Origin of the sequence: Bacillus sp. 220_BSPC (genome assembly GCF_001054655.1) — a bacterium.
Taxonomy (GTDB): domain Bacteria; phylum Bacillota; class Bacilli; order Bacillales; family DSM-1321; genus Peribacillus; species Peribacillus frigoritolerans.
The window spans coordinates 1-57671 of record NZ_JVPL01000301.1 but is presented as its reverse complement, the minus strand read 5'-3'; the positions used below and the strand labels follow the sequence as shown (position 1 = coordinate 57671).

The 57671-nt window shown below is 42.9% G+C and carries 56 protein-coding genes, 1 tRNA gene and 3 other annotated features (1 of these 60 running past the window's edge); of the genes, 6 read left to right on the top strand and 51 right to left on the bottom strand.

Translation table 11 applies throughout. The annotated features are described in order from the left end of the window. The 9 genes from ADA55_RS25445 to ADA55_RS25405 all read right to left on the bottom strand — a co-directional run. On the bottom strand, positions 1–418 hold the 5' portion of the coding sequence (locus ADA55_RS25445; protein ID WP_034308837.1) for an ACT domain-containing protein. It extends 32 nt beyond the left edge of the window; 418 of the gene's 450 nt are visible here — the first part of the coding sequence; its start codon is at positions 416–418; its stop codon lies off the left edge, out of view. Between the two features lie 40 nt (positions 419–458). After that, positions 459–1748, bottom strand: a complete 1290-nt coding sequence (gene obgE, locus ADA55_RS25440) for a GTPase ObgE (protein WP_048688961.1) — start codon at positions 1746–1748, stop codon at positions 459–461. Positions 1749–1796: 48 nt separating this feature from the next. Then, positions 1797–2336, bottom strand: coding sequence for a Spo0B domain-containing protein (locus tag ADA55_RS25435; protein WP_048688958.1), 540 nt, complete (start codon positions 2334–2336; stop codon positions 1797–1799). Positions 2337–2873: 537 nt separating this feature from the next. Continuing rightward, the gene (rpmA, locus tag ADA55_RS25430; protein ID WP_048688955.1) at positions 2874–3164 is read right to left on the bottom strand and encodes a 50S ribosomal protein L27; all 291 of its coding nucleotides are present in this window, start codon (positions 3162–3164) and stop codon (positions 2874–2876) included. A 12-nt stretch (positions 3165–3176) separates the two neighbouring features. Further along, positions 3177–3509, bottom strand: a complete 333-nt coding sequence (locus ADA55_RS25425; RefSeq protein WP_048688952.1) for a ribosomal-processing cysteine protease Prp — start codon at positions 3507–3509, stop codon at positions 3177–3179. Positions 3510–3522: 13 nt separating this feature from the next. Next, positions 3523–3831, bottom strand: coding sequence for a 50S ribosomal protein L21 (rplU, locus tag ADA55_RS25420; RefSeq protein ID WP_034308849.1), 309 nt, complete (start codon positions 3829–3831; stop codon positions 3523–3525). Positions 3832–3844: 13 nt separating this feature from the next. Continuing rightward, positions 3845–3928 (bottom strand) — a sequence feature (ribosomal protein L21 leader region). Positions 3929–4003: 75 nt separating this feature from the next. Then, positions 4004–5476 (bottom strand): Rne/Rng family ribonuclease, encoded by a 1473-nt coding sequence (locus ADA55_RS25415; RefSeq protein ID WP_161922303.1) that lies wholly within the window; start codon positions 5474–5476, stop codon positions 4004–4006. Positions 5477–5518: 42 nt separating this feature from the next. Then, positions 5519–6385, bottom strand: a complete 867-nt coding sequence (locus ADA55_RS25410) for a M50 family metallopeptidase (RefSeq protein WP_048688946.1) — start codon at positions 6383–6385, stop codon at positions 5519–5521. Continuing rightward, positions 6378–7127, bottom strand: a complete 750-nt coding sequence (locus tag ADA55_RS25405) for a M23 family metallopeptidase (protein ID WP_048688943.1) — start codon at positions 7125–7127, stop codon at positions 6378–6380. Before ADA55_RS25405 ends, ADA55_RS25410 begins: the two co-directional genes overlap by 8 nt. A 257-nt stretch (positions 7128–7384) precedes the next feature. Between ADA55_RS25405 and ADA55_RS25400 the strand changes: the two genes are divergently transcribed. Continuing rightward, positions 7385–7828, top strand: a complete 444-nt coding sequence (locus ADA55_RS25400; RefSeq protein ID WP_034308861.1) for a S1 domain-containing RNA-binding protein — start codon at positions 7385–7387, stop codon at positions 7826–7828. Between the two features lie 128 nt (positions 7829–7956). On the opposite strand, the gene minD is transcribed toward ADA55_RS25400, so the two are convergent. From minD to ADA55_RS25350, 10 genes are all read right to left on the bottom strand, one after another. Continuing rightward, the gene (gene minD / locus ADA55_RS25395) at positions 7957–8760 is read right to left on the bottom strand and encodes a septum site-determining protein MinD (protein ID WP_034308862.1); all 804 of its coding nucleotides are present in this window, start codon (positions 8758–8760) and stop codon (positions 7957–7959) included. 2 nt (positions 8761–8762) lie between these two features. Next, positions 8763–9446 (bottom strand): septum site-determining protein MinC, encoded by a 684-nt coding sequence (gene minC, locus ADA55_RS25390; protein WP_048688939.1) that lies wholly within the window; start codon positions 9444–9446, stop codon positions 8763–8765. 116 nt (positions 9447–9562) lie between these two features. Then, entirely contained in the window at positions 9563–10081 is a 519-nt protein-coding gene (gene mreD / locus ADA55_RS25385; protein ID WP_048688936.1) for a rod shape-determining protein MreD, read from the bottom strand. Further along, a complete protein-coding gene (mreC, locus tag ADA55_RS25380; RefSeq protein ID WP_034308869.1) occupies positions 10078–10950 on the bottom strand; it encodes a rod shape-determining protein MreC in 873 nt (290 codons plus the stop codon). Before mreC ends, mreD begins: the two co-directional genes overlap by 4 nt. Before the next feature lie 136 nt (positions 10951–11086). Beyond that, positions 11087–12106, bottom strand: a complete 1020-nt coding sequence (locus ADA55_RS25375; RefSeq protein ID WP_034308871.1) for a rod shape-determining protein — start codon at positions 12104–12106, stop codon at positions 11087–11089. Between the two features lie 148 nt (positions 12107–12254). Next, positions 12255–12929, bottom strand: coding sequence for a RadC family protein (gene radC / locus ADA55_RS25370; RefSeq protein ID WP_048688995.1), 675 nt, complete (start codon positions 12927–12929; stop codon positions 12255–12257). A gap of 59 nt (positions 12930–12988) precedes the next feature. Beyond that, the gene (locus ADA55_RS25365; protein ID WP_048688933.1) at positions 12989–13558 is read right to left on the bottom strand and encodes a Maf family protein; all 570 of its coding nucleotides are present in this window, start codon (positions 13556–13558) and stop codon (positions 12989–12991) included. Positions 13559–13746: 188 nt separating this feature from the next. Beyond that, on the bottom strand, positions 13747–14712 hold the full coding sequence (locus tag ADA55_RS25360; protein ID WP_142398502.1) for a hypothetical protein: 966 nt from the start codon (positions 14710–14712) through the stop codon (positions 13747–13749). Between the two features lie 308 nt (positions 14713–15020). Beyond that, on the bottom strand, positions 15021–15773 hold the full coding sequence (locus ADA55_RS25355) for a prepilin peptidase (protein WP_048688927.1): 753 nt from the start codon (positions 15771–15773) through the stop codon (positions 15021–15023). A 586-nt stretch (positions 15774–16359) separates the two neighbouring features. Continuing rightward, positions 16360–17649, bottom strand: a complete 1290-nt coding sequence (locus ADA55_RS25350; RefSeq protein WP_048688924.1) for a bifunctional folylpolyglutamate synthase/dihydrofolate synthase — start codon at positions 17647–17649, stop codon at positions 16360–16362. Between the two features lie 98 nt (positions 17650–17747). Here ADA55_RS25350 and ADA55_RS25345 point away from each other — a divergent pair, with 98 nt between their 5' ends. Together ADA55_RS25345 and ADA55_RS25340 are read left to right on the top strand one after the other, a co-directional pair. Then, on the top strand, positions 17748–18689 hold the full coding sequence (locus ADA55_RS25345) for an ATP-grasp domain-containing protein (RefSeq protein ID WP_048688920.1): 942 nt from the start codon (positions 17748–17750) through the stop codon (positions 18687–18689). Then, positions 18658–19503, top strand: coding sequence for an ATP-grasp domain-containing protein (locus tag ADA55_RS25340; protein WP_048688918.1), 846 nt, complete (start codon positions 18658–18660; stop codon positions 19501–19503). The genes ADA55_RS25345 and ADA55_RS25340 overlap by 32 nt, the downstream gene beginning before the upstream one ends. Before the next feature lie 56 nt (positions 19504–19559). On the opposite strand, the gene ADA55_RS25335 is transcribed toward ADA55_RS25340, so the two are convergent. Further along, positions 19560–22211, bottom strand: coding sequence for a valine--tRNA ligase (locus tag ADA55_RS25335; protein ID WP_048688915.1), 2652 nt, complete (start codon positions 22209–22211; stop codon positions 19560–19562). Between the two features lie 42 nt (positions 22212–22253). Next, positions 22254–22482: a binding site (T-box leader), on the bottom strand. 226 nt (positions 22483–22708) lie between these two features. Here ADA55_RS25335 and ADA55_RS25325 point away from each other — a divergent pair. Further along, complete coding sequence (locus tag ADA55_RS25325) at positions 22709–22900, top strand: hypothetical protein (protein WP_034308896.1); 192 nt, start codon at positions 22709–22711, stop codon at positions 22898–22900. Positions 22901–22956: 56 nt separating this feature from the next. On the opposite strand, the gene ysxE is transcribed toward ADA55_RS25325, so the two are convergent. From ysxE to hemA, 8 genes are all read right to left on the bottom strand, one after another. Beyond that, positions 22957–24027: a spore coat protein YsxE gene (gene ysxE / locus ADA55_RS25320; protein WP_226990545.1), complete on the bottom strand. Its 1071-nt coding sequence runs from the start codon at positions 24025–24027 to the stop codon at positions 22957–22959. A gap of 95 nt (positions 24028–24122) precedes the next feature. Beyond that, positions 24123–25526: a stage VI sporulation protein D gene (gene spoVID / locus ADA55_RS25315; protein ID WP_048688908.1), complete on the bottom strand. Its 1404-nt coding sequence runs from the start codon at positions 25524–25526 to the stop codon at positions 24123–24125. A 352-nt stretch (positions 25527–25878) separates the two neighbouring features. Then, positions 25879–27168, bottom strand: coding sequence for a glutamate-1-semialdehyde 2,1-aminomutase (gene hemL / locus ADA55_RS25310; protein ID WP_048688905.1), 1290 nt, complete (start codon positions 27166–27168; stop codon positions 25879–25881). A 40-nt stretch (positions 27169–27208) separates the two neighbouring features. Continuing rightward, positions 27209–28201: a porphobilinogen synthase gene (hemB, locus tag ADA55_RS25305; protein WP_048688903.1), complete on the bottom strand. Its 993-nt coding sequence runs from the start codon at positions 28199–28201 to the stop codon at positions 27209–27211. Next, complete coding sequence (locus ADA55_RS25300) at positions 28198–28995, bottom strand: uroporphyrinogen-III synthase (RefSeq protein ID WP_048688900.1); 798 nt, start codon at positions 28993–28995, stop codon at positions 28198–28200. The genes hemB and ADA55_RS25300 overlap by 4 nt, the downstream gene beginning before the upstream one ends. After that, entirely contained in the window at positions 28995–29927 is a 933-nt protein-coding gene (gene hemC / locus ADA55_RS25295; protein ID WP_048688896.1) for a hydroxymethylbilane synthase, read from the bottom strand. Before hemC ends, ADA55_RS25300 begins: the two co-directional genes overlap by 1 nt. Positions 29928–29936: 9 nt before the next feature. After that, positions 29937–30767, bottom strand: coding sequence for a cytochrome C assembly family protein (locus tag ADA55_RS25290; RefSeq protein WP_048688893.1), 831 nt, complete (start codon positions 30765–30767; stop codon positions 29937–29939). A gap of 10 nt (positions 30768–30777) precedes the next feature. Then, entirely contained in the window at positions 30778–32124 is a 1347-nt protein-coding gene (gene hemA, locus ADA55_RS25285; RefSeq protein WP_034308915.1) for a glutamyl-tRNA reductase, read from the bottom strand. A 253-nt stretch (positions 32125–32377) separates the two neighbouring features. On the opposite strand from hemA, the gene ADA55_RS25280 reads away from it, so the two are divergent. Further along, positions 32378–32860 (top strand): LiaI-LiaF-like domain-containing protein, encoded by a 483-nt coding sequence (locus ADA55_RS25280; RefSeq protein ID WP_034308917.1) that lies wholly within the window; start codon positions 32378–32380, stop codon positions 32858–32860. Positions 32861–32916: 56 nt separating this feature from the next. On the opposite strand, the gene yihA is transcribed toward ADA55_RS25280, so the two are convergent. From yihA to ADA55_RS25185, 20 genes are all read right to left on the bottom strand, one after another. After that, positions 32917–33498: a ribosome biogenesis GTP-binding protein YihA/YsxC gene (yihA, locus tag ADA55_RS25275; protein WP_034308918.1), complete on the bottom strand. Its 582-nt coding sequence runs from the start codon at positions 33496–33498 to the stop codon at positions 32917–32919. Then, positions 33495–35816, bottom strand: a complete 2322-nt coding sequence (lon, locus tag ADA55_RS25270) for an endopeptidase La (RefSeq protein WP_048688890.1) — start codon at positions 35814–35816, stop codon at positions 33495–33497. The genes yihA and lon overlap by 4 nt, the downstream gene beginning before the upstream one ends. A 255-nt stretch (positions 35817–36071) precedes the next feature. Further along, entirely contained in the window at positions 36072–37742 is a 1671-nt protein-coding gene (gene lonB / locus ADA55_RS25265; protein ID WP_048688888.1) for an ATP-dependent protease LonB, read from the bottom strand. Positions 37743–38145: 403 nt separating this feature from the next. Next, positions 38146–39414 carry an ATP-dependent protease ATP-binding subunit ClpX gene (gene clpX / locus ADA55_RS25260; RefSeq protein ID WP_034308926.1) on the bottom strand — a complete coding sequence of 423 codons (1269 nt, stop codon included), beginning with the start codon at positions 39412–39414 and terminating at the stop codon, positions 38146–38148. Positions 39415–39843: 429 nt separating this feature from the next. After that, positions 39844–41136 (bottom strand): trigger factor, encoded by a 1293-nt coding sequence (gene tig / locus ADA55_RS25255; RefSeq protein WP_048688885.1) that lies wholly within the window; start codon positions 41134–41136, stop codon positions 39844–39846. A 184-nt stretch (positions 41137–41320) separates the two neighbouring features. Then, entirely contained in the window at positions 41321–42355 is a 1035-nt protein-coding gene (locus ADA55_RS25250; protein ID WP_048688882.1) for a tetratricopeptide repeat protein, read from the bottom strand. A gap of 165 nt (positions 42356–42520) precedes the next feature. Continuing rightward, the gene (gene leuD, locus ADA55_RS25245) at positions 42521–43120 is read right to left on the bottom strand and encodes a 3-isopropylmalate dehydratase small subunit (protein ID WP_034308930.1); all 600 of its coding nucleotides are present in this window, start codon (positions 43118–43120) and stop codon (positions 42521–42523) included. Positions 43121–43148: 28 nt separating this feature from the next. Next, positions 43149–44558, bottom strand: a complete 1410-nt coding sequence (gene leuC / locus ADA55_RS25240; protein WP_048688879.1) for a 3-isopropylmalate dehydratase large subunit — start codon at positions 44556–44558, stop codon at positions 43149–43151. 71 nt (positions 44559–44629) lie between these two features. Next, entirely contained in the window at positions 44630–45742 is a 1113-nt protein-coding gene (gene leuB, locus ADA55_RS25235) for a 3-isopropylmalate dehydrogenase (protein WP_048688876.1), read from the bottom strand. Between the two features lie 15 nt (positions 45743–45757). Next, the gene (locus ADA55_RS25230) at positions 45758–47293 is read right to left on the bottom strand and encodes a 2-isopropylmalate synthase (protein ID WP_048688874.1); all 1536 of its coding nucleotides are present in this window, start codon (positions 47291–47293) and stop codon (positions 45758–45760) included. Further along, positions 47280–48308: a ketol-acid reductoisomerase gene (gene ilvC, locus ADA55_RS25225; RefSeq protein WP_048688871.1), complete on the bottom strand. Its 1029-nt coding sequence runs from the start codon at positions 48306–48308 to the stop codon at positions 47280–47282. Before ilvC ends, ADA55_RS25230 begins: the two co-directional genes overlap by 14 nt. A gap of 54 nt (positions 48309–48362) precedes the next feature. After that, complete coding sequence (gene ilvN / locus ADA55_RS25220; RefSeq protein ID WP_034308941.1) at positions 48363–48875, bottom strand: acetolactate synthase small subunit; 513 nt, start codon at positions 48873–48875, stop codon at positions 48363–48365. Positions 48876–48878: 3 nt separating this feature from the next. Next, positions 48879–50594 carry an acetolactate synthase large subunit gene (ilvB, locus tag ADA55_RS25215; protein WP_048688868.1) on the bottom strand — a complete coding sequence of 572 codons (1716 nt, stop codon included), beginning with the start codon at positions 50592–50594 and terminating at the stop codon, positions 48879–48881. Positions 50595–50711: 117 nt separating this feature from the next. Continuing rightward, positions 50712–50970, bottom strand: a binding site (T-box leader). Between the two features lie 280 nt (positions 50971–51250). Next, positions 51251–51763: a M15 family metallopeptidase gene (locus ADA55_RS25210; protein ID WP_053087469.1), complete on the bottom strand. Its 513-nt coding sequence runs from the start codon at positions 51761–51763 to the stop codon at positions 51251–51253. A gap of 147 nt (positions 51764–51910) precedes the next feature. Then, positions 51911–52186, bottom strand: a complete 276-nt coding sequence (locus tag ADA55_RS25205) for a GNAT family N-acetyltransferase (protein WP_048688866.1) — start codon at positions 52184–52186, stop codon at positions 51911–51913. 717 nt (positions 52187–52903) lie between these two features. Further along, positions 52904–53257 carry a YidH family protein gene (locus tag ADA55_RS25200; protein ID WP_048688864.1) on the bottom strand — a complete coding sequence of 118 codons (354 nt, stop codon included), beginning with the start codon at positions 53255–53257 and terminating at the stop codon, positions 52904–52906. 43 nt (positions 53258–53300) lie between these two features. Further along, the gene (locus ADA55_RS30175) at positions 53301–53474 is read right to left on the bottom strand and encodes a hypothetical protein (RefSeq protein WP_176702870.1); all 174 of its coding nucleotides are present in this window, start codon (positions 53472–53474) and stop codon (positions 53301–53303) included. A 180-nt stretch (positions 53475–53654) separates the two neighbouring features. Then, entirely contained in the window at positions 53655–53933 is a 279-nt protein-coding gene (locus ADA55_RS25195) for a 2TM domain-containing protein (protein WP_034308952.1), read from the bottom strand. Positions 53934–54074: 141 nt separating this feature from the next. Further along, positions 54075–54437: a GIY-YIG nuclease family protein gene (locus ADA55_RS25190; RefSeq protein ID WP_048688862.1), complete on the bottom strand. Its 363-nt coding sequence runs from the start codon at positions 54435–54437 to the stop codon at positions 54075–54077. A gap of 18 nt (positions 54438–54455) precedes the next feature. Then, positions 54456–55211, bottom strand: coding sequence for a DUF2087 domain-containing protein (locus tag ADA55_RS25185; RefSeq protein ID WP_048688860.1), 756 nt, complete (start codon positions 55209–55211; stop codon positions 54456–54458). A 271-nt stretch (positions 55212–55482) separates the two neighbouring features. On the opposite strand from ADA55_RS25185, the gene ADA55_RS25180 reads away from it, so the two are divergent. Beyond that, positions 55483–55734: a hypothetical protein gene (locus tag ADA55_RS25180; protein ID WP_048688858.1), complete on the top strand. Its 252-nt coding sequence runs from the start codon at positions 55483–55485 to the stop codon at positions 55732–55734. A gap of 366 nt (positions 55735–56100) precedes the next feature. On the opposite strand, the gene ADA55_RS25175 is transcribed toward ADA55_RS25180, so the two are convergent. The 3 genes from ADA55_RS25175 to ADA55_RS25165 all read right to left on the bottom strand — a co-directional run. After that, positions 56101–56301 carry a hypothetical protein gene (locus ADA55_RS25175; protein ID WP_048688856.1) on the bottom strand — a complete coding sequence of 67 codons (201 nt, stop codon included), beginning with the start codon at positions 56299–56301 and terminating at the stop codon, positions 56101–56103. Positions 56302–56509: 208 nt separating this feature from the next. Further along, a tRNA-Arg gene (locus tag ADA55_RS25170) sits at positions 56510–56583 on the bottom strand. Between the two features lie 335 nt (positions 56584–56918). Further along, the coding region (locus ADA55_RS25165) for a restriction endonuclease subunit S (protein WP_048688854.1) at positions 56919–57671 on the bottom strand (753 nt) is incomplete at its 5' end.

Below are 57671 nucleotides of genomic sequence, written 5' to 3'. Positions count from 1 at the left end.
CGACGAACTCCATTTTACGCAGTTTAGTGAGCAGTTCATTAATATCCATCGTCATCCCACCCGTATTCAGGGATAAGGTGACATTTGCACGTCCCTGTAAAGGAATCGTTTGGTGGATGGTCATGATGTTGCAACCGGATGAGGCGACGAGCCGTAAAAGCTCCGATAGAGTACCAGAACGATCTTCAAGATAGAAGAACAGTGTAATCAGCTTTTCCTTAACAACTGTATGAAACGGAAAAACCGTGTCACGGTATTTGTAAAAAGCACTCCTGCTTAGGTCCACTCGCTGTACCGCTTCCCAAACTGATTCCGCTTTTCCCCGTTCAATCATTTCTTTTGCATCCAGCGTTTTTTTCATCGCTTCGGGAAGAACATCCTCTCGAACGAGGAAAAATTTCTGATCGGACTTATTCAAACTCCGCACGCCTCCTTTTGCCTGCCATCATGGTCTCCAATCAATCAACAAATTCAAATTCATATTCAAGGATACGGACGATATCGCCATTTGTCGCACCTTTTTGGCGAAGGCCTTCGTCGACTCCGAATGAACGAAGCTGTCTGGCGAAACGACGTATGGACTCTTCACGGGTGAAGTCAGTCATTTTGAATAGACGCTCGATCTTGAATCCTGATACGGCAAAGCTGCCATCGGGTTCGCGTTCAATGTTAAATTCATCCGACTGTGATGTATGTTTATATAGAACCCGGTGGATTCCAGTATTCTCTTCTTCATGTTCAAGAGGGAACTCAGGGGTCTCTTCGATTTTATCAGCGATTGCATAAAGAAGCTCACGGATCCCTTCACGCGTCACGGCAGAAATAGGGAAGACAGGATAGTCTTCTTCCAGCTTTTCTTTGAAAGCAGCTAAGTTATCTTCTGAGTCCGGCATATCCATTTTACTTGCAACAATGATTTGCGGACGTTCAGTCAAGCGCAGGTTATACTCTTCCAATTCTTTATTGATTGTTTGGTAGTCTTCGTATGGATCCCGGCCTTCGAGACCAGACATATCGATTACATGAACGATTACCCTCGTTCTTTCAATATGGCGCAGGAATTGATGTCCAAGTCCCACTCCTTCTGAAGCACCTTCGATCAGACCAGGTAAATCGGCCATGACGAAGCTGCGGTGATCTTCCGTTTCCACCATTCCGAGGTTCGGTACGATCGTTGTAAAATGATATTCGGCAATTTTAGGCCTTGCTGCGGATACGACAGAAAGCAAAGTGGATTTCCCTACACTTGGGAAACCAACCAAACCGACATCAGCCAACAGTTTCAATTCCATGACGATATCGCGTTCTTGGCCGGGTTCGCCATTCTCCGCGATTTCGGGAGCAGGATTGGCAGGCGTGGCAAAACGGGAATTTCCCCGGCCTCCGCGGCCACCTTTGGCGATAACGGCGCGTTGTCCGTGCTCAACTAAATCAGCAATGACTTCCTTCGTTTTATCATCGATGACAACGGTGCCAGGTGGAACCTTGATGACCATATCTTTTGCAGCCGCACCATGCATGTTTTTCGACATGCCATGTTCTCCGCGAGGTGCCTTAAAGTGACGTTGGTAACGGAAATCCATTAATGTACGCAAGCCCTCTTCCACTTCAAATACGACATTGGCCCCATTACCGCCATCTCCGCCAGCTGGTCCGCCTTTAGGTATGAATTTCTCACGACGATAAGCAACTATCCCGTTACCACCGTCTCCGCCTTTTACATAGACTTTCGTTTGATCGACAAACATGCTATCACTTCCTTGTTTTCTGCAAGTCAATTCTTGCTGTATACTTCTCTAAAAGTTAATATCCATCTTAAAAAATATTTCATCCTCATTACATTCAAGAATTTCAATTGATTGCTCGGCCGTTAATGAACTTTCCAAAAACTCGATCACTGGGGATTGATCAATGAACCTGCCTTGCATATGAAATGTACAGTGCATATCGCTCTCTTCTTTTTTACACATAGAAACAGCCAGTATATTTTCAAAAAACGGATCCAGGTTTTTATCCAGAATCTTGAAGAAATCGTTTGTCCAGCGATACATCAGCCCGTCCATCTCGGTTGAGCCTTCAAAAACATCAATGATTTCATATTCGCAATAAAATGATCCATTATTCCAATTCGACGTCAATAGCATCTCGGTGAACTTGGGTAAATTCAAACTGGAAAGTCGTGCTTCATTCTGGGTTTCAACAATGATTTCATCAATGATGCCCTTGACACGATCAATTCTGTTCAACTCCAGATTCCCTTTGATGATTTGAATTTTATTCAGCCAGTCATGCCTGGTTTGACGCAGAGTTTCAATAGTCGTCCAATTTTTATCCATTATTAACACCTTCAATTATGATAAAGAAACTTTTTTCAGCTCTATCATGTTGAATACTTCCATTTGTACAGTATATCAAAAAAACAACAAACAGGAAATGAAGCTCGATTCACATGCCTTCACATGAAAGCCCCCGTCCAAAAAATACAGCCGCACACCCTGAGTTCTTTGGACGATGGTAGAGCCATTTGAACTAAAAAAGAGAATGGGCCTTATTTATGCACCAATTGGAGATATTATAGTAGAATTGGAGTGTCTATTTGGTTTAACCAAATCGGATGGATGAATAATCTAGGATTTACCCCCTGAAAGTTTAAGAAAGCCCGCCTATTGGCGAGCCTTTTGTAAGTCAGAGGTTGTTTCCTTATACTAATGACTAAAGTCTCCTGCAAAATGCTGGTTCGTTCCTATAGTATAAATAAAGGGCCGGACCCCTTCATCACTATATAGCCTACCATTATTAAAAATGACGCGGTATATAGTGTCTTGTAGAAGGAATCAGACCCTTTTGAGTCAGCCTCTGTTCAAAGATGCCAATTATGCTTCTTGTGCAACTGGATATACGCTTACTTTTTTACGGTCACGTCCGAAACGTTCGAATTTAACAACACCGTCTACTTTAGCGTATAGAGTATCGTCTCCACCACGGCCTACGTTCTCACCAGGATAGATTTTTGTTCCGCGTTGACGGTAAAGGATAGAACCACCAGATACGAATTGACCATCTGCACGTTTAGCGCCAAGACGCTTGGAGATTGAGTCACGTCCGTTCTTTGTAGAACCTACTCCTTTTTTCGAAGCGAAGAACTGAAGATCTAATCTTAACATTTGTTCCACCTCCTATTGGTTGAGGATAATTTTCATGTATTTACCATAATCACGTTCGATGGTTTGCAGCGATATGAGCATTCCGTTCAAAAGCAGCTGAACCTTCTCTTCCGATTCCGGCGAAAGATTCCCCGGAATGGCGCAGCGAAGATAGCCGCCTTCTCTCCCTTGCTCAATCTCAGGCTCTACGTCCGTTAAGGACATGATGGCATTGACTGCCCCGAAGGAAACAGCCGATACACCTGCACAAACGATATCAGAACCTTTTTTAGCAAAATTAGCATGTCCGCTTAAGGTGAACGAAGCAATCCGTTCCTGCGGAGCATCAAATACAACTTTGATCATCTAGAATCAGCCCTTACGCGTTGATTGCTTCGATAACAACTTTAGTGTATGGTTGACGATGACCTTGTTTTTTACGATTGTTTTTCTTCGCTTTGTATTTGAAAACAGTGATTTTCTTTTGCTTGCCTTGTTTTTCGACAGTACCTGTTACAGTAGCGCCTTCAACTAGTGGAGCACCGACTTTCACGTCTTCGCCACCTACGAATAAAACTTTGTCAAATGTAACAGTTTCGCCTGCTTCTGCGTTTAATTTTTCAATGTAAACCGCTTCGCCAGCTGCTACTTTAATTTGTTTACCGCCAGTTTCGATAATTGCGTACATACTTGCACCTCCTTAAATGTCTCAGACTCGCCAATCACAGGCGTTTTACCAAAAAGGCAAAAGCTTAAAACCTGATGTTGAGCGGTTGTAGCATGGGTGCTACAAACATAACATTAAAATCCTACCATGAAACAGGAAAGGCTGTCAATATATTTATAACAATTCCCGCCCTTCACTCGAAAGCCCGCCCGATTTCCTGAATGCTTCCGAATCGCTTGATGGAATAGGCATTCGTCAAACCTGGGATAAAAGACAGGAATATCTTTTTAGCGATCAATTCCTCCAATGCCGGCCGATATGATTCCTTTTCACCAAGCAGCACGTCCGCCACCGCTTTACTGACCTCCACCCATACCGCTTCATCATCCGTCTTCCTGTGTTCCAGCAGCTCACGTTCCAACCGGAAGGCCACCGTTTCCGGGCTCTCGATTTTACCGCTTCCACTGCACACAGGGCAAGGCACCGTCGTCATTTCACTTAAAGACGGGGAGGTTCGCTTTCTCGTCATTTGTAAAATGCCCAGTTCCGTAAAACCGATGACCTGGATTCGCTTCTCATCCCTCACCGCTTCCTTTTTGACGATTTCGATGATTTCCTGCTTATGCCGGGACTGGTCCATATTGATGAAATCTATCAGGATGATTCCGCTGATATTCCTCAATCTCAGTTGACGGGCGACCTCTTTCGCCGCAGCCTGATTAACCGCAAACAATGTTGCTTCCTTCTCCACCTTGCCGGTGAACTTACCTGAATTGACATCGATTACGGTGAAAGCTTCCGTTTCTTCAAAAATTAAATATCCGCCATTATCAAGCCAAACGATTTTCTTGGCCATTTTCTCAACTTGCGCTTCCACATTCCATTCGGAAAAAATATTCCTGGTACCCGATACATGGGATATTTCCCACTCCTTACGGTTTTCCTGTATCCACTTTTTCAACTCGCGATAGGCCTCGAAGTCATCGATGGCAAGTTCCCCGGTCGCCGTTCCCGACATTTCGGAAATGATCATATCAAGGTAAGCGTCCCTCTCATGGAGAAGGGACGGGGCCTTTAGGGATGCAGCCTTGACTTCAAGCCCTTTATGGAGCTCCCGCAATCCAGTTAACCTGTCAAGGAAAACCGATTCACTTTCGTTCTCCATCGAGGTGCGGACAATCAATCCCTCATCAGGATTTTTATGCAGCATGGCCGTTTCCCGCCATTGCTTCTGAAGATCGTCGTTTTTGAATTTCTTTGAAACACCAACATAATCTATTCCATGTATGTATACGAGGGACTCCGTTGAAAACTCGATCAGCCCCGTCAATTTAGCTCCTTTTGTTCCCGTTTCATCCCGAGTCACCTGAACTAGCAGCTTTTCTCCCTGACGGACAAATTGACCGATGGATGCTTTCCCATCACTTTTTTTTGTAAGCTGGAAGGAGGGAATCTCGTCACGGTGTAAAAAACCATTCTTCTCTGCACCATAATCAATGAAGACGGCATCCATTCCCGGCAGCACCTTCGTAACCTTCCCAAGATATATATTACCGACCGTACTGCGCTTTTGAGGCGGCATGATTTCAAGTTTACGTAAAACACCATTCTCAAGGACGGCCACTCTTTTTTCGCGTGAAGCTAGGTTCGCGATCATTTTTTTCATCAAAAAAAATCCTCTCCTCAATTTGAAGAAAGGATAACATATTTAATAAGAATATAATAGGTCGCCGATTTTCCCGTTCGTCATTTTCTCCGAAAAATAGGCGTGAAGGATTTCCGTTTCATCCAATGAGCCGCTCTCTTTCCCGTTTTTCATGATGATGACGGGGTGTTTACAGCCGCGTTGAAACAGTTCCAGCACTTTATAAATCGGTTCTTGTGAATCCACCGATATCGGCTTCAGTTTCGCCAAATCATTCGTATGCCCGTAATGGCGCTGCAGAAGAAAGCGGATGAACGCGTAATACCTCTGCCGCCATTCCATGACGAGTGAGAGACTTATGAAAAAGATGATGAGCCAGATGTTCAAATTGAGCGGATCCAGTATGATCCAGGTCAAAAAAGCCAGGACAGCGAATACTGCAGAAAAGTGAAGGGTATACTTCTGCGCTTCCAAAAAGGTGCAGTATAGGGAAATACCGATGAATAGCAAGCGTCCCCCGTCCAAGGGCCAAATTGGCAGCAGATTAAAAATCAGCAGCATAAGGTTCATATACAAAAATGGCTGGTACAGCTCATATGGGATAATGGTAAAGAAATAGAGCATAAAAGCTACGCCAATGAGCCAAACATGTTGAAGCGGACCGGCAAGCACCACCGTCAAATCCTCCTTCAAACTCTTGTTTCCATATTCCTCAGTCTCGACAGCCCCGCCAAAAGGAAGAAGCTGGATTGACTTTATCCGCCATTTGAAGTGCTGCGCACAGACGGCATGCCCCATCTCATGTATGAAGACGATAAGCAACAGCATCATCACTTCAACGAAATGGGCTGTGAGGATGGCAATGCCAATGACAAACCACAGTGTCGGGTGCACCCTGATTTTAAACAGTAACTTCCCATATTCACTCAAAGGAAATCACCTTTTTAGGATCGACGAAAGCATCATTTTCTTTTATCGCTAAATAAAATCTGCCCTTGGATCCATCTTCACTTAGTGTAACCTGTCCGACTTCATTGCCCTTTTTAACGAACTCATACAATTTCACATCAATATCTTTCAGCTGCCCATACCAAGATTCAGTTTTATTGGCATGCTGAATGACGACCGTCTTTCCGATCCCCTCCTTTTCACCGGCAAAAATGACTACCCCTTCATTAACGGCCTCGACCTTTGAGCCTTTGCTCGTTTCCAATATGATTCCCTCACCGTTCGTCTCGAAGTTTTGGGTAATCTTCGCAGAAGCTGGCATTGCATATTCTTCATTCGAATCAACAGTTTCCGTATTGGCTTCATTCGGTAAAAAAGCGATTGGTTTACCAAACGCACTTTCGTACCAATTGGAGATTGAAGCGAACTGAAATTCCTTGTTCATGTTCTCCATGACAAAACTCCTGGCAGGGTCAAGCCGCACAGAAGGGTGTTTGAACATCACCGCGACAATCAGGAACAGGCATACACTGGCAAGAATTTTAAAGAAAAAATATTCTTTCTTGAAGAGCGGATGGTCTTTTTCGGAATACCCGTTATATGAATCAATCCCATATGGTTCCTCATTGTTGATCTCCGTCCAACTACTGCTTCCTGCCGGCTTATCATTAAACTTGCGTCTCTTGGCGATACGATTGCGGATATCTTTCCTGCGATCATCCATTCCAGACTTCCCCCCCTGCTCATGTCAAAGCGCTATATTACAACGTATGAGCAACTTGTCCAGACTATGACGGAGAAAAGATATTCTTTCTGCACATCCTGTAAAATTTTTTCCAATGAAAAATCATCCGGAAACCAATGAATTTCCAAGGTGATTTCTGTATCGATTCAGAAAATCTAATAATTGAGATTGATATTGTTCCCCGAAATTTGTTATAATAAAGTGGTTTTAACATTATTGAGGGGGAACATTTTTTTATGTCAATCGAAATAGGCAGCAAAGTACAAGGTAAAGTAACAGGTATCACTAATTTTGGAGCATTCGTAGAATTACCAGGAGGCTCAACAGGTCTTGTGCATATCAGTGAGGTAGCAGATAGCTATGTAAAAGACGTAAATGACCATCTTAAAGTAGGCGACCAAATTGAAGTAAAAGTGATTAGTGAGAAAGACGGAAAAACTGCCTTGTCCATCAAAAAGGCTATAGATAGACCCGAAGGGCAAACCTCTTCTTATACCAAACGCCCACCACGCCAAGGGGATAGCCGTTCTAAAGATTTTCGTTCAAAAGGTAATTTCCAACCAAAGGAAAATTTCGAAGATAAAATGGTGCGCTTTTTAAAGACTAGCGAAGAAAATTTATCGACTCTTAAACGCAGCACTGAATCAAAACGCGGCGGAAGAGGCGGAAGACGCGGATAACCCGCTGCATTTTAGCATATAGAACAGGCAAGCCGGGATACGGCTTGCCTTTTTTATTTTCATGAAGTTCCGTGCAAAAAAAAAGCGAGGGCAAATGCTCCCCGCTTCTTGACAAAAAGAATATAGATTTACCGCACGCTAAAGAATTTTTTCAACTTGGACATGAAGCCCTTTGGTTCGCTGCCAATTGGAGTCAAGGGCACAGATTCACCAAGGATCCTTCTGGCAATGTTCCGATAGGCAAGCGAGACTCTATTGTCCGGATTATAGGCAATGGGTTCCTTTTTATTAGCTGCCACGATGACCTGGTCATCATCAGGAATGACACCGATCAAATCAATCTTAAGAAAATCGGCAACTCCATCGATATCCATTTCTTCATCCTCATGAAGCAAATGGCCGCGTATCCGGTTGATGATCAATTGAGGCGGTTCAATATGCTCTTCTTTTTCAAGCAGGCCAATAATACGGTCAGCATCCCTTACAGCCGGTCTCTCTGCCGTCGTAACGATAATTGCCTTGTCTGCCCCAGCTATGGCATTCCTGAAACCCTGTTCGATGCCTGCAGGGCAATCAATGATGACATAATCATAGTCAGGCTTCATATCGCTTATGAGTTTCCTCATCTGCTCTTCATTCACCACTGTTTTATCACTATTTTGCGGAGCAGGAAGCAAATAAAGCAAATCCTCGAAATGTTTATCCTTAATGAGCGCCTGGTGTATCTTGCAGCGCCCTTCGACCACATCGACCAAATCATAGATGATGCGATTCTCCAATCCCATGATCACATCCAAATTCCGAAGACCAATATCCGTATCAATCAAGCAAACCTTCTTGCCTAGAAGAGCTAAAGATGTTCCTAAATTGGCGGAGGTGGTCGTTTTCCCGACACCACCCTTACCGGATGTTATAACTATTGCCTCTCCCACGATTAGAGACCCCCTTCTAATCTATTTAAATTAGGTCTATATTTCTTTAAAACTTGCAGTTTTTCTATAATGATATTTTCTTCTTCATCCATGAAGGCACATTCCAAGTCATGTCCCCATTTTGTATATTGATCAGGAGATAGATTCACTTGTCCGGCAATGCGCAGCTGGGCAGGCTTCATGACAGAGGCAGCTATGATGGCCTCATTATTCCCTTTATATCCGGCATGGGCTATTCCCTTTAGCTGTCCCATGATATATATGTTGCCACCCGCACGAACCGTTCCGTCGGGATTGACATCCCCAATTAACAGTAAGTCACCGGGAACTTCAAAAACCTGTCCCGACCTTATCACCTTGGTCACGGTAGTCACTTGGTTTTCATCTTTCCATCGTTTCGCTTCATCCTTCGTCAGGACATTCGAAATTATCTCATCCACGAAAAGCTTCTTCTTTTTATGGATGACCTCTTTAATCTTTTCTTCTTGTTGTTCATCAAGATAGCGGTTCCCTGTATGTACTTTTACGGAAATGGACGGGTCATTTTCTTGAAACTGATAGTTTGCCGAAAGCTTCACTTCTAACTCTTTCAATAATTCGGAAAATGAGCAAGAATCATCGAGATGAAGCATAAACCCGTCTTTTGTTCCCTTAATCATGACATTTTGCTGAATTCTTTTATTCATGACGTTTGTTTCACCTCAATGAAATATAATTCGACATAGGAAAACAAATTTCCTTTTTCTACGTACACGGAAAAGAGAAAATACATTTCCCACCTGCTTCTTAAGACACAGGAACGTTATTCCGTTTCTCCTTGCAAATCAAGCTTTTCAATGATTCTCTTTAAAGGATAGCAGCTGATGATAATGAATGCGAGATTCAATAATAATGTCGGAATCAATCTCCGTTCCGCAAATTCACCAAATCCCATATCTGCAAACGATAGGATGATATTCATCTGAAAGATGACAATCTCTAAAACTGCCGTGAATAATAGTGCCGTAAGGCAGGCAATCAAAATATTATTTTGCAGGATTTTCATGCTTTTCGATATCAGATAGGCAAGAAAAGGCAGCAGGAACATGTAAATTCCAAGGATTTCCGTATATACGACATCATAAGTCAACCCTAGAATCGCCCCATAAAGCATACCCATTTTCCTGGACCCGTACATGGTCAGGAAAAAAACGAATATCATCATGAAATGGGGCACGAGGATTTTATCGGCCCCGAATGCATCCCCAGCGAACATCTGGGCGAAGATGCTTTCAAAAACAAAAAAAACCAAGGCTATGAAAGAAAGGATGAAATATCTCACTCAGCTTCATCCTCCCCTTCACTTTCTTTCGGTACACCGTCCACTTCACGCTGAACGACCATTACATTATTAATATCATAAAAATCCGTCGAAGGTTCGATATATGCAGTCTGGTTCAATCCATATTGATCCACTTTGACATCGACAACTTTCCCGATCAGCAGACCTTTCGGAAAGATTCCTCCATAACCGGATGTGATGACCAATGAATTTTTCTTGATCTTTTTATCATATGGAATCCGCTTCATCAGCAAAAGGTTCTTCTTATCATCGAACCCTTCAATCAAGCCATATGCTTTATCATCACCTTGAACGATGGCTGAGACACGGTTGGCTTTATCGATCGAACTTAAAAGTTGAACCGAGGCCGTGAAATCCGTCGCTGATTTCACCTTACCGACTAACCCATTGGACGTGATGACCGCCATGTTTTTTTCTACCCCATTACGCTTCCCTTTATTGATCGTCAGCATTTCATGCCAGCGGTCGGGATTACGTCCGATGACAGTCGCCTGAGTGGGCGAATACTTCCGCAGGTCATCTTCTTTTTTGAGGTTGTCGCGAAGTTCTTCATTTTCTTCCTTTAAATCTTGGACTTGGGTTTTCAATAATACATATTCATCCAAGCGGGCTTTCAATTTTTTGTTTTCATCGTATGTATGTTGAAGGTCTTTTAAGCCCCCTACAAAACCTGTTATACCCGATACTGGCTTATTAAACACATTTCCGACCCAGCCTGTCGTATCTTTCAGGAATTGCTCCGGCCAGGTCAACTCTTCTCTCTCCCTTAATGAAAAACCGATCAATGCCACGAGAACGATAATACTAACGAGCAAGAGAAGGAGCTTTTTATTAAAAAACTGTGGCATGGTGATTACACCTCTATCTAAAATTTACTCTATGGTTTTTAAAATTACACTATGGATTTAATGAAACAGCAAAACATAAGAAAACCGGCTCAAAATTGCACCTTTTGTTGAGCCGGCCCTATTTGAGAAGTGATGCTTATCGCGAATCTCTTGATTTAGTCTTGAATAAATGAATGTGGTCCAGCGCTTTTCCCGTTCCGATCGCAACACAATCCAGCGGATTTTCAGCGATGATCACCGGCATTTGCGTTTCTTCACTGATGACTTTATCCAAATTGCGCAGCAAAGCACCCCCGCCTGTCAGTACAATGCCCCTGTCCATGATGTCAGCGGCTAATTCAGGTGGTGTTTTCTCTAAAGTGTTTTTCACGGAATCCACAATTGCAGAAACGGTGTCGCTTAATGCTTTGGATATTTCCTCAGCTGTAATTTCGATCGTTTTCGGTAATCCAGTCAATAGGTCACGGCCGCGAATTTCCATGTTTTCGACGCCTTCCGTGTCTCCAGCAGAACCAATTTCCATTTTGATCGCTTCAGCAGTACGCTCACCGATCATCAAATTGTAGTTCTTACGGATGTATACGATAATGGCATCATCCATTTCGTCACCGGCAATACGGATCGATTGGCTTGTAACGATTCCGCCAAGGGAAATGATGGCCACTTCCGTCGTTCCTCCGCCGATATCAACGACCATGCTGCCTGTAGGCTCCCAAACGGGAAGATCCGCACCGATCGCTGCTGCAAACGGTTCTTCGATAGGATATGCGTCACGGGCTCCAGCTTGTCTTGCTGCATCGATGACTGCACGCTGCTCGACTGCCGTAATTCCAGAAGGCACACAAATCATGACATATGGCTTGTTGCCGAATACGCCCTTCTTTTGAGCTTCCTTCATATAGTACTTCATCATGGTAGCCGTCGTTTCATAATCGGCAATTACTCCGTCCTTCATCGGGCGCAGGGCAACCACGTTACCAGGAGTACGGCCGATCATGTTTTTCGCATCGTTTCCGACTGCAACGATTTGCTTTGTATCTGTTTGCACCGCTACAACCGATGGTTCACGTACTGCGATGCCTTTTCCCTTCACATATACAAGCGTATTCGCCGTTCCTAAATCAATCCCTATATCTCTTGCTCCAATTCCAAACATTATGGTATCTCCCTTTCGTAAACAAAAATGCCTTTTTATAAGTTCAAATAATAATTTGTCGTTTTTTGACAATAAGAGTTTTGAAAAAGTTTCCTCTTTTAAAAATCATAAACAATATTATATCGTATCGTCAAAAATTTTGATAGTGTCATAAATAACCTTTTTCCTTCAAGCTAACATATTTATGTTCCCCGATGATGATATGGTCCAATACTTCAATCCCGATTATTTTACCACATTCGACTAACCTTTTCGTCACTTCAATATCTTCTCTGCTGGGAGAGGGGTCTCCGGAGGGGTGGTTATGAAGACAAATGATAGAGGCAGCTGACCTTTTGAAAGCCTCTTTAAAGACCTCGCGCGGATGCACGATCGAGGCATTGAGGCTCCCGATGAATACCGTAGTTTTTTGTAGCACTTGATTTTTCGTATTTAAATAGAGACAGACGAAATGTTCCTGTGATAAAAACCGCATTTCCTCCATGCAATAATTAGCTCCATCTTCAGGAGATCGAATCACATAACGGTCTTGGTCATTCAAATTGTTAATTCTCCTGCCAAGTTCGACGGAGGCCAGGATTAGTATCGCTTTTGCTTCACCAATCCCTTTAATCACGGTCAGTTCTTCCACTGAGGCTTCTTTTAACAGGCGCAGGCCCTTGAAGGAATTGATGAGTCTGCCGGATAGTTGCAGGACTGATTCTTCCCTTGATCCTGTCCTCAATAGCAAAGCAAGCAATTCCTGATTGGAAAGACTTTGTGGCCCGTCCTGTAGAAACCTTTCGCGCGGCCTCTCTTCTTTCGGGTAATCCCGTATTAACATTTTTTCGCTCAAAAGATCAACCCTTCCTTAGAAAAGGGAAGATGCCAGAGGAAATCAGATTATCCTAACTCTTCCTGCATCGCTTTAAGTTCCCGGGCCAGCCTTGAGACCGGAAGCCCGACGACTGAGAAATAGTCCCCTTTGATTTGTTTGACAAGAAGAGATCCGTATCCTTGAATCCCATAGCCGCCAGCTTTGTCAAAAGGTTCCCCGCTATCCAGATATCGTTCGATTTCAGCTTCTGGCAGCTCCCAAAATGTCACTTCCGTTTTTTCTGCGAATACTCTGCGATGCTTGCCGAACAGGATGACGACACCTGTGTATACTTCATGTGTCCGTCCTGATAACATTTCCAGCATTCTTTTTCCGTCGGCCCTGCTTACCGGCTTACCCAAGATCTCACCATCAAGGACTACAACGGTATCCGAGCCGATTACCCAGCTATCCTGAAATTTTGCTGCGATGGCTTCCGCTTTACGGGATGCCAGTTCTTTCACCGCTGCATCAGGACACATGTTTTCATCAATACTTTCATCAACATTGGAATTCATGCTTTCAAAGGGGATTTGAAGAAATTGCAGAAGTTCTTTACGACGTGGTGATGAAGAAGCTAAAATCAATGGCTGCATAATATAAAAGTCACCTTTCTTTACATAGGGAGATACATATCTATCCTATCAAATAATGGTGCAATCCACAATTATTGTTTACTAGGAATCGACAAATGCCTGTAAGTATTTCCCGGAAAATAAAAAAGGTGTCACAGATGGTTTCGTATTGGGAGGCTTGTCCCATTAGGCAGCCCCCCCTTTTTTCTTTACTTTTGGTAATTCAATAAAAAATTCAGAAGACTTTCTTGAGCCTGGAATAGCTTTTCTTCATTTTTGGAAGTCTCATATTCATCAATCGACTTTGCTGCAGCAGTCAGGTCATCGTTCATCTTTGAAAACGCCGGCGATAATTTCCCCGCCTTCAGTTCATCCATGTTTTTTTTCAGGGTTTCCCCGTTTACCGTCCCTGCCTTTCCGCGAAGCTTTGTTGCGGATGTTTCTGCCAACGAAGCATATACTGCTTTCATCTTGTCGAGGGTTTTTTCATCTTCTTGGCTTGTCCCGGCCGCTTCAAAATTGATTTCCTTCCAATATACATCCACATCATATGACTTTAAGAACAAGGCCAGTTCTTTACTTGCAGCTAGACTCTCTGCCGATCCCAGAAATAGATAATAGCTTTCTTCCAATTTGAAGATTTCAGCAGGAACCTGCTTTTCAATGATTTTCTTTTGAATTTGCCTTGCCGCATCCTCGCTGCTGAATACTCCTCCCTGTACAAGGAATGTCTTCAGCTGGTTTCCCGGTTCAGTCACTGCCGCTTTTTTATCTTCAACGGTGGCTTCAGTTGGAATCGGGGTCTCGACCGAAGATACTTCGGCTTTTTCCTTTGTAATCGTTTTAACGGCGATCAAGCCAAGAATCGACCCAAAAAACACAGCACAAATGACTGCGATCATGAATGTCTTGATCGGTCTTTTATCCGAGCTTTTCAGTGACCCGGTACCAAAACCGATGAGCTTCGGCATTTTCTTCTTTGGCGGTGTGGGTACCAATACAATCTTGCTTTCATTTGAATCCTCAGGGAGTATCCATTCGAAACTCTCATCAGTTTGTTCCTGTTCCTGCTCCTTACTCGCCGCCTCTTGACTTTCAATTTTTTTATCGGCAAATACTTTTTCTTCCCCATTTATTTTAATCGTTACACCCTTGCTTTGTTCCGGCTTGCCCAATTTTTTTCCTCCCCTCCAGATCATTTTTTTCATCCTAACATAGAGGTAAAAAAAAATAACAAGACTTTTGTCGTCTTGTCATTAATAGGTTTCGTCAAATTTCCCTATTCATATATGGGTAACAAAAAAGGAATTCCAGGTACTGGTACTATTGCTTCATGAAACCATTCCATATCACCTCTCACCAATTACATACATCCCTCTATCATTTCATAATCTCTTGCCTCCAAATGGGGATGGTTCCCTACTGAGCCATTATTCAGGTGATTTTTGACAAATTCCTCTTGGATCAGGATGGTCCTTTAAGCTCATCTTAAAAATGTTACATACCAATGTAATAGCGAATCGCCCCAAAAATAAGCAGTCAATGTCCCAAAAACGATATACGGTCCGAAAGGAATAAGGGTTTTCTTTTTTAAGATTCCGGTCAGCAACCCGATGATGCCAAGCAATGCCCCATAAAAGCACGCAAAAAGCAAAGATAACAGCACCATCTTCATTCCCAATACGAAGCCAATCACTGCAAACAGCTTGATATCACCGCCACCCATGCCACCCTTACTCACGACCGCGATTGATGACAGCAGGCTAAAACCAACCGCTGCCCCGACAATTGAATCCCACCAGGGCGTCAGTGGAAATGAGACTCTTAAAACAATAAAAATCACTATAAAGAAAAGCAGTATTTTATCGGGTATGAGCATATAGGCGACATCAGTCACGAAGATGATCATAAATAATGAAATCAATATCCAGCCAACCAACAGTTCGCCCGACCAGCCAAGGAATATCGGAGCAGAGGCAAACAAAACGCCGGTCAGCATTTCCACGGCCGGATAAAGGGGGGATATCCTTGCTTTACAGCCCCGGCATTCACCGACTTGCAACATATAAGAAATAACCGGTATCAACTCGAAGAATGTCAATGTACGCCCGCAAGAAGGGCAGGCGGAGCGACGATTCGCGAATGAATGACCAGCTGGAACACTTAAACCGACAACGTTAAAGAATGAGCCTAAAATCAAGCCCAATACGAAGAGATAGATATGGATAGCCATCATTTATACAAAGTGCATGAGGATTCGATTGCCTTTGTTTGAAACCCTGATATAAAAGTCCCTTCCGCTATGTAATTAACCATTGGGTTCTTCATGCTCATCCCTCCCGTCATTTTATTAAGCAGATCCTACTATTCAACATATATATGGAATGCAATATATAAACATATTTTAACAAATAAACTGGGTGATTTGTCATCAATCACTCTATTGGAGTTTTTTCTTTTCAAGAGACTCTGTTAACAAGAGAAAAGGACCTTTGAATACATATCTTTCACCAAATCATAAATGAAAGTGAAGTCAATGACTGCCTCAATTTACGAAAACAATAAAGACTTTTGGCAAAAGGGTTCTATATAAAAGTTAAACAAAGTTGATTGGAGTGGGTGTTGGGAGACTCCTGCGGGAAAAGCGAGTCCAGAGGAGACCCCGCAGGCGCAAACGCGCCGAGGGCGGACCGCCCGCGGAAAGCGAGTGCCCTACGTTCCAATCAACGTTTAAATTGCACAACTCCCCTAAAAAACTGCAGGCAAACTCGCTTTACTTTGGTTTCCATGATAAAATGCCTCATTACGGCAATGCACATTATTTAGGCATCTTCTCTGATCAGGAACTCCCTCACAAGTGAAAGGAAATGAAGGGACCCAGTAATGACAAGAATCTCTTTATCCCCCGTTTTCCTTCTGCCTTCCGTTATCGCCGCCTGCCAATCCTTGTTTATACTTTTATTTGGATGACTGCATTTTTCATAAAGCGTTTTCGCATCCGCCGCCCGTTCGTGGTCGAATTCGGTAATGATGATTTCCATCGCCCCCGTTTCCAGTCCATGAAGCATCTCGGAATAGTTTTTATCTTTAAATGAACTGAATACGAATCGGTACTTATAGCCGGGGTAATGCACTTTTAGCGTTTCCTTCAGTACGTCGATTCCAGCAGGATTATGTGCACCATCAATGATCACCAATGGCCCATCCGATATTTTTTCAAAGCGTCCATCCCATTTTGCTGCCCCTATTCCTTCAAGGATGCTTTTTTCATCGATATTTTCCATTCCTACTGTGACAGCAGCAATGGCCAGTGCCGCATTCTCCATTTGATGACGGCCCAGCATCTGCATTTCCACATTTTCGATTGACCTGTCGGCAAGCGAAAATGAGAAACTTTGCCCACGTTCACTTCGCTTCATATTGCTAACACGAAATTCTTTACCCAATTGGTAATAAGGTACGCCTATAGCTGACGCTTTTTCTTCAATTACTTTTGCTGGTTCCCCGGCTGTGACTCCGCTGATGACCGGCGCCCCGCTTTTTATGATGCCTGCCTTCTCAAAAGCAATTTCCCCAAGTGTGTTACCCAGGATGTTCGTATGTTCCAAAGAGATCGAGGTAATGATCGAAAGAAACGGCTGGATGACATTCGTTGTATCAAGCCTGCCTCCTAAACCGGTTTCCATCAAAACCAAATCGACTTCCTTTTTGCTAAAATAAGAGAATGCCATGGCAGTCAAAATTTCGAACTGAGTGGGACCATTCCCCTTGCTGTCCATCTCATGGATGATCGGCCAAAGCTTCCGGAAAACATCGATGAATTCCTGATCACTGATTTCATCCTCATTTACCTTCAGCTGTTCATTCATCCGTATTAAATAAGGAGAAGTGAAGGAAGCGACCCGAATTCCTTGTGCAAGCAGAATTTCTTTAATATATTGCAGTGTCGATCCTTTCCCGTTGGACCCTGCAATGTGAATATACTTTAGCTCCTTGTGCGGGTCGCCTAATTCAGTTAACAAAGTTTCCATCCGTGACAGGCCAAAATTCATGCCCAATCGAATTTGGCGCCGTTCAAAAAATTGATTGATTTCTTTCATGGTTGTAACCATTATCGTGGAGCCTCCTCTTTCTTTATACCGCTCTTATGCGTTAAGATTATTTTATCAATATATGAACGATTAACCTAGATGAAAGGTAGTGTTTCACCATGAAACCTTCAGATTTCCACTGTTGGATTGTCGTCAACGGCTATTTACAGCATGATAAGTTTTCCAGTTTAGCTTTGTTCATTAAAGAGGCGGCTGAAAGGAAAGATATCATGGCAACCCTTATCCGCAATTCAGATCTCATGCCCATAATCGAAAAAGGAGTGCCGCTGCTTAAAGGAACCTTTGATAAGCTGCCGGATTTTGTTCTGTTCATGGATAAAGACATTCATTTGGCGCGCCATTTGGAATTGCTCGGCATCCCCGTATATAACAGCAGTGCAGCAATCGATATTTGCGACAGTAAAGCAAAAACACATCAAGCCTTAACAGGGCATGGGATACCGATGCCGAAAACCATATTTCCCCCTTTTACGTACGAAGGGATTGAAAGGGTCAATATGGATGCTTTTATCCAAATCGGCAATGAACTCGGGTATCCTCTTATCGTTAAGGAAGCATACGGTTCTTTTGGGGAACAAGTATATTTAATCCAAACAGAGGATGAGTTACTGAAGACGATCCGTGATCTTGGCCACAAACCATTTATCATCCAGGAATTCATCGAGCACAGTAAAGGTCGGGATATTCGCGTGAATGTCGTGGGCAATCAAGTCATAGCAGCGATGCAACGTCATTCCGAGCAGGACTTCCGAGCTAATATGACTGCCGGGGGGCAGGCTGCACCATATATCCCCACCCGTGAAGAAGCACAACTTGCCATTCGATGTGCGCAAATTCTGGGTGCCGACTTCGCTGGCGTCGATTTGCTGTTTGGTGAAGAAGGTCCGCTTTTGTGCGAAGTGAATTCAAATTCGCATTTATTGAACATTTATGAATGTACAGGCATCAACATCGCCGATAGCATGTTCGATTATATCTTGAAAGAATTAGGAAAAGGAAGTGCATCTGATGAAAAAACAAGCAGGCTGGTTGATTTATAACCGTGAGGATGCCTTGAAAAATAAAGGATACATAGATTGGATGCTTGATGAAGCCAGTAAGCTTGATCTTGATTTACAGTTTCACTTTCGGGAAGACCTTAGGATCGGTCATCGTTTCAACAAGTTATATGTTGAACATGAGATGCAGCCAATTTCATTGCCGGACTTTGCCATCGTCCGGACCATCGATCCTTTTTTTACAAAGCAACTTGAGCAATTGGGGATTGCTTGCTTTAACTCCGCCTTCGTATCGGAAATCGCGAATGACAAAGCAAAGACGCATCAATATTTGTCCTCGCTGGGGATTCCAATGGTCGATACCGTTTATTGTAACGGAAGGCCGAGTGCCAATGACATGGAGCTCCCTTTCATTGCTAAAGAAACTAGCGGCCGCGGCGGGAAACAAGTATTTCTAATCGAGCATGCCGATGATCTTGCCCAACTGAATGATGGGAATTGGATAGTCCAAAAACCTGGCTTATTCGGTAGGGATATCCGCGTTTTTGTGGTTGGTAATAAAGTGAAGGCTGCTGTACTCAGGGAATCCGCTTCCAGTTTCAAGGCAAATTATACGCTGGGCGGATCGGCTTCGCTATATGAGCTGACTGCATCTGAATTAGCCCTTGTTGAAAGAGTAATGAGGTCATTTGATTTCGGCCTGGTCGGTATCGATTTCATTTTTGCTGAAGATGGCAGCCTCATGCTGAACGAAATTGAGGATGTCGTCGGGAGCCGGACACTAAGTGCACTAAGTGATATGAATATCGTATGGGAGTACCTTACATTCATAAAAGAAAGCATATCCTCTTCTTAAATAGCCTTTAAACAGAAAAAGGATGAACCGGCTTCAAGCTGGTTCATCCTTTTGTTTTACAGTTGTTTCAGTTCGCTGATCCTGTGGATTACAGAGTCGCGTTTTTCGCTATAGTCTTTTTCCTTGGCACGTTCTTCTTCGATGACGCTTGCCGGCGCCTTTTTAACGAAGCCCTCGTTGCCCAATTTTTTCTGTACACGCTCAACTTCTTTATTAAGTTTGTCGAGTTCTTTTTCAAGACGTTTCACTTCTTCGTCAATATTGATCAGTCCTGTAAGCGGAAGGATTAGTTCTACACCAGTTACGACAGCTGTCATGGCTTGAGCAGGCTCTTCGACTTCGATTCCGATCGTCAATTGTTCAGGATTACAGAAACGCTCGATATAGCTGCTGTTTTTCTGTAATGTCGCTAAGATGGCCTCATCTTTCGCTTTTAAAATCAAATTGATTTTTTTGCTTAGCGGTGTGTTCACCTCAGCACGGATATTACGGACGGAGCGGATGATTTCAACAAGCAGCTTCATTTCCTCGGCTGCAGCTGTATCTGTCAACTCTTCATTCACTTCCGGCCAAGCGGCAACAGTGATGGACTCACCTTGATGCGGTAGGTTCTGCCAGATTTCTTCGGTAATGAACGGCATGAACGGGTGTAACAATCTCATTGTGTTATCCAGTACATACGCCAAGATCGAGCGCGTCGTTTTCTTAGCCGCTTCGTCTTCTCCATATAGCGGAAGCTTCGCCATTTCAATATACCAGTCACAGAAGTCATCCCAAATGAAGTTGTATAGCACACGGCCCACTTCACCAAACTCATAACGGTCCGCAAGTCTGGTTACGTTGGAAATCGTTTCATTCAAACGCGTCAAGATCCACTTATCGGCCACAGACTTCTCACCGCTTAAATCGATTTCGTCATACGTCATGCCATTCATGTTCATCAAAGCAAAACGGGATGCGTTCCAAATCTTATTGGAGAAATTCCAAACTGCTTCGACTTTTTCCGTACTATAACGGAGGTCCTGGCCTGGCGAGCTGCCCGTAGATAAGAAGTAACGCAGGGAATCGGCACCGTATTGATCGATGACATCCATCGGATCGACACCATTGCCAAGCGATTTACTCATCTTGCGCCCCTGTTCGTCACGAACCAGACCGTGGATCAGCACATCTTCAAATGGTCGTTCACCTGTGAACTCAAGAGCTTGGAAAATCATCCGCGATACCCAGAAGAAAATGATATCATAGCCTGTCACAAGTGCCCCGGTTGGATAGTAACGTTGGAAATCGACACTGTCCTTGTCAGGCCAGCCCATAGTCGAGAACGGCCATAATGCCGAGCTGAACCATGTATCAAGCACATCTGTATCTTGTTCCCAGTTTTCAGTGTCCGCAGGCTCTTCATGACCTACATACACTTCACCTGTTTCTTTATGGTACCAGGCGGGAATGCGGTGACCCCACCAAAGCTGACGGGAAATGCACCAGTCGCGGATATTTTCCATCCAATGCAGGTACGTTTTCTCGAAACGGTCCGGTACGAAATGAACTTTTTCCTCATCGGTTCCTTTTTGAAGCTCAACGGATGCATCAGCCAGCGGCTGCATCTTAACGAACCATTGCGTCGAAAGATATGGTTCAACAACAGCACCGCTTCTCTCTGAATGGCCTACTGAGTGAAGGTGATCTTCGATTTTGAAGAGTACTCCTTCTTCCTGAAGGTCCTTGACGATTTGCTTACGGCATTCAAAACGGTCCATGCCTTCATATTTACCGGCCTTTTCATTCATCGAGCCATCTTCATGCATGACAAGGATGCGCTCCAAATCGTGACGGTTCCCGATTTCGAAGTCATTCGGGTCATGAGCAGGAGTAATTTTGACCGCGCCTGAACCGAATTCCATATCGACATAATCATCACCGACAATCGGGATTTCCCGGCCTGTAATTGGCAAGCGGACCTTTTTGCCGATCAAGTGTTTATAACGGTCATCTTCAGGGTGTACAGCAACAGCAGTATCGCCAAGCATCGTTTCTGGACGGGTGGTGGCAATTTCAATTTCACCCGATCCGTCAACCAATGGATATTTCATATGGTAAAATGCGCCCTGCACATCTTTGTAAATAACCTCGATATCGGATAACGCCGTTTTCGTTGATGGATCCCAGTTGATGATGTATTCGCCGCGATAAATCAAGCCCTTGTTATAAAGCGAAACGAACACTTCGCGAACTGCTTTTGAAAGCCCTTCATCCAGAGTGAAACGTTCACGTGTATAATCAAGTCCAAGACCTAGCTTTGACCATTGTTCACGGATATGGCTCGCATATTCCTCTTTCCATTTCCATGTCTCTTCCACGAATTTTTCACGCCCAAGGTCATAACGGCTCACGCCATCCGCACGAAGTTTCTGTTCTACTTTCGCTTGAGTGGCGATACCGGCATGGTCCATGCCTGGTAACCATAAAACATCATAGCCCTGCATCCTTTTCATGCGTGTCAATATATCTTGAAGTGTCGTATCCCAAGCGTGGCCAAGATGCAGCTTACCTGTAACGTTAGGCGGCGGGATGACAATCGTATATGGTTCTTTTTTATCGTCACCCGTCGTTTCGAAAAACTTTCCATCAAGCCACCATTTGTAGCGGCCTTTCTCTATCGTCTGCGGATCATATTTAGTCGGCATTGAAATTTGGTTCTCTTCCATATCATTTCCTCCTTTTGGGCATAAAAAAAACTTCCATCATCACAAAAGGACGAAGGAAGTTGTTCGCGGTGCCACCTTTTTTCCGAAAAAGAAAAAAATCCCTTTCGGCTCTCAAATCGGATAACGGCTCTTCACCGGCCTTCGCTACTAAGAAGTTCACGAAGACTGCTCGCGGACGACTTCGGATGCTGCTGCCTGGAAACCTCGCACCAATTTGGTTTCCTCTCTGAAAAGTGCATTTCATCTTACTATTTCCGGTCTTTGCATTGATTTATATTCATATGTAAAAACATTGAATGCATATAGTATATAGTACAAAAAACATGGGGCTCCAGTCAATCATCTTTTCGCTTACTTTCTCAGGAATCATCCCATTTGATGCATTCATGTTCATTTTCTTTATTTTATCCTCCAGGAACAGTGAACGTGACGGCTGTTTCACCTTTTTCACTGCCCACCCATAGAATATAAGAAGTCCTAAAAAGGAAGGTAATATTATGAAGCGAAGATATACTCCCTATACTTTACCGCCTTGGGTGAAAAAATTCCGCGGTGTCTGCCAGCAGTTCATCGTCCCCTTTATCGTATTCCAAGGATTACGTACGCTGATTTTCCCGACTTTCTTCGATATGCTCCTGCTTATCGCGTTTATTTTCCTGGCCATGTCTTTGTATTTCGAATGGATTTAATTATTCCCTTACAGCAAAAAAATATACATGACTGGAGATGATCCAATCATGTATATTTAGCTTGGGGGTGATTGTTCTTCTTTGGCAGCCTCGGCAGCGGCCTTTTTCTTCTGTTCGATTTCTTCGATTCTCATCACCATATATTCAATATTTTTCAATAGCCAAAATTGCCGTTGCAGTTGCGTGACATTATCAAGCTCTGAACGATGGCCCCTGCCATCGGAATAACCCTTCACTAATTCCAAAGCTGATCCAGGGAATGCCAGATAACTTTGCATGAGCAGCAATTCTTCTTCTTTTAACGGAAAATAACGAAAATAGTTATATAGCCAGTCAACACAGTCATCGCATTGGACAGGATAGGTCCTGGCCGATTTAACGAGAAATGGCAGTAAATCGAAATGCGGCGGAGCCGTATTCGAATTCTCAAAATTGATGAAGTAGCCATATCCCCGCTCATCATAAACGAAATGCTTCAAAGAAACCTTTCCGTGCGTTACCACGGTTCGAACCTTTTCACTATCCTTCGTTTTTTCATACCAGGTTTCAAACTTCTTGATCGAGTACTTCAGAGCCTGTGAAATATCAGTGTAGAAAGAACAAACCGTCAGTTCGAATGGAGACATATACCACTTCTTTTCACAGCTGACAATATACTCTTCTATAAATTCCTTTTCGTTATTCCAGGCATCAAGCGTCCGCTCATAATGGGCTTCCCGTTCCTCAATATCCACTTGTATTTCCTTAACGGAAAGTGTATGCATCCGAGCAAGCTCCCTGAACAATTGCTTATGCTTTTCATCCCGCTCCCCGTCCCTTTCATCATTGAGCCAGGGCATCAGGTAATACAAACGTCCATTATGAAGAACGGCGTAACGCTGATCCATCGTTTGATAAATGGGAACGATTCGATTATAGCCGCGATGGTACAGTTTTTGAACATTTTTGATAAAATCAATGCCGTTATGCGGTAACATGGATTTCAAGGCAAATGTACCGCGATCACTGTATACTTTTTTCACACGCCCGAAGTCCTCGATATATTGTACATACATGGCATATTCCTTCAATACGGTCTCCGTGTCCCGATCCCGATTGGCAGGCTGCTGATTCTCGTTTTCCCTCACGAGACTCACTCACTTTCTCTAAAAAAACTAAACAATCCGATTCCTCTAGCATTTAAAAAACAGGAGCAGAGCATATGCCCTGCTCTCTGTCCCGGTCAATTCTTATACGCAACCGCCTTCGGTATATAAATGACTTGCCCTTCATGGACGTTCTGATTCGACTCCAATTCATTGCTGAAAAGTATCGATTGAACCGTAACATCATATCGCTGAGCCAAGTCATCAAGCGTTTCCCCTTGCTGAACAATGCAAACCTTCATCCTTACCAGTTCTTCTTCTTGTTTCCGTCCGAATAAATCCATGATGGAAAGCTGCTTTTCATCATGATCGGCCGTTTCTTTTTCATCACGTTCCGCTGCTTGTTTCCTGCCTTTGAAATTCTTACCCTCCTTAGCCGGAGGCGCAGGTCTTTCCCTCTTTTTGAATAGATCGCTTATGGACGAATTGGATTCCTCTTCCTGCTCCACCTTCACATTCTCATTAAGGATAGGACCCGCTGCAACAGCATCGTCTTCCTGCCGGATGACATCCTCGGTTTCTACATTTGAAACTGGGCTACTTTGATGATTGGTTGCTTGACTTGGTTCTTCTTCTACTTCTTCTATAAATGTCACTCTAGGAATCTCCAAGGAATCCTGCCTGCTTGGTTCTTCCTCCAATTTTGCCTCTCCCATGAAAGGTACCTTTTCCGTGGAGTCAGGCGGATCACCAATCACTTCTTCCTCTACAGCTTCGACTTCTTCCTGTCTATGCACTTCCGTTTCCCATTCCTCCTCTTCAGGATATGGTGAAACGGGAATTTCAAAAACGGGAGCATTATGCTGATCGCTTAAATAAATCGGTTCCTCTTCTTCTTCTTCTTCATTTGCTTCAGAAACCCGTTTTGACTCTGCAGTAAAAGGCGCGTATAACTCTTCTTCCTCCTCATCACGGAAAACGGGCTGAAAATCCGGGATTGGCGGCACTGCCGCTGCATAAGGAATATATGACTCATTTTCCCCATCCGTTTCTTCCTGATCCTCCGTTTCCCCAACTTCCTGCTCAGTATCAAACCGTTCTTCCACATATGAATCATTATAGATTCCGGTTATCAAAAGGTCCGCCTGCAATTTCAAGCAGTTATGCTCTGGCATGGCATAGTCAAAGCTTTGAATCGAGACATCGACCTCATCCAAAGAGGCAATCCGATTATTCGGAATCGTTATATCAACCGGAAAACGGTGTGTGAACTCATTAAGTCCATTGGGATGCCTCTCGACCTTTTGAACCGCCTTTGGCAAAAAGGTCTGCGAAAACTCCTCTTCTTCACCATTTTGCGAGTCTTTGTATTCACCGCTTAAATCTAACGAGCCTCGTATAAAAACATATTGATCACTTTCTTGAATCGACACATTTGGATCAAGGGAAATCGAGTATAGCTCAGCCACTTCCTGTCCCTTCTGGAACCAAACGGATTCCTCTAAAGAAAATCGTAAATACGATTCATTTTCTTGCGACAAGACAACTCCTCCTTTCAGCTTCATGAAACGGTACCTATACCAATATCAATCTATGAAGACAGGAAGCTGTTTATTCCTTAATTTCATTTGCAGCACTCCTTAGGTATTCCCTGAACCTTTTAAAAGAAGGAGGTTCAATTTTCAGGCTAAAATAAAGGGGAATAACATTCAGCTTGAAAAATCAACTCGACCTACCTCCAATTAATTCGGCCATGAACGTTAGATTCGGTTCTTACACATATGGATTGAATTCAAAAAAAACTGGCTGCCTTTCTCCAAAAGTTTTTGGAAAAATGGTAGCCAGTTCAAATTTATCATTATCGAATATCGCGGAAGCTCATGAAGCCTTGAATCATTTTTTTAATTTGGCAAAAGCCTGTTCTGCCGCTGCAATGGTTTTTTCGATATCTTCATCACTATGTGCAGTGGAAAGGAATAACCCTTCAAACTGTGACGGCGGCAAGTAGATGCCTTGATTCGCCATTTCCCTATAGTAGGAAGCAAAGAACTCTAAATCGGATGTTTTTGCTGTATCATAGTTTACGACATCTTCATTAGTAAAGAAAAGTCCAATCATGGAGCCGGCACGGTTGAATGTATGGGGAACACCGTACTTATCCGCTGCCGCTCCAATTCCTTTTTCGAGCATATCCCCTTTTCGGGTGAACTCATCATAAGATTCTGGAGTCAATTGGCTCAGCGTTTCAAGGCCGGCCGTCATGGCAAGAGGGTTACCAGACAATGTTCCCGCTTGATAGATTGTCCCACTCGGGGCAATTTGTTCCATGAATTCGCGCTTGCCTCCGAATGCTCCGACAGGCAAGCCGCCGCCAATTACTTTCCCAAGGCAAGTCAGGTCAGGTACGATGCCAAAATAGCCTTGTGCACAATTATAGTCGACACGGAACCCTGTCATGACTTCGTCAAAGATCAATAGAGCCCCGTATTGGGTCGTCACTTCACGTAAGCCTTCGAGGAAACCAGGTTGTGGCGGAACCACGCCCATGTTCCCTGCAACAGGTTCTACGATGATACAGGCGATGTCTTCGCCAAATTGTTCAAACGCATATTTGGTTGCAGCAAGATCATTATATGCTACGGTAATCGTATTTTTTGCAATGCCTTCCGGTACACCAGGGCTATCCGGTAAACCTAATGTTGCAACGCCGGAACCCGCTTTGATCAGCAATGAATCGCCATGGCCATGATAGGAACCTTCGAATTTCAGGATTTTATCACGGCCTGTTATGCCTCGTGCCAGCCTTAGCGCACTCATCGTCGCTTCGGTTCCTGATGATACCATCCGGATCATTTCAATCGAAGGCACCCGTTCCATGACCAGCTTGGCCAGTTCATTCTCAATCAGTGTAGAGGTTCCAAAGCTTGTACCTGACTCCGCTACTTTTTTCAATGATTCCACGACACGGTCATTCGTGTGACCCAGGATGAGCGGTCCCCATGAAAGAACATAGTCGATATATTCATTTCCATCGATATCATACATTTTCGAGCCTTTTCCACGCTCCATGAAAATGGGATCCATGTCCACAGATTTGAAGGCACGTACCGGGCTGTTCACGCCGCCTGGCATCAAATTTTTTGCTTCGGCAAACGCTTTTTTCGATTTTTCATATGACCGCATGATTCAATCCCCTTTTTCCATTACAGGTTATATTTTTTTATCATTGATTATCTTCGTTTATCCAGCGTGCTACCTCTTTTGAAAAATACGTAATGATCAAGTCGGAACCTGCGCGTTTCAAGCCTGTCAGCATTTCCATCACTATCGCCTTTTCATCAATCCAGCCGTTTTGGGCAGCAGCTTTGACCATTGAATATTCACCGCTGACATTATAGGAAACGATCGGAAGATTAAAGTTATTCTTAACGTCCCTGATGATGTCCATGTAGGAAAGGGCTGGTTTCACGATTAGGAAGTCCGCACCTTCAGCAACATCGGATTCAGCTTCACGAAACGCTTCAAGGCGATTGGCGGGATCCATTTGGTAAGTTTTCCTGTCGCCAAATTGTGGCGCACCATTCGCAGCATCACGGAATGGGCCGTAAAAAGCCGAAGCATATTTCACCGCATAGGACATGATCGGAATATCTTCATAACCCGCTTCATCCAGACCTGCACGGATGGCCGCAACGAAACCGTCCATCATATTGGATGGCGCAATGATATCTGCGCCGGCCTCAGCCTGGCTGATTGCCGTTTTGGCAAGAAGGTCAAGAGAAGCGTCATTAAGGATTTTTTCTCCTTCAACGACCCCGCAATGGCCATGGCTTGTATACTCGCAAAGGCAGGTATCCGCTATGACAATAACTTCAGGATATTGTTTTTTAATAAAGCGGGTGGCCTCTTGCACAAGTCCGTTGTGATGAAATGCCCCTGTTCCCTGTTCGTCTTTATCATGATCAAAAGGGACACCGAATAAAATGACTGATTTAATGCCCAGACTCACGACTTCATCCATTTCGGCCCCCAGATTATCCATGGATAGCTGATAGATACCTGGCATGGAGTTGATTTCATTTTTCACATTTTTCCCGTCGATGACGAAGATCGGATAAATCAAATCCTCTTTATGCAATTGTGTTTCACGGACTAAAGCCCTCATGCCAGCACTTGCGCGCAAGCGACGGTGGCGATTGAATGGAATGTTTTTCATTTGAAAGTTCCTCCCTTTTTATTTCTTTTCAAGATGAAGCGTATTAACTCCGCAACCATGGCATCCGTCGTATAAACATCTGGACAGACATCGACGGATAGCCCATGTTTTTCAGCCGTTTTAGCGGCAATCGGCCCGATGCAGGCGATGATGATCCGGTCTATGTATGTATCCAATTCATGGCTTTTCATGATCTGTAAAAAATGATTGACCGTCGATGAACTCGTAAAGGTCATGATGTCGATTTCATGGTTCTTTATAAGCTGCACCAGTTTTTTTTCACTGCTTCGAGGAAGCACTGTATGATAAATAATCACTTCATCACAGATTGCTCCAGCTTCATTGATCGCCTCCGCTATAACCGCCCTTGCGAGATTTCCTTTTGCCAGCAACACGCGGGCACCCGGATCAAGCAGGGTATTGAACTCCGCCACGAACCCTTCGGCAACAAACTGAGCTGGAACGAAATCCGCCTTATAACCATGCCGTTTCAGGGCCGCTTGTGTTTTGGAGCCGATTACGGCTATTTTCGGAAGCTTCAAAGGCTGGTTTCCAAGAAGCTTAAAGAAGAAATCCACCCCATTTTGACTGGTCAGAATGATCCAGTCATATGTAAGCAACTCTTCAAACCGCTGTTGCACATCTTCCATATGATCTGGAAGAGTGAACTCAAGCAATGGCACAAGAAGCGGCGTTCCGCCATTTTTTTCGATCGACTCTTTTAAACCATCTGCCTGTCCTTTCCCTCTGGTGATCAATACCTGATAATCCTTAAGAGGTTGAACTGGGTTCATTACTGATCAAGCTCTTCTTTAACGCGATCGATCAATTCTTTACCGCCCATTTCGCTAATCTGTTTGGCAGCAGCATGCCCAACTGCCTCTGGATCAGCACCTTCAACCATTTCTTTATATATCACCTTTCCATCCGGAGCAGCGACCAAAGCCGTCAAGGAAACGGCCCCATTATCTTTTGCCACCGCAAAACCGGCAATCGGCACCTGGCATCCGCCTTCCATTTTATCCAAAAAGGCACGTTCCGCTTCAACCGTTCTTTTCGTTTTTTCACATGTCAATTTCGCAAGTTCCGCCAGCAGTTCTTTGTCGTCTTCACGGCATTCAATGGAAAGAGCTCCTTGTCCCACTGCCGGAATGCAAATATCTTCATCTAAAAATTCCGTTACGATGTCCTGCTCCCAACCCATTCTTGATAGTCCTGCTGCCGCTAAAATGATAGCATCATAATCTTCCGTTTTCAGCTTATTCAGACGGGTATCGATATTTCCGCGAATCCATTTGATTTCAAGGTCCGGCCTTCTAGCCAAAATTTGCGCGCCACGCCGCAAGCTGCTAGTACCTATGATGGAACCGGGCTTCAGTTCGGAAAGGGTTTCATGGTTCTTTGATATCAAAGCATCCCGATGGTCCTCCCTCGGTGGTATGCAGCCAATCGTCAAACCTGGAGGCAGCACTGCCGGCATATCCTTCATACTATGTACGGCCATATCAATTTCTTTATCCAGCATCGCTTGTTCGATTTCTTTAACGAATAAGCCCTTTCCGCCGACCTTGGAAAGTGTTACATCAAGGATTTGGTCACCCTTTGTGACAATTTCCTTCACTTCGAACTCGTATGGGACCCCAAGTCCTTTAAGTTGATCGATAACCCAGTTCGTTTGGGTGATCGCTAATTTACTACGTCTTGAACCGACAATTATTTTTCTCATAGTTTCCTCCTATGTATTCCAAAAGTGGAATGTTGAAAGGCTTCCGAAAAGGAAAAAGTTAATTAACACAATCATGAAAGATCCAATATTCAGAAAGGCTAGCGTCCTTCCATACATTTGTTTCCGAATTTTCAAGTATAAAAACACACTGTAAGCAATAAGCAAAATAAATGAGCCGATGATCTTCATGTCCAGCCAGGATACCCCAGGGACTTTTATATAAGCCCATTGAATCCCCAGGATGAGGGAGACCACCAATAATGGAACACCTATAACTGCGAGGACATAGGACATATGCTCGAGCTTTGTTAAATCGCCAAGTCGAAGCAGGCGTTTCCCCCACTTCTTCCGTTTTAATAAATCATATTGAATTAAGTATAGAAGTGAAAAAACGAAAGAAAGCGTGAATGCCCCATATGATAGGATCGCAAAAGTGATATGTATGAGCAATAGCTCTGAAACCAGGCGCTGTGCAAGCACTTGAGATTCTATCTGAACAGGTGCAAAGGTATGGATGGCCATAACCATGAAACCTAATACATTCGTAAAAAAGACCGTAAAATCGACTCTTAGCAATCGGTTAATGATCAATGATAGCGATATGAGGACCCATGCATAAAAATATAGGCCTTCAAAAATCGTCAATACCGGGAACCTTCCCGTTTTCAACACATACAGAAACAAAAAAATTGTTTGCAGCACCCAAACAATAGAAAGCAACCAGAAGGCGACCCTGTTCGCCTTCTGGTTATTATTAAGGAAATCAATAAAATATAAAAGCATACTGATGGCATACAGCAAAACAGTGGCTTCATGCAATCTTGTCATTAGTAATTCCATATCTACCTCATTACTGGACAGGAACTGGATTCAATAGGGATGACTTGGAGCTGTTCCGTTCTTTTTCATCCGCAACCAGCTGGTCTTCAATCAATTCCTCTAAATGGAAGATTTTCACGAAATTATTTAATTGCTCTTTTGCATTCGGCTCATCTGCCAGCTCTTTTGCATAAAGTATCGGATCCTTCAGCATTTGGTTGATGATGCTTTTCGTATGCTTGTTCAGGACTTTTTTGTCACGTTCGCTCAAATGCGGAAGCTTTCTTTCGATGCTTTCCATCGTTTCCTTTTGTATCGATAGGGATTTTTCCCGTAAAGAGGAAATGACGGGAACCACACCAAGCAGATTAATCCACTGGTTGAAGTCCACGATTTCTGATTCGATCATCATTTCTATTTTCTCGGCAGCTTTTTTACGTTCTTCGATATTGGCTTGCACGATCCCTTCCAGATCGTCAATGTCATACAAGAAAACATTTTCCAGCTCGGCCAATGTTGGATCGAGGTCACGCGGCACTGCGATATCGACCATGAAAATAGGACGGCCCTTACGAAGCTTATTGACGAATGACATCATTTCTTTTGTTACAAGAAGATCTTTTGCACCAGTGGAAGTAATCAGGATATCGGTATCCACTAAAGCGCATTGAAGCTCTTGCAGCTGTTTGGCCGTACCATTGAATCTCTCAGCCAGGTCGACCGCTTTCTGAAAGGTGCGGTTAATGACCGTAATGCTGTCGGCGCCATTGCTATGCAGATTTTGAATGGCCAGCTCACCCATCTTACCGGCCCCAAGAATCAAGACATTCTTGCCGTTCAGGCCTCCGAAGATTTTTTTTGCAAGCTCGACTGCCGCATAGCTGACGGAAACGGCATTGGTATTGATTTCGGTTTCCGAATGAGCTTTTTTAGCTAATGTAAGGGCTTGCTTGAAGAGATGGTTAAAAACGGTACCGATCGTATCTTCCTTCTGCCCTAACAAATAGCTTGAACGTACTTGTCCCAAAATCTGAGTTTCTCCCAGTATCATGGAATTCAAGCCGCAGGTAACTGAAAATAAATGCTCGACAGCCCCATCGCCTTCATAAATGAACAGATATTTAGAAAATTCTTCTTTATCGATGTTAAACCATTCCGAAAGAAATTCCTTGATATAATACCTGCTTGTATGAAGCTGGTCCCCGACCGCATAGATTTCCGTCCTGTTACATGTTGAAATAATAATATTTTCCAAGATGCTTTTTTTATTTTTAAGAGCTTTCATTGCCTCGGCAAGTTCGGCTTCGTTAAACGATAGTTTTTCCCGAATTTCTACAGGGGCAGTTTTGTAATTTATACCAACCGCTAGAATATGCATCCTTTTGTTTTGCACCCCCAAAATTTTTCATGTAAATTAATTATACCATGTACTAAAATGGATTCACGCAAATAATATGAACAGTTTATGAAAACGTATGCTACCATGAAAAGACAGCCAAAACGCCTCAATGCTACAAAAGGTGTCTAAGCGGGATTTGTAAAGTTACATACATATTTCGACATTGTGTACAAAAGTACCATATCAAAAATGGCAAAAAACTTCAAGTAATCGAATTGCATAGGAGGATAAAATGAAAACGCATCGTATTTTCCCAGGAATCGTTTTAATTGGTTTCGGGCTCTATTTTTTTCTTGAACATTCCCAAATCGAAATCTTTCCGGGCTTTTTCAGCTGGCCCACTTTATTATGTATTGTCGGTGCCGCCTTCCTGATTCAGGCATATAGCGGTAATGAATATGAGTCCATCCTGCCGGGCGTCATCTTACTTGGGTTCGGGGCTCACTTCCACATCGCCGAGAACCTGGAGATTTGGCCGGATGATATAGGTATCTTTATTTTAATCATCTCACTGGGATTTATTCTCCGGGCACGTAAAACAAATTCTGGAATGTTTCACGGAATGGTCATATTCATCGTCTCGATCACATTCTTATTCTATGATAAAATCACAACGTCTTTCGGGATTGTTGAAACAACCACCGCGAACATCGAAAGGTTTTGGCCCTTTGCCTTGATGGCGATCGGCATTTATTTTTTGGTTCGAAAAAAGTGAAGATTTTCGATTCCATAATGAAAAAGGGTATTCCAGATGCGGAATACCCTTTTCATTTACATATATTTCTTAAGGACTCCCCATGCTTGTTCCTTACCTTCGCCTGTTTCACCAGAGAATAGAAGCAATTCATCTTCTTTTTCCATATTTAACGTTTGGCGTGTGATTTTCAAGTGTTTCTGCCATTTGCCTTTTGGAATTTTATCCGCTTTGGTGGCAATGACGATCCGGGGCAGGTCATAATGCTTCAGGAATTCATACATTGCGATATCATCCTTTGTCGGCGGATGGCGCAAATCGACGATCAGAAGCGCAGCGCGGAGCTGGTCACGGGAAGTGAAGTACGTTTCGATCATCTTCCCCCAAGCATCTCGCTCCGTCTTGGATACTTTTGCATAACCATAACCCGGTACATCCACAAAATGGAGTGCTTCATTTATGATATAAAAATTCAAGGTCTGCGTCTTACCCGGTTTAGAGGATGTGCGCGCCAAGTTTTTTCGATTGATCATTTTGTTGATGAAACTGGACTTCCCAACGTTGGAACGGCCTGCCAAGGCAAATTCCGGTATTGGAGTATTGGGATATTGTTCAGGCTTCACAGCACTGATGACAATATCTGAACTTGTTACTTTCATTCGTTCACACCTACCAATGCATGCTCAAGGACTTCATCGACGTGTGAAACTGGAACAAATGTTAATGCTTTACGGACACTTTCCGGGATATCATCAATATCCTTTTCGTTATTTTGCGGGATGATGATTTTCGTAAGTCCTGCGCGATGGGCCGCTAAAGATTTTTCTTTAAGCCCGCCGATCGGAAGAACCCGTCCGCGTAATGTAATTTCGCCTGTCATGCCTACCTCTTTTCTGATCGGCCTATTTGTAAGGGCCGATATTAACGCTGTTGCAATCGTGATGCCTGCAGAAGGGCCATCTTTTGGAACCGCACCTTCGGGGACATGAATATGAATATCATATTTTTCATGGAAGTTCTCATCAATCTGAAGTTTCTCGGTTTTTGAACGGACAAAACTGAAAGCAGCCTGGGCTGACTCTTTCATTACATCGCCAAGCTTTCCTGTCAGGATCAGCTTCCCTTTACCTGGTGATAAGGAAACCTCGATTTGCAGCGTATCGCCACCTACCGACGTGTATGCTAAACCATTAGCTACACCGACTTGGTTCTCGACTTCCGCCTGTCCATAATGGAACATGGTTTTCCCTAAAAACTCCTCGACATTCTTTTCAGCAATGACGACCCGCTTTTTATCTCCGGACACGATGATTTTTGCCGTCTTCCGACAGATGCCTGCAAGCTGTCGATCAAGACTCCGAACACCGGCTTCCCGAGTATAGTAACGGATGATTTTTGTAAGAGCTTCCTCACGGACTTGCAATTGTGTCTTCAATAAACCATGGTTTTCAAGCTGTCTAGGCAGCAAGTGATCCTTGGCTATATGAAGTTTCTCTATCTCAGTATAACCTGCAATCGAAATGATTTCCATACGATCACGAAGCGGACCAGGAATCGATCCCAAATTATTTGCCGTTGCGACGAACATGACTTTGGAAAGATCGTAGGTTTCTTCAATATAATGATCACTGAAATTATGATTTTGCTCTGGATCGAGCACCTCAAGCATCGCTGCAGATGGATCTCCCCTAAAGTCATTGGACATCTTATCCACTTCGTCCAGTAAAAAGACCGGATTGATCGTACCAGCTTTTTTCATTCCTTGAATGATCCGTCCCGGCATTGCCCCTACATATGTCCGGCGATGTCCGCGGATTTCTGATTCATCGCGCACCCCACCTAAAGATATACGGACGAAATTCCTATTCAGGGATGAAGCGATCGATTTAGCCAAGCTTGTTTTCCCGACTCCTGGCGGTCCCACCAAGCAAAGGATCGGTCCCTTCAATGATTTGGTCAATTGCTGTACGGCCAAATACTCAAGCACACGCTCCTTCACCTTTTCCAAACCATGGTGATCCCGGTTCAGGATTTTTTCGGCTTTATGAATATTCAAGTCATCTTTGGTCGCTTTGGTCCAAGGAAGAGAGATCAGCCATTCGATATAGTTGCGGATGACAGAACTTTCGGCTGAGCTCGAAGGAACTTTTTCATAACGGTCCAATTCCTTTAATGCCGTTTCTTTGATATGCTCAGGCATATCCGCTTCTTCTATCTTTTCGTTCAGGACTTCAATTTCCCCTGTTTTTCCTTCTTTATCGCCCAATTCCTTTTGGATCGCTTTCATTTGCTCTCGTAAATAATATTCCTTTTGAGTCCGTTCCATCGAACGTTTAACACGCTGGCCGATCTTTTTCTCGAGAAAAAGAACTTCTTTCTCGTTATTGATGATCTCGATTACACGGCTAAGACGCTCTTTCATATCAATGGTCTCAAGCACTTCTTGCTTCTCCTTCAATTTCAAAGGCAAATGGGAAGCGATTATATCCGCCAATCGCCCAGGCTCTTCAATATCCGAAGTGGACGAAAACGTTTCACCGGTTATTTTCTTGGACATTTTTATGTATTGTTCAAAATAATCCAGTAGTGTGCGCATTAATGCTTGATGTTCAGCATCCTTTTCATCACTGTCTTCATATATTTTAATCTTGGCACCATAATGTGTCTCATAATCGTAAAATTCCATGACTTCTGCGCGGTTCAACCCTTCCACCAACACCCGGATTGTACCATTCGGAAGCTTCAACATCTGTTTTACCTTTGTTAAAGTTCCCATTGTAAATAAATCTTCTTCACCTGGTTCGTCCAACGAAACATCTTGTTGTGTCGTCAAAAATATAAGATGGTCTTCCACCATTGCTTTCTCAAGGGCTTGTACCGATTTATCTCGGCCTACATCTAAATGAAGTACCATCGTTGGATATACAAGCAGTCCTCTAAGCGGCAGGAGGGGGACGATGATTTCTTTATCAGTCATTTCCTGACACCTCCATCTATTTAGTATCGTCGTTGTAAACTATTTACCCATGTTCTCAACCTTTTAACAATTCTATCCTATTTATATAGAAGTGTCTATTCGTTTACCTTAACACGTTTCGACTGCTATTATTATCTCCAACATTAGATAAAAAAGCACGCCTGAATGCGTGTTTATTTTTTACGGCAGGGCGGCCGTGAACGCCAATATGGTCCTTAAAATGCCCCGGTTCTATTTTTAGCCGGGGCATATCCTTTATACACTTTCTTTTTTTGATAGGTCCAAGGTTGTGAGGATTTGTTCCGACATCAATTCTTTCTTCAGTGCCTGATCCAGCACTTCTTTCACATTCGAAACAGGAATGATTTCTATATCCTTGATTTCAGATAGAAGCGGCTGCATGTTTTCGGCTGGGATGATTACCTTTTTTGCACCGGCAAGTTTAGCCGCCTTGATTTTCGGAATGACACCGCCAATCGGTTTAACGCCGCCATGAATGCTTATTTCCCCAGTCATCGCCATAGTATGGTCAACAGGGATTTTATATATGGCCGAGTATATGCCTGTGGCCATTGCAATTCCTGCAGAAGGGCCATCCACTGGACTTCCGCCCGGAAAGTTCACATGGATATCGAATTGATCGGCAGGCACTCCCATCGAACGTAAAACCGTAATGACATTTTCAATCGAACCTTTCGCCATGCTCTTGCGTCGAACCGATTTGCCACTCCCGCCGCCGATACTTTCCTCCTCAACGATACCGGTAATGTTTATCGAACCTTTTTCATCAGAGGCAGCCATGACCGTAACCTCAATTTCCAGCAATGCCCCGCTGTTTGGACCATAGACTGCAAGACCATTGACAAGGCCTATTTTGGAATTCGCTTCTATTTTCCTGTCCATTCTTTGGGTCAGCTGGCTGCTATGGGCCATCCAATCTATATCTTCTTCCCTGATGAAAGTCCTGTTTTCATTAATTGATATTCCTGCAAGAGTCTGAATCATGTTGACAGCTTCCCTGCCATTTCGGGCATAATCCGAAATCGATTGCAAGCCTTTTTCACTGATGGTGATCCCCACTTTATCTGAGGCATTCTTGGCCACGGCGATTATTTCTTCCCGGTCCAGTTCACGGAAAAACACTTCTATGCATCTTGAACGTATCGCAGGCGCGATTTCATTTGGTGTTCTTGTAGTAGCTCCAATCAACCGAAAGTCAGCGGGCAGTCCATTTTTAAAAATATCATGGATGTGAGTGGGAATATTTTGATTTTCCTCTTGATAATAGGCACTTTCCAGAAAGACCTTACGATCCTCCAATACCTTTAACAGTTTATTCATCTGTATCGGATGGAGCTCCCCTATTTCATCTATGAACAGTACGCCTCCATGTGCATTGCTGACTGCACCCTGCTTTGGCTGCGGAATGCCTGCCTGTCCCATTGCCCCGGCTCCTTGGTAGATTGGATCGTGCACAGAACCGATGAGCGGATCGGCAATCCCTCGTTCATCGAACCTAGCTGTGGTGGCGTCCAATTCAACAAAAACGGCCGAATTCTTAAAAGGGGACTTGCCATTTTTCTTCGCCTCTTCCAAAACAAGTCTGGCAGCTGCCGTTTTCCCTACCCCAGGAGGACCGTAAATTATCACATGCTGGGGATTCGGCCCACATAAAGCAGCTTTTAATGATTTAATCCCATCTTCTTGACCGATGATTTCATTAAATGTGCTTGGTCTAACTTTTTCTGCCAATGGTTCTGTTAACGAAATCGATCTCATCTTCCGTAATTGGTCCATCTCCTTACGTGAATCACGGTCAATGGAAACTTTTTGTGTCCGCTGGCCTTTCAATAAGTTCAAAAAATACAATCCAATAATAATCCCAAAAAACAGCTGGATAAACAACGCCAATCCTGTCCAATTCATCGTATTCCCTCCTGCACTCTCCTAGTTTGTCATTTCTGTTAGTATCTCCTTTGGAAGGGCGAAATTATCCAAGAAATTCGTGTTGAAAAATTGGCGTTTTTATCCTGTACAACAACAATTTGAAAAAAAGGAAGAGAAAAAGACTGCCAGGATGAACTGGCAGTCTCAGACTGTAAACAACTCGAAATTAACTGGTTTTACCCAACTTTTTTGAGGCTTTAACGTTGATTTCCACTACAGGCACTCGCTTCCGCGGGCGGTCCGCCCTCGGCGCTCTGCGCCTGCGGGGTCTCCCTTGTACGCGTATTCCCGCAGGAGTCTCGAACCTTCCGTTACAATCAACTTTGGACTATAAACAAAAAGACTGCCAGAATTAACTGGCAGCCTTTCTTTTCCTTATAAATCAAGCAGATGTTTTCTTTTCTTGTCCTTTGATGGTTGTGCCGTCTTTAAGGACGAGCTTTGGAGATTCATTTTTCGAAATCGTGCTGCCTGTGATTACACATTTTGCAACATCATCACGTGAAGGCAGATCGAACATCACTTCAAGAATGATGCCTTCGATGATGGAGCGCAGACCACGTGCACCAGTTTTGCGTTCAATTGCCTTTTTAGCAATTTCACTTAGCGCTTCCTGTTCGAATTCCAATTCAACATCGTCAAGCTCAAGTAATTTTTGATATTGTTTAACAAGGGCATTTTTCGGCTGTGTAAGGATTTCAATCAAAGCCGCTTCATCCAATTGCTCAAGAGTCGCAATTACCGGAAGACGTCCGATGAATTCCGGAATTAATCCGAAACGAAGCAAGTCTTCAGGAAGGACTTTGGAAAGCAATTCTTTTTCTGCAATATCATCCTTTTTCACGTCAGAGCCAAAGCCAATGACTTTTTGACCAAGACGGCGTTTGATGATCGGTTCGATGCCATCAAAGGCACCGCCACAGATGAACAAAATATTGGTCGTATCGATTTGGATGAATTCCTGATGTGGATGTTTACGTCCACCTTGAGGCGGAACGCTTGCAACCGTTCCTTCAAGAATTTTCAATAAAGCTTGTTGCACACCTTCACCAGACACGTCACGTGTAATAGAAGGATTTTCCGATTTACGGGCAACTTTATCGATTTCATCAATATAAATGATGCCTTTTTCCGCTTTTTCCACATCATAATCAGCTGCTTGGATTAATTTGAGAAGAATGTTTTCAACATCTTCCCCAACATATCCAGCTTCCGTCAAGGAAGTGGCATCAGCAATGGCAAAAGGAACATTCAGTAAACGTGCCAATGTTTGCGCAAGAAGGGTTTTCCCGCTTCCCGTCGGTCCGATTAGGGCGATGTTACTTTTAGAAAGCTCAACATCGTCGACTTTGCTATTGGAATTGATACGTTTATAATGGTTATAAACAGCTACAGCCAAAGATTTCTTTGCCTGTTCTTGTCCAATCACATATTCGTCAAGAATTTCACGGATTTCCATAGGTTTAGGAACATCTCTGAATTCTACTTCTTCATCAGTTCCCAGCTCTTCTTCGACGATCTCCGTACAAAGTTCTATACACTCGTCACAAATATAGACACCTGGACCAGCAACCAGTTTACGGACTTGTTCTTGTGTTTTACCGCAAAAAGAACATTTTAACTGTCCTTTTTCATCATTAAATTTAAACATGTACGTTCACCCCTTTAAATACTCTTCCAACTCTATTACATAGCGGTACCTAATCGTAAATAAAAAAACTAGGTACACATCTGCTTAAACATTCCAAAATCCCTAGTATGTTTTGCATTTTATCATGTTCTTGGAAGTTTAGTAACAAAAATGCTCACGGTCCGAGTTGTTAAATAAGTACAATAATCAATCAATATGTATTTGCCCTTTACCAGCATGCCCAAAACTTCGGATTTTTAAAAGCAGGATTTGCTGTATAAATATGTATATGCGGTATTAGAACTAATCTACACCGAAATCCAAAAAAAATCAATCAGGAAATAACCGATATTTAAAATTTACACTAATTCTCAATATGTATAAAACAAGGCACGATTACTCGCGCCTTGTTTTTTAAAGGAAATATTTAAATCTACTTATTTATAAAAATTATTTTGCGTCAACTGTTTTGCTGTTTTCTACCAAGAAGTCAATTGCTTTCTTAATTTTAAGATCGCCTTTGATTCCTTCTAAGTTTCCAAGAGCTTGTTTGATCGCGTCAACTTCCATATTGTACATAGTAGCCATTTGTACAAGTTCAGCTTCTACATCTTCGTCAGTCGCTTCAAGTTTTTCAACTTCTGCGATTGCTTCAAGAGTCAGGCTCGTACGAACTTGTCCTTCAGCTTCTTCTTTCATTTGCGCTTTTAAAGCTTCTTCGTCTTGACCTGAGAATTGGTAGTAAAGTTCCAAATTAAGACCTTGAGATTGGATGCGTTGAGAGAACTCATTCATCATGCGGTCAACTTCATTTGAAATCATTGCTTCAGGAACGTCGATTTCTGCACCTTCAACAGCTTTACCAATTACAGTGTTTTGAATGAAGTTTTCTTCTTCATGTTTTTTGTCATGCTCTAATTTATGCTTTGTTTTTTCTTTAAGTTCAGCCAAAGTTTCCACTTCGTCGTCGACATCTTTCGCGAACTCATCATCCAACTCAGGAAGTTGTTTTGTTTTGATTTCGTGAATTTTCACTTTGAATACTGCTGGTTTACCTGCAAGTTCAGCAGCATGGTATTCTTCAGGGAATGTAACTTCGATATCTTTTTCAGCGCCAGTTTCAAGACCGACAAGTTGCTCTTCGAACCCTGGAATGAAAGAGTTTGAACCGATTTCCAATGAATGGTTTTCTGAAGCTCCGCCTTCGAATGCTTCACCATCAACGAATCCTTCAAAGTCAAGTACAACCGTATCGCCTTCAGCAACTTGTCCTTCTTCTTTAACGACAAGTTCAGCTTGACGCTCTTGTAAAGTTTTCAATTCGTTTTCAACATCTTCGTCAGTTACTTCAGTATTGAATTTTTCAACTTCAACACCTTTGTAATCTCCCAATTTAACTTCAGGCTTAACTGTTACAGTTGCAGTGAAGATCAGGTTTTCGCCTTTTTCCATTTTCTCGATGTCGATTTCTGGACGATCTACAGGCTGAATTCCAGCTTCTTCGACAGCATTTGCATAAGCATCTGGAAGAATGATATCAAGCGCATCTTGGTAAAGAGATTCTACGCCGAATTTTTTTTCGAACATTTGACGTGGCATTTTACCTTTACGGAAGCCAGGTACATTTACTTGTTTCACTACTTTTTTGAAAGCTGCGTCTAAACCTTCGTTTACTTTTGCAGCGTCAACTTCAATTGTTAGTACGCCTTGATTACCTTCTTGTTTTTCCCATTTTACAGACATGTGTTTCCCTCCAAAAATCTATATACTTCAATAATAAGCATTGGATGATTATGCTTTGCAAGTGTTAACAAGTCATCCTTCAAATATACCCCCAAAATAATGGGGAAATCGTCAAAATTAGACGAATTATACATTACAACCACTACATTATACCACAGGATCAATCTGTTACAACAGCAATAGCTTAAATAATAGGATAAGAAATTTCTTCAATTTCTTTTATATAGGAAAGAATATCCGCAACGCTTTCCTCATCTGCCTGGTAAAGGTCCGCTAAGTCCCTCACGGAAACTTCCCCGGTCATGTACTCTTCCGCCAAGGCATGGTAGGCAGCTGCCCATGCAGGCAAGCTTTCAGGTCCTGGTTCAAAAGGAAACAATAAAAAAGAATGACGTTCAATCAAACTATGGACCATTTCATATAAGCTCGGATTATCCTGACTAATTTCCTCTTCGGCCAGTCCGGTTACCTTCTTATAGAAGTCCGTCTCCTTCAAACTTTTCAATTCCCTTGGGATGACCGACTTCGATTGATTGAATTTCCTCACCGTCATTTCCTCGTTATATTCCTGGTCGATAAGGATGTTAAGGAGCATCGTTTTGAAGAAAGGATGTCCCTCATCATTTTGTAGAAATTCTTCGATTTGAGGGATAAATGGTCGAATGTTGATATTCGTTAGTTTTGAAATGACCATTAGCATTTCATTATCCGTTTTCCCTTCAAAAAGTTCATCCTCCTGCATTTCCTCTGAAAGCTGTTGATTTTGCCTTTCTTTCTCTTCTTTTTTATCCTCAAGGGCCCTTTTACTGAACTGAAGCATCTTTTCGAAATGTTCCTCTTTATCAAAGGGAATTTGGTTTTCTTCAAATAGCAGTTCGATCGTCGTGACCATTTCCTGGTGCTCGCCTAATTGCAGCAGTACCATCAAATAAATATTGATCAGTTGAAAATAGTCGCCGATGCCTTTATTCAGCATCTCTATACACAACTCTTTAGACTCCTGGTAATACTCAAGTTCAACTAGTGAGACCACAAGTCCCATGCAAACTTCATCATTTTCGGGCTCATACTCCCTAGCTTGGCTAAAAAGCTGTGCAGCCGCTTTAAAGTTCCTGTTACCAAGCTCATCCAGTCCTTTTACTATCAGCCTCTCACCGAGATTTGGAAAGGCGATAATCTTTGTTTCTCCGGCCTTCTTTTGGTTGTTCTCATCATCCATCCTATTTTCCGCCTCACCGTTCGCTTTTTGAGAAACAGTTTAGCATGTAATAGCTGGAAACACAAAAATTTATATGGACGGATGCACGACTTACCTTCTTTCTGCGATAAAAAAATCCCGCTTCCTTTCAAATAAGAAAGGAGAACGGGAAATGACTTTTTTCTTTTAAATACTCGATACTGCCTTTTTTTGAGATTCATAGGCAGAAATCTCTTTATCATATTGAAGCGTTATCGAAATTTCATCCCAGCCTTTGACGAGCATTTCCTTCCAATATGGATGAATTTCAAAGCTCGTTTCAAACCCTTGCCCATCTTTCAATGTCTGATTGGGAAGGTCGATCGTCAACTCATAATCAGGTGCCGATACTCTCTCCATTAAATAGTTTACTTCAGTCTGGGTCAAAGCGATGGGGACCATGCCATTTTTCATGCAATTACTTTTAAAGATATCAGCATAAGACGGAGCGATGATGATATCGAACCCATAGTCTTTCAAAGACCAAGGGGCATGCTCACGGGATGAACCGCAGCCAAAATTTTCACCTGCTATTAATATGGACGTGTTTTGATTATGGGGCTGATTCAACTCAAAATCTGGACGTTTCTTCCCAGTTTCATCAAAACGCCAGTTATAGAATAAAAATTCGCCAAATCCGCTTCGCTCAATCCTTTTTAAAAATTGCTTGGGAATGATTTGGTCCGTATCCACGTTTTTACGGTCAAGTGCCGCCGCTCTTCCTTTATATATAGTAATGGGTTCCATTTTCTGCACCTCCGGTTAATTCGTATTCTTATTGGACTTGTTCAGTTCTATTCAAATTCCTAATATCGACAAATTTCCCATGAATGGCGGCCGCGGCAGCCATAGCCGGACTAACCAGGTGTGTTCTTGCTCCAGCTCCTTGCCTGCCTTCGAAGTTCCGATTGCTTGTGGAGGCACAATGCTCGCCGGCCGGAACCACGTCAGGGTTCATGCTCAGGCACATGCTGCAGCCCGATTCGCGCCATTCAAAGCCTGCAGATTTGAAAATCTCATCCAACCCTTCATCTTCCGCTTGCCTTTTGACGCTTTGTGAACCAGGAACGACCATCGCCCGAACCCCTTTATGAACAGTTTGGCCATCAATCATTTCTGCGGCTTGCCTTAAGTCCTCAATGCGTGAATTGGTACACGATCCTATGAATACATGTTGTACGGGAATTTCCGTGATCGGCATCCCTTCCTCAAGGCCCATATACTCAATGGCTCGGTTCAGTTCCTTAGGATCCATGATATCTTCTGCGAAGGTAGGTACTTTTCCGTCCACGCCACTAGCCATTCCAGGATTTGTCCCCCAGCTGACCATTGGTGAAATCAGGCTGCCATCAAGAATGATTTCTTGGTCATAAACAGCATCCTCATCACTGGAAAGTGACTTCCAGTCCTGAACACATTGCTCGAACTCTTCGCCTTTCGGCAAATATTTACGACCTTTCAAATAAGAGAACGTTGTTTCATCAGGAGCTACCAGCCCTGCTCTTGCCCCGCCTTCAATCGACATATTGCAAACCGTCATTCTTTCTTCCATTGACATATCCCGGAAAACTTCCCCGCAATACTCAATGATATGCCCCGTACCGAAATCGACGCCGAATTTAGAAATCACATATAAAATGACATCTTTCGCCATCACGCCATGACCAAGCTTGCCATTAACCTCAAGCTTCAATGTTTTGGGTTTTGTTTGCCATAGGGTTTGTGTGGCCAATACATGCTCGACCTCACTCGTACCGATTCCAAACGCAATTGAGCCAAACGCCCCATGTGTGGAAGTATGACTGTCTCCGCAGACAATCGTCATCCCTGGCTGTGTAAGCCCTAATTCCGGCCCGATAACGTGAACGATACCTTGATCCGGACTGTCTAAATCAGCAAGGCGGATACCGAACTCCTTACAGTTTTGCTCAAGCGCCTCTAGTTGTTTCCTTGCAATATCATCCTCGATGAAATAGCGATTAACGGTTGGCACATTATGATCCATTGTCGCGAAAGTACGATCGGGTCTCCTGACTTTGCGTCCTTTTAATCTCAATCCTTCAAATGCTTGCGGAGAGGTCACTTCATGAATATATTGAAGGTCAATATAAATTAAATCCGGTTTATTCTCCTCTTCATTTACAATATGGCGATCCCATATTTTCTCTATTATCGACTTACCCATCACTATCCCACCTCGATCAATCTTGTATTTTTTTTAAAAAACACGGCCTAATGTTAGGCCGTGAAAGAAGTTTATGCGTAAGCTCCCATGATGTTGGAAATGGCTTCCTGGTCTAAAAGATTTGCTTTTATTTCTGCAATCATCTCTGAGGTAGACGTAATAGTCGGTTGGCCATTTGCGATATCGCCTGTTCTCAAGCCATATTCAAGGACCGTTTCCACCGCCTGCTCAACTGCTTTCGCCTCATCTTCCAAACCAAAGGATAGACGCAGCATGGAAGCCGCCGATAAAATCGTCCCAATCGGATTAGCCAGGTTTTTGCCTGCGATATCCGGGGCAGAGCCATGAATCGGTTCATATAGATTAGGCCCATTTGTTGATATGGAGGCGGAAGGAAGCATTCCAAGCGAGCCAGTCAATACCGACGCTTCATCGCTTAAAATATCACCGAACATATTCTCCGTCACGATAATATCAAATTGTTTCGGGTTTTTGATCAATTGCATGGCTGCATTATCAACAAGCATATGCTCAAGGGTTACATCCGGATAGTCCTTGGAAATTTCTTCAGCCGTCTCACGCCACATCCTGCTGGATTCAAGAACATTCGCTTTATCCACGGATGTTACTTTTTTCTTGCGCTCCGATGCTAATGAAAAAGCAAGTTCAATGATGCGCTTCATTTCGCTTTTCTGATAGAAAAGTGTATCGACGACCGCCTCTTTCCCTTCTTTTTCAACGCGCTCACTTGGCTTTCCGAAATAAAGGCCGCCAGTTAGTTCCCTGACAATCACGAAATCCACATCTTCAATGAATTCCTTTTTAAGAGGAGAAGATTCCGACAAGCTGGAATAATAGCTGATTGGACGGATGTTAGCATAAAGATTCAAATCTTTTCGGATTTTCAACAAACCTCGTTCCGGTCTTAGGTGCGCAGGCTGGTCATCCCACTTAGGTCCTCCAACGGCCCCTAATAATACCGCATCGCTGTTTTTACAAATCTCCACTGTTTCATCCGGCAGGGGTGAACCTGTGCTATCGATGGCCCCTCCACCAATCTCACCATATTGAAATTCAAAATCGTGTCCATATCTTTGGGCAACGGCTTCGAGGATTTCTACAGCGCCTCTTGTTACTTCTTTCCCGATGCCATCTCCTTGAAGCACCGCAATATTCCTTTTCATCGAAATCTCCCCTTCCTATTGTAATACTGCTTTTTCTTCCAGTTCCTTCATGATGATCACACGGTTAACAGCGTTCAAATACGCTTTGGCGGATGCTTCCAAGACGTCCTGATCAAGCCCCCTGCCGCTTGTTTCCACACCGTTATAATCAATTTTCACAAAAACCTGTGCGAGGGCATCCATTCCGCCACCCACCGATTGAATTCGATAGTCCAGCAAGTTGATCTCTTTGCCCAAACATCTTTCAAGCGTGTTATATAGGGCTTCTACACTTCCTGCACCTGTAGCCGCTTCCTGAATCTCTTCATTATCGCCTTTTTTCAGTGTGACCGTCGCAGTCGCCGTTTGATGGGTGCCATGTGAAATCTGTAAGGAAATCATGTCATAGAAACTGATATCCGTCGCTTTCTCTTCAAGCACCAGCGCAACGATATCTTCATCCGTCATGGTCTTTTTATTATCGGCCAATTCCTTGAACTGGACGAATAATGAGTTCATTTCCTCATCCGTTACCGTAAAATTCAACTCTTGTAATCTTTCTTTGAAAGCATGGCGTCCTGAATGCTTTCCTAAAACGAGTGAATTGGACGAAACCCCGACTAGTTCAGGTGATATGATTTCGTAAGTCGTTTTTTCTTTTAATACGCCATCCTGGTGAATGCCGGATTCATGTGCGTATGCATTGGCACCAATAATGGCTTTATTAGCAGGAACCTGCATACCTGTAAGTCGGCTGACCAAATCACTGGTCCTTTTAATTTCATTCAATACAAGACCCGTTTCCGCTTGATAGAAATCTTTACGGATGTAGAGTGCCATGGCCACTTCTTCAAGTGCCACGTTTCCGGCACGTTCACCAATTCCGTTGATTGTGCCTTCGACTTGCGTAGCCCCGCCTTCGATGGCCGCCAATGAATTGGCCGTCGCCATTCCAAGATCGTCATGACAGTGTGCAGATAAACTAACTTTATCAATAGAAGGAACATGTTCACGAAGGTATCTGAAAATGTTGCCATATTCGATTGGAGCTGCATATCCTACTGTATCAGGGATGTTAATGACCTTGGCACCAGCCTGAATGACCGCTTCAACGATTTCAGCCAAATAGTCAAGTTCCGTACGGCTTGCATCTTCTGCAGACCATTGTACGATCGGAAAACGCGCTGCTCCGTACTTAACCATTTCAACCGACCTTTCAATCACTTGCTGCTTAGACATTTTCAACTTATATTCACGATGAATGGGCGAAGTGGCGATGAACGTATGCAATCTTGGTTCTGCGCCGCCCCTTAATGAATCCCAAGCTGCATCGATATCTCCTTTTACAGCACGCGCCAGCCCTGTGACAGAGCTGTTTTTGATTTTGCGCGCGATTTCCTGTACGGAGTTGAAATCCCCTTTGGATGCTGCCGGAAAACCGGCTTCGATTATATCAACACCCAATCTTTCAAGCTGATAAGCAATTTCAAGTTTTTCGGTAAAATTCAAATTTACACCGGCGGATTGCTCCCCATCACGAAGTGTGGTTTCAAATATATTAATTTTTCGCAACGGCTACCACTTCTTTCTCTTTTTGTTGAGGTTTTACGAATGGCATCATTTTTCTTAATTCACGGCCAACCACTTCGATTTGATGTTGGTTTTCACGATTATTGATCGCATTGAAGACTGGACGATTCGCTTGGTTTTCCAAGATCCATCCTTTAGCGAACTCACCGTCTTGGATGTCTTTCAAGATCGCTTTCATTGCCTCTTTCGTAGTTTCCGTCACAACGCGTGGTCCAGAAACGAAATCTCCCCATTGAGCTGTGTCAGAGATGGAATAGCGCATGTTTTCCATACCGCCTTCATACATAAGGTCGATGATTAACTTAAGTTCATGCAAACACTCGAAATATGCTACTTCCGGTTGATATCCAGCTTCTGTCAAGGTTTCGAATCCAGCTTTCACAAGGGCAGTCAATCCGCCGCAAAGTACAGCTTGCTCTCCAAATAGATCTGTTTCCGTTTCTTCCTGGAAAGTAGTTTCCAAACCGCCAGCTCTTAAAGAACCGATTCCCCGAGCGTATGCAAGTGCCAATTCTCTTGCTTCACCCGTAACATTTTGATAGATGGCGAACAATGCCGGCACCCCTGCACCTTGTTCATATGTACGGCGAACAAGATGTCCCGGACCTTTCGGAGCGACTAATAAAACATCTACGTCTGCCGGAGGAACGATTTGATTGAAATGGACGTTGAATCCGTGTGCGAACATTAACGCTTGACCTGCACGCAATACCGGTTTGATTTCTTCTTGGTATACTTTCGGCTGAGTTTCATCCGGTAATAGGTTCATGATCACGTCTGCCTGTTCAGCTGCTTCCTTCACTGTGTAAACATTAAAGCCGTCTTCCACCGCTTTATCGAAGGATTTACCTTTCCTGATTCCGATGATTACATCTACACCGCTGTCACGTAGGTTTTGAGCGTGTGCGTGTCCTTGTGAACCATATCCGATGACCGCTACCTTTTTATTGTTGAAGAAATTCTCGTTTGCTTCTGCGTTATAATATACTTTTGCCATAATAATTACATCTCCCTTTTCATCATTGTTTTTGTTTGTTTTTTGTTTTTTGTTTTATACGATTGTCGCACTCTTAGCGTGTGCAATTTGCATTCCACGCGGGATGGCGGCAGTCCCTGTCCTTGCCAATTCCTTGATGCCATATGGCTTGATCAGTTCAATGAAGGCTTCGATTTTATCCGATTCCCCTGTAATTTGGACTGTCACGCTATCTTTACTGACATCAATAACTGAAGCTCGGAAGGGTTCGATGACTGAATAAATCTCGGCTCGGGTTTGTGTAGTCACCAATATTTTAATGAGTGCAAGTTCCCTCGCCACAATCGATTGATTCGTAATATCATATACTTTCAAAACATCGATCTGCTTATTCAGCTGCTTGGTGATCTGTTCAATGACAGTTTCGTCATCGACATCGACCACAAAGGTCATCCTTGAAATGCCATCCTGTTCGGAAGGTCCGACAGTCATGCCTTCAATGTTATAATTTCTTTTCGTGAACAGGTTCGTAATCCGATTAAGGACGCCTGGCCGGTTGTTCACGGTGAGGCTAAGAATTCCCTTCATTGATTAAACTCCTTCCATTTCATCTAGCCCTTTTCCTTGTGCTACCATCGGAAAGACATTTTCGTTTTGTTTTACCCGGAAATCAATCAACACGGGACCATCAGTCTTTAACGCTACATCCAGGCAGTTGCTTGCTTCTTCCTCCGTCGTTACCTTGTATCCCGGAATTCCATAAGCATCGGCCAATTTCACGAAATCCGGATGCGATTGAAAAATACTATGTGAGAAACGGTTATCATGAAAGAGTTCCTGCCACTGTCTTACCATCCCTAGTGCACCGTTATTGACGATGATGATTTTGATTGGCAGATTCATTTCGGCAATGACCGAGAGTTCCTGCAGGCACATCTGGAATCCACCATCCCCCGATATGGAAAGCACCGTCGCTTTCGGATTCGCCAGTTGCGCTCCGAGAGCCGAAGGTAAGCCAAAGCCCATCGTCCCCAATCCACCGGAAGTGACCCATGAATTCGGTTTGTTAAATGGATAGTATTGCGCTGCCCACATTTGATGCTGTCCAACATCCGTCGTAACGATGGCATCGCCATTCGTTTTTTCATGAAGCATCTGGATGACCCGCTGAGGTTTCAATACGCCTTCTTCATGGGTATAACGCAATGGGAACTCTTCATTCCATGCAGTGAGCTGTGTTGTCCATTCATCAATTTCCGGTTTCTTGCCATTTTGCGCAATCAATTCCGAGAGTGCTTCTTTGGCACTTCCGACGACTGGAATTTTTGTCGGCACATTTTTACCGATTTCCGCTGGATCAATATCGATATGGGCAACCGTTGCGTGCTGTGCGAATTTCGCTAGATTCCCAGTCAATCGATCATCGAACCTTGCACCGATATTGATTAACAGATCACATTTCGCTAACGCCATGTTCGCTGCATAGCAGCCATGCATACCACCCATTCCGATAAAGAGAGGATGTTCCGCCGGAAAGCCCCCAAGACCCAATAAAGTGTGGACGACGGGAATGCCTTGCTGCTCGACATATTCCTTTAATAGATGGGAGGCCTTTGCATGCAGGACACCTGCCCCTGCAAGAATGACCGGTCTTTTCGCCCCGCTTACGGCTTCAACAAGCTTTCTGATCTGTAAGTAATTCGGCTTGGTCGTTGGCTGATAGCCAGGGAGATTCATTTCTGGCTCCTCATCCGTCGATACACCTTCCAAAATGGCCATATCCTTAGGTATATCGATCAATACTGGACCGGGCCGGCCGCTGGAAGCGATGTAAAACGCTTCTTTTATAATGCGCGGAAGGTCTTCCGGCTTCCTTACCTGATAGTTATGTTTTGTGATCGGGGTAGTAATCCCCAGTACATCCGCTTCCTGGAAAGCATCCGAGCCAATTACACTGGTAGCTACCTGACCCGAAATTACAACTAGCGGTAAAGAGTCGATCATTGCATCGGCCAAACCAGTGACGATGTTCGTTGCCCCTGGACCGGATGTGACAATGACCACCCCCGGCTTGCCGGTAATCCTGGCGTATCCTTCCGCTGCATGAATGGCACCTTGTTCGTGCCTTGTCAAAATATGAAAAAGTTCTGAACTGTAAAGCTTGTCATAAATCGGCAATACAGAACCTCCTGGATAACCAAAGATGACATCAACATTTTCTTTTTTCAATGCTTCCAGCAGAAATTCGGCACCACTATAATGTGTCTTTCCACTTTTCCGATCAGCAACAACTGACTTTTGTGTCATTTCGTAAAAAACCTCCTTCGCTTTCCTAATTAAATGTTTTCTCAAGATTCAGAATTTTCAGCTTTTTAAGCATACAAAAAAGCCTTTTCACCCCAAATGTACTTGCACTCGGCAAGTTAAAGGGGTGAAAAGGCTTGATGAGCCACTCCACGGTACCACCCTTTTTCGCATGAGACTCCATGCGCACTTTGAATAGACTACACTATTCTCTGTTTTGGTAACGGGTACTGGTACGCACCCGTTCAGCTCTACTAGTCTGTCGTTCAAGCTGAAACTCCAAGGTGAGTTCATCTTTCGGGACAATACCGGCTCTCAGCTACCCGGCTCTCTGTGACTGCCTTTTTAAAAGACTACTTATCCTCTTCAATGCTTTTCGCATTATTCATATTTTTCGAAACGCTTATGTTTGATGTCTTGTATTTGTGATTATCTTACGTGTATTTCAGGTAGTAGTCAACAGGTTTTTTTAAATTTTTTGATAATTCTAAATTGAAAGATTTGTTGTATCCGCTTACATACCTATCATGGCCACATTTTATAAAAAAAGTTTTTTCAATTTTTAATTTTTAAAAACATAGGATATCCCCATTAAATGATTATTGTCACGCATCATCCACATGATGTCAGTCACTAGTATCTGATTCCTAAAAAAAGAATCATCCATTTTCCCTTTCAGCTTCATTTTCACTGATTGCTGACGCCACTCTTGATACAAGATTCGGCCGCCATCCCCTTTGAAGATCTCTCGTTGATAAACCGCCTGACATTCCAAGGTGCGGAAAATCACGGAACAATTCAAAATCCCCTCCCCAAACAAATCCCAGGGATTTTGCTATGGCTGCCACCCTTGTCCACTTTTCGCCCTCTGTCCACAATGTCAGCTTGCCGTCATCACTAACGATGACAAAATCGACTGCAAGGCCATAGTTATGCAAGGATTGCCCCCCTCTGGCATAAGTCACGATTGGTTTGGATTTATTCGTTCTGCCTCGTTCATACAGTTCATTTTGTTCTCGGAAACTTCGATAACCAGCCGTTATTTGAACAAATATCCCCGCTTCATAAGCTAATTTCACCACTTCGAGTATCGTCTCGTTCACGACCGGGTTCATACCGCTTCCCATATTTTCCTTTGCGCGATTCAATAGGGTTTGTAATTTGATGGCCATCCTAGCACCTCCCCTATATTAAATGCGAACATAACTGCAGGAGGAAAGGCTTTACCATTATTTTATTGGGGGTGTAAAGATTATCTGAAAAATGAAAAAGGGCTGAACATAGGTGATATTTATCATCCCCTAAGTCAGCCCTCCGGTTCATTTAGCCAATACATCCTCGTATTCTGCATTTTTTTCAAATTGTTTTTGAACGAACGAACATACCGGAACAATTTTCAGGTTTTCCTCCCTTGCGAATCCTATGACCTTTTCAACAAGGGCATTTCCTACCTTTTGCCCGCGAAGCTTGTCAGAAACAACGGTATGATCGACCGTAATTTCATCATCACCTGATTTAAAGAATGTAATTTCCGCTAGTTTCTCACCAGTTTCTTCGACAAAAAAAGAACTTTCACCTTTTTTGATATCCACCATCACGATGACCTCCTTTTAGTTCCTCTTTATCATATCTCACAAAAAGGAAATTAAACAAATAATTAAACGTGATTGAAATTGAATAAAGCAAGTACGTTCAAGGGTTATAAAGTTAGCATTGCCCATGTGAAGTTTATTTACAAACTGATGATGGTTTATATTTTTTAAAGGAAGGCAAAATACAAAACTTGATCGATCTTTTCCTTACCGCTTATATACCCTTCCGGTTCGAATTTCACCATGGCTAACGCGCACAACATTGTATTTAATGATAAAAAGGTTTTAATTATTTCAGTTTGTCGACAGAAGGGGTTCGGAAAACGTATCTTGCATCAAATGACGCTCACGAAACCAACGGACCTAAAGTAGCAATACCTTCAACTCCTTTAGTATGATTTATATCTGATTTTCATAACGAAGTTGATTGTAGAGGAAGGTGCGGGACCCCGCAGGCGCACTCAGGCCGCCCGCGGAAAGCGAGTGCCTGGATCGGAAATCTACGCCCAAATTGTAACTGTCATAAAATTACAGGCAAACTCGTTTTTTTCGAATTTTTCTAAGTCTGAATGATTCTTTCATAACCTGAAATACAGTGTTTTTCAAGCTTTCGTTTTTTGATGGCATTAAATTAATGGAAGAAATCTTTCCGTAACGATGTAAGAATAAGTATATAATAGCAGAAACTGAAAAAACTGTCCTACTCAGGTTAGGACAGTTTTAAATGAAAACAAAATATAAAATGATCATCGATAATAATATGACCATAAAAACAGCGATTAGAATAACGTACGCACTTGAAGGCTGGAACGTCCCTTCATTGATTTGCCGTTTCTTCTGAAGATAACCGATTGTCGCCAGAACGGTAATCACAAGTCCCAATGCACACGCAAACATCCCTAGCACGATGCTGATCAAGTCAATCCGGGCATCCCGATGCACACCAATCGTAAAATGCAGGCTTGTCGCAAGAAAACCAACTCCCACTATTGCAATCACCGTTCTTATCCACGCCAAGAAGGTGCGTTCATTAGCCAGATGCTGCTGGGCATATTTCAATTGGTTTTTCTCCATGTCATCACCTTAATCGAGCGTTTTTATCAAACGTAAAAATCAGTCATCTTTTCAGGAGCGAAAAGGCCCTGAACATTGACCCGACAAACATTAGCCCTGCACCGCCGAGCAATAAATATATACATAGAGTTTTATCAATAACATTCAAAGGATAAAGCAAGGCCCCCAGCGCCAGGATTGCCCCTATCCCCGTTATGGTCCATCCTAATTTTTTCATTCGCAACTCCTAAGATTAATTATTATTTAGTGAAGGTCCTCCAAGGGTTTCCCCCTTTTTCATATAGGTCCCTCATTACTAGCTTAAACCATTTAAAACCTTACAACAAGTGAGATCCACCGATTATTTTCCCACAAAAAAAGAGCCACAAATGACTCCCTGTTTTGAACACGCCCAAATTCAGCCGTTCTTTTTATCCTTTTCCATATATTCTTTTATTTTTCTTTCTTCCCACTCAGACCCGAAGTTTCCTTGTGCAAGAATGGTAATACCGTGTATCAGAACACCAATCCCCCACCCTCCAAGGGGATAAAGGAACCACCAATAACCGGGATCCGTCAATAGGTTAATCGCAATCAACATGACATTCACCAATACATACACCATTAAATGAATGTAGAATGCCTTAAGGTTTTCAACCCTTTTTTTCGCCCGTAGATATCCATCTCCATTTTCCATCCCAGCACCTCCTAATCATAAATACTAATATATATATTACCATCAGTTTCCATAATACCTTATTTTTCATAAAGAAATAAGAATGAAATGCATCAAAGGTAAATCGGGAGCTGGGAATCAAGGAGAATCTCTAAAGGCCACTTACAAGTCAGAGGGCTTCATTCTATTGTATCCCCGTTCTTCGTAAGGCTGTATTTTTTCCATCCACTTTTCTTCAAGTTTTTTCAATTCCCTTTTAGCATCAAAAAATCCTGTTTCTTTTGGCTTCAATACCTCCAGTACCTCAAAAGAAAAAGCATCTTTCCCATATTGGTTCCACTCACTTTGCAGCTCTTTATTGGTGTTTGTCCCGACTTCCAATTCAAATTGTTTGCCCTTCAACGTCTTTAAATTCCTGGTGCTTCCGATAAAGACCTTATTATTTACCGTATTTCTGATTTGGTATACCCCTGCTTCAACCTTCGTTTCTTTATACAATTGCTTCAATTCTTTTTTACGATCCATCTTTCTTGCCCCCAGTCATCATTTCTTCAGCCAATATTGGCTCCCATCAGGCTTTCTATCCAAGAATCCATATTCTATTAAGTATCTTCTCAAAAGAACATGATCATGATAAACGGCACCCAATATTTGATTGATTTCTTTTTCTTCGTATTTCCGCTCATTTTCAAAACGGTTCATAATTTCTTGGAGAATGATCAGCCTTTGTTTTTCCTTTGGCGGAAAAGACTTTAATGCATCCTGACTGCCTTTAGGGAAGTATTTTTTAAGTACAGTCACCTTTTCATCCTCAGTAACGTTATAACGATCATCGACCATCCTTGCTTTTTGATGAAGCGGGATAAATGCCGGCGCGTGTTCATCTTTATCTTTCAAAAGTTCCATCAGGGCTAAAAACAACTTAGCCTGACGCTCTTTCTCTTTCAACACAAAACGATGGTTCCGAATGGTGGAAGGACTGCCAATTCCCATTTCCTCCTGAACCTCAGCATCATTCTTCCCTTGGTAAAAAAGGCGAAGAAGACGGTTTTGATGGTCCGTGAGACCTGTAAGTTTTTTATCGAGATCAATCAAATATTCAAAAACCGAGCTGTGTGCATGTTCAATATGAATGCGCATATACCTCTTCGCTTCATAAAGAACTCCATCTTTCGGGTATACTATCCCCTTTTCAACTGCATTTCCACACAGCAAACAAACATATTGATTCTCACCTTCGATGTACCCTTGTTTAAGCTCATCCTGAGATGCGCTCCAAAACATTTCCGCGTCCTTCATTAAACAAACACTTCCCTATAAAGTTTATAATATAATAAACATAATATTGATTTGTTTGTGTTATGTCAATGTTTTTTCTGTTTTTTTATAACTCCGGCAAATTATGGCCATCTTAGTCAGAGGGCTTCATAACATAAAGCTTACAAGGGATTTCACCTTCCATTTTACGGTTCCCATGGCACTAAGCCGATATGGTATCCTGAATAATAAGCCGAATTTCCCCAATAATATGCTTTATAAACGTGAATAAGCTTTAGAGGAGGATATCTTATTGAAAGAGGAAAACGAGGCGATTCCACCGATCCATAACACCGATTTACACAAGGCATTACAACATGTATCCGAACAATTCAAGGTCTCACTGCCAGAATTACGCGATACGATTGAATCACTTATACAAAAACAATCGATGCAGCTGAGTGAAGCGGATGAAAAAAGTTCACCCATCGAAGAATTGAATACGGCAATAATCAAAAACCGTGAAATCATTAAAAAAAATCTTCAAACCTTAAATAGAATCTGATATCGAAAAAAAGACATCCAAGTATGGATGCCTCAGTGGTAGACAAAATTCGATGTAAGTCGATTTTACCTACAGTTTTTTAGTACCAGTACAATATGAACGTTGATTGGAACTCCCGGCACCCGCTTTCCGCGGGTGGTCCGGGAGCCTCCTCGGCGCTCTTTGCGCCTGCCGGGTTTCTCCCTTGGACGCGTTTCCCCACTGGAGTCTCGCACGCCTACAGTCTTTTTTGTTATAAATCAGAAGGATTAAAACTTGAGGTGAAGGGTGGTTTCCAATACTTAGGCATCCGATCATGGATAGCTTTTTTCCGAGGAGCATATGAAATTCCTAATATAATTCCTTCGTTAGAGCTCAGTAAGTTTTTTAGCTAGGCACAAACTTAAGTATTCCTTCCAGATAAACACCTTGTTCTTTTCGTGTGCATTCCCTCAACTTGATTCTTCCTTCTTTTTCTAACTCCTTGGCTAATTGGACCACTTCAGTTCCATCTTCGGTTATTTCGACTGAGAAGAAATTACCCCGAGTGGAAGTTTGAATGAACTTGAATAATCTATCTTTATTCATTTAAACATCTCCTTATTTATAACAAGTTCGACATAAAAGGTCATCCACCTGCGATAAATATGAAAAAAACTTCTTTCGTTGCACGAACAATAATGGTTCAAAGGATGCAAAACAAAAGACATTCTTTTTACATTCATTCAAATTACCCTCATTAACTTAAAAAGTAAAAAAGCCAAAACCTTTAGAAGGTTTTGGCTTTTTAAGTTAGTGTCCCAGGAGAGATTCGAACTCCCGACCGACGCCTTAGAAGGGCGTTGCTCTATCCAGCTGAGCTACTGAGACATATCGCTGTTTTTCTTCAGTTCAGTATAACGGTCACTTTTCGAACTTAGACCGTAATCGTGATTTTTATTATAACTTAGTATAATACTCATTGCAATACTAGTAATACTATATTTTGAGGTGGGTTAGAATTACAACTAACAAATACTCAAACCATTTGGCAAGCATTCCTATGAAACACCTATATAGGCTCAATGACATCATTGTTAGCTTGGCTAGTAAATTACATCATTCAAGTATTAATCCAATACAATTACTCTCACACTCCTTCTTGGTCAAATTATCTGTAAATACAATTAAAGAAACATCCAACTAAATTGGATGCCTCCTAAAAACTATTTCACTTTTTCTTGTAACACTTCTTTTAGTAATTCAATGGCATTTTCTTCACTTGGATCATTTGTTCCAAGCTCACCTCTGAACGCTTTTGCAAGGATGGATTGTCTCAACGCATCTAAATTTCCATCTAGTTTATAAAAATTATTAGCTTGTTGCTCAATATCTAAGCATTTCTCAATAATGTTAACTATATTTTGTTGAATTTCAGGTGGTGCAATAGGTAAACTTAATTTTCTCAATGTACTTATATTTATCCTCGGGGACGTTGTTTGAGATATATTTAAAGACACCTGCTTCAACATTATGGGTGAATTAAGTGCATATACAAAATATGTTGGCAATACCTGTTCGATATTGGGTCTTAAAAGCACTACTCTTTGTGCCAGACAGACTTTATCATCGAGGAGTAATCCTGCTTTTCCAACAGCCTTACCAACATCACCACTACCTTCTCTACAATAAATGATATCCCCTTTCTGCGGTTCAATCCTCTTGGTACGGTCTAAATAGTCCTGCTCAGAAACTCTTTTCGCATTAATAATATCAACTTTACCTAACTCAATATCGGAGCTTCTAATTGCTGGGTACTGGCCTTCTTCAATATATTTTGGTGTAGAGTGCGGACAATCGGAAATTAATTCACAAACTTCCTCTATACTCATCCAACTCCAATCAGAAGGAATTGGATAATTCACCCCTCCTAAATCTTCATCATCCTTATCTCGCCCATTTTTTCCAAATCCCCCCCC

What these genes read in the sequence shown, in the direction of transcription:
- obgE (WP_048688961.1), bottom strand. Translation starts at nt 1,748, where the DNA reads ATGTTTGTCGATCAAACGAAAGTCTATGTAAAAGGCGGAGACGGTGGT.
- ADA55_RS25435 (WP_048688958.1), bottom strand. Translation starts at nt 2,336, where the DNA reads ATGGATAAAAATTGGACGACTATTGAAACTCTGCGTCAAACCAGGCAT.
- rpmA (WP_048688955.1), bottom strand. Translation starts at nt 3,164, where the DNA reads ATGTTAAGATTAGATCTTCAGTTCTTCGCTTCGAAAAAAGGAGTAGGT.
- ADA55_RS25425 (WP_048688952.1), bottom strand. Translation starts at nt 3,509, where the DNA reads ATGATCAAAGTTGTATTTGATGCTCCGCAGGAACGGATTGCTTCGTTC.
- rplU (WP_034308849.1), bottom strand. Translation starts at nt 3,831, where the DNA reads ATGTACGCAATTATCGAAACTGGCGGTAAACAAATTAAAGTAGCAGCT.
- ADA55_RS25415 (WP_161922303.1), bottom strand. Translation starts at nt 5,476, where the DNA reads ATGAAAAAAATGATCGCGAACCTAGCTTCACGCGAAAAAAGAGTGGCC.
- ADA55_RS25405 (WP_048688943.1), bottom strand. Translation starts at nt 7,127, where the DNA reads ATGGATGATCGCAGGAAAGATATCCGCAATCGTATCGCCAAGAGACGC.
- ADA55_RS25400 (WP_034308861.1), top strand. Translation starts at nt 7,385, where the DNA reads ATGTCAATCGAAATAGGCAGCAAAGTACAAGGTAAAGTAACAGGTATC.
- minC (WP_048688939.1), bottom strand. Translation starts at nt 9,446, where the DNA reads ATGAATAAAAGAATTCAGCAAAATGTCATGATTAAGGGAACAAAAGAC.
- mreC (WP_034308869.1), bottom strand. Translation starts at nt 10,950, where the DNA reads ATGCCACAGTTTTTTAATAAAAAGCTCCTTCTCTTGCTCGTTAGTATT.
- ADA55_RS25375 (WP_034308871.1), bottom strand. Translation starts at nt 12,106, where the DNA reads ATGTTTGGAATTGGAGCAAGAGATATAGGGATTGATTTAGGAACGGCG.
- radC (WP_048688995.1), bottom strand. Translation starts at nt 12,929, where the DNA reads ATGTTAATACGGGATTACCCGAAAGAAGAGAGGCCGCGCGAAAGGTTT.
- ADA55_RS25365 (WP_048688933.1), bottom strand. Translation starts at nt 13,558, where the DNA reads ATGCAGCCATTGATTTTAGCTTCTTCATCACCACGTCGTAAAGAACTT.
- ADA55_RS25355 (WP_048688927.1), bottom strand. Translation starts at nt 15,773, where the DNA reads ATGATGGCTATCCATATCTATCTCTTCGTATTGGGCTTGATTTTAGGC.
- ADA55_RS25350 (WP_048688924.1), bottom strand. Translation starts at nt 17,649, where the DNA reads ATGGTTACAACCATGAAAGAAATCAATCAATTTTTTGAACGGCGCCAA.
- ADA55_RS25345 (WP_048688920.1), top strand. Translation starts at nt 17,748, where the DNA reads ATGAAACCTTCAGATTTCCACTGTTGGATTGTCGTCAACGGCTATTTA.
- ADA55_RS25340 (WP_048688918.1), top strand. Translation starts at nt 18,658, where the DNA reads ATGAAAAAACAAGCAGGCTGGTTGATTTATAACCGTGAGGATGCCTTG.
- ADA55_RS25335 (WP_048688915.1), bottom strand. Translation starts at nt 22,211, where the DNA reads ATGGAAGAGAACCAAATTTCAATGCCGACTAAATATGATCCGCAGACG.
- ADA55_RS25325 (WP_034308896.1), top strand. Translation starts at nt 22,709, where the DNA reads ATGAAGCGAAGATATACTCCCTATACTTTACCGCCTTGGGTGAAAAAA.
- hemL (WP_048688905.1), bottom strand. Translation starts at nt 27,168, where the DNA reads ATGCGGTCATATGAAAAATCGAAAAAAGCGTTTGCCGAAGCAAAAAAT.
- hemB (WP_048688903.1), bottom strand. Translation starts at nt 28,201, where the DNA reads ATGAAAAACATTCCATTCAATCGCCACCGTCGCTTGCGCGCAAGTGCT.
- ADA55_RS25300 (WP_048688900.1), bottom strand. Translation starts at nt 28,995, where the DNA reads ATGAACCCAGTTCAACCTCTTAAGGATTATCAGGTATTGATCACCAGA.
- hemC (WP_048688896.1), bottom strand. Translation starts at nt 29,927, where the DNA reads ATGAGAAAAATAATTGTCGGTTCAAGACGTAGTAAATTAGCGATCACC.
- ADA55_RS25290 (WP_048688893.1), bottom strand. Translation starts at nt 30,767, where the DNA reads ATGGAATTACTAATGACAAGATTGCATGAAGCCACTGTTTTGCTGTAT.
- hemA (WP_034308915.1), bottom strand. Translation starts at nt 32,124, where the DNA reads ATGCATATTCTAGCGGTTGGTATAAATTACAAAACTGCCCCTGTAGAA.
- ADA55_RS25280 (WP_034308917.1), top strand. Translation starts at nt 32,378, where the DNA reads ATGAAAACGCATCGTATTTTCCCAGGAATCGTTTTAATTGGTTTCGGG.
- yihA (WP_034308918.1), bottom strand. Translation starts at nt 33,498, where the DNA reads ATGAAAGTAACAAGTTCAGATATTGTCATCAGTGCTGTGAAGCCTGAA.
- lon (WP_048688890.1), bottom strand. Translation starts at nt 35,816, where the DNA reads ATGACTGATAAAGAAATCATCGTCCCCCTCCTGCCGCTTAGAGGACTG.
- lonB (WP_048688888.1), bottom strand. Translation starts at nt 37,742, where the DNA reads ATGAATTGGACAGGATTGGCGTTGTTTATCCAGCTGTTTTTTGGGATT.
- clpX (WP_034308926.1), bottom strand. Translation starts at nt 39,414, where the DNA reads ATGTTTAAATTTAATGATGAAAAAGGACAGTTAAAATGTTCTTTTTGC.
- tig (WP_048688885.1), bottom strand. Translation starts at nt 41,136, where the DNA reads ATGTCTGTAAAATGGGAAAAACAAGAAGGTAATCAAGGCGTACTAACA.
- ADA55_RS25250 (WP_048688882.1), bottom strand. Translation starts at nt 42,355, where the DNA reads ATGGATGATGAGAACAACCAAAAGAAGGCCGGAGAAACAAAGATTATC.
- leuD (WP_034308930.1), bottom strand. Translation starts at nt 43,120, where the DNA reads ATGGAACCCATTACTATATATAAAGGAAGAGCGGCGGCACTTGACCGT.
- leuC (WP_048688879.1), bottom strand. Translation starts at nt 44,558, where the DNA reads ATGGGTAAGTCGATAATAGAGAAAATATGGGATCGCCATATTGTAAAT.
- leuB (WP_048688876.1), bottom strand. Translation starts at nt 45,742, where the DNA reads ATGAAAAGGAATATTGCGGTGCTTCAAGGAGATGGCATCGGGAAAGAA.
- ilvC (WP_048688871.1), bottom strand. Translation starts at nt 48,308, where the DNA reads ATGGCAAAAGTATATTATAACGCAGAAGCAAACGAGAATTTCTTCAAC.
- ilvN (WP_034308941.1), bottom strand. Translation starts at nt 48,875, where the DNA reads ATGAAGGGAATTCTTAGCCTCACCGTGAACAACCGGCCAGGCGTCCTT.
- ilvB (WP_048688868.1), bottom strand. Translation starts at nt 50,594, where the DNA reads ATGACACAAAAGTCAGTTGTTGCTGATCGGAAAAGTGGAAAGACACAT.
- ADA55_RS25210 (WP_053087469.1), bottom strand. Translation starts at nt 51,763, where the DNA reads ATGGCCATCAAATTACAAACCCTATTGAATCGCGCAAAGGAAAATATG.
- ADA55_RS25205 (WP_048688866.1), bottom strand. Translation starts at nt 52,186, where the DNA reads ATGGTGGATATCAAAAAAGGTGAAAGTTCTTTTTTTGTCGAAGAAACT.
- ADA55_RS25200 (WP_048688864.1), bottom strand. Translation starts at nt 53,257, where the DNA reads ATGGAGAAAAACCAATTGAAATATGCCCAGCAGCATCTGGCTAATGAA.
- ADA55_RS30175 (WP_176702870.1), bottom strand. Translation starts at nt 53,474, where the DNA reads ATGAAAAAATTAGGATGGACCATAACGGGGATAGGGGCAATCCTGGCG.
- ADA55_RS25195 (WP_034308952.1), bottom strand. Translation starts at nt 53,933, where the DNA reads ATGGAAAATGGAGATGGATATCTACGGGCGAAAAAAAGGGTTGAAAAC.
- ADA55_RS25190 (WP_048688862.1), bottom strand. Translation starts at nt 54,437, where the DNA reads ATGGATCGTAAAAAAGAATTGAAGCAATTGTATAAAGAAACGAAGGTT.
- ADA55_RS25185 (WP_048688860.1), bottom strand. Translation starts at nt 55,211, where the DNA reads ATGAAGGACGCGGAAATGTTTTGGAGCGCATCTCAGGATGAGCTTAAA.
- ADA55_RS25175 (WP_048688856.1), bottom strand. Translation starts at nt 56,301, where the DNA reads ATGAATAAAGATAGATTATTCAAGTTCATTCAAACTTCCACTCGGGGT.